The sequence below is a fragment of the Klebsiella sp. 2680 genome (assembly GCF_900198535.1).
Taxonomy (GTDB): domain Bacteria; phylum Pseudomonadota; class Gammaproteobacteria; order Enterobacterales; family Enterobacteriaceae; genus Klebsiella; species Klebsiella indica.
The window spans coordinates 227,177-284,847 of the sequence record NZ_FZNJ01000006.1 but is presented as its reverse complement, the minus strand read 5'-3'; the positions used below and the strand labels follow the sequence as shown (position 1 = coordinate 284,847).

Genomic DNA, 57,671 nt, shown 5'->3' with positions numbered 1-57,671 from the left:
TGGCGCCAGGCCTCATACACCACGACCGACACCGCGTTTGACAGATTCATGCTGCGGCTGTCCGGCATCATTGGAATGCGGATTTTTTGCGTCGACGGCAGGGCATCAAGAATGCTGGCCGGCAGGCCGCGGGTTTCCGGGCCAAACATCAGATAATCGCCATCCTGATAGCTTACCGCGCTGTGGGCCGGGGTGCCTTTGGTGGTCAGGGCGAACAGACGCGGCGGTTTTGCGCTTTCCATAAAGGCGGCGTAATCGCGATGGCGCTGGACGGCGGCGAATTCGTGATAATCCAGCCCGGCGCGGCGCAAACGCTTATCGTCCCAGGCAAATCCCGTTGGTTCGATGATATGCAGATTGAAGCCGGTGTTAGCGCACAGGCGGATGATATTCCCGGTGTTAGGCGGTATTTCTGGTTCGAATAAGACGATGTTAAGCATGCTGCCCTCTTGAGCCTATCCCATTAGGCTATTTTATTTGCCATCCTGAACCTGGGCAGTGCTCACAATCCTCACGTACTACGTGTACGCTCCGGTTGTTCCGCGCTGTCCGTGTCCAGATTGGCTGCAACAATGTACGCCTACTGGGATAGGCTCATTACGTTGCGGCAGGCAGAATAGCAGATATTCGGCAAACCCTCACCCCGCCCCTCACCCTGAAAGGAAGAGGGAGAAAACCGGAGTTAATTTACTGCCGGATGATTCCCTCTCCAGTGGGAGAGGGTGAGGGGAAACGATCGCCGATTACGCCGCATTTCCCGCCTTGATGACATCAAAGGTTCGCAGTGCATCGGCATTTTGCACCAGCGAGTCGCGACTGATTTCACCGATGGTTTTTGCGCCGGTCAGGGTCATCGCTACCTTCATCTCTTTCTCAATCAGGTTCAGCAGATTCGCCACCCCTTGCTTGCCGTGGGTCGCCAGTGCATACAGATAGGCGCGGCCCAGCAGCACGCTGTCGGCACCGAGGGCAATCATGCGTACCACATCAAGGCCGTTGCGAATGCCGCTATCGGCGAGAATAGTGATATCGCCTTTCACCGCATCGGCGATAGCGGGCAGGGCACGGGCGGAAGAGAGCACACCATCAAGCTGGCGGCCACCGTGATTAGAGACCACGATCCCGTCAGCGCCGAAACGCACCGCATCACGCGCATCTTCCGGGTCAAGGATCCCCTTGATCACCATTGGCCCTTCCCAGAACTCACGGATCCACTCAAGGTCCTGCCAGGAAATCGATGGATCGAAGTTATTGGCCAGCCAGCCAATGTAATCTTCAAGGCCGGTCGGTTTGCCGAGATACGCGGAGATATTGCCCAAATCGTGCGGGCGACCGTTTAGCCCGACATCCCAGGCCCACTGCGGATGGGTTACTGCTTGCCAGTAGCGGCGCATTGCCGCGTTCGGGCCGCTCATCCCCGAGTGCGCATCGCGATAGCGTGCGCCGGGCGTCGGCATATCAACGGTAAAGACCAGCGTTGAACAGCCAGCCGCTTTGGCGCGCTCCAGCGCGTTGCGCATAAAACCGCGATCGCGCAGGACGTATAGCTGGAACCACATCGGGCGCTTAAGGGTCGGAGCGACTTCCTCAATCGGGCAGACGGAAACGGTGGAGAGGGTAAACGGGATACCTTTGTCATCCGCCGCGCCCGCGGCCTGCACTTCGCCACGCCGCGCGTACATGCCGCACAGGCCGACCGGAGCCAGCGCCGTCGGCATCGCGAGTTTTTCATTAAACAGCGTGGTTTCCAGACTGAGATCCGACATGTTTCTCAGGATCCGCTGACGCAGGGCGACATCGGACAGGTCTTCAACGTTGCGTCGTAGCGTGTGCTCAGCGTAGGCGCCGCCGTCGATATAGTGGAACAGAAACGGCGGCAGGATACGTTGTGCGGCGGCGCGATAGTCGCTGGCGGCGGAAATAATCATCACGAGTTCTCCCTGGTATTTTCGTTATGGTCGCCGGGCAGGCGGGTAATTCGCGCCTGGCGGGCCTGGTCTTCATCAAAGCGTTTGATCGTGGCGTGGACAAAACCCAAATGGGCCATCATCGCCTGTCTGGCACCTTCGGGATCACCGGCGATAATCGCCTCCATGACCGCCTGATGCTGCTCGGTCAGGCGAGCGAAGACCGGCGGAACGAGATACATCCGCTGGCGGCTCTCCTTGACTGAGGATTGTAAAAGGTCGAAAAAACCGCGCATGGTTTGCAGCAGCACCACGTTGTGTGAGGCTTCGGCAATCGCCAGATGAAAGCGGACGTCGGCCTGCGAGGCCAGGTCCGGATCGTCACTTTGGGTCGCTTCAAAGCAGAGGCGGATTTTCTCTTTTTCAGCATCGGTTGCCCGCATCGCCGCATGCCAGGCGGTGCTGGCTTCGATCGCGTGGCGGGCTTCGAGGATATCGAAACTGTAATCGGGGTCATCGGAGAGTAGCGTCTTCAGCGGCTGAATAATATTTTGCGCCGACCACGCTTCGTGCTGCCAGCGGACGAAGGTGCCGCCGCCGCGACGGCTAAGCAGCACCCCTTCGTTGACTAACATCGCCAGCGCTTCGCGCAGTGAGTTGCGCGATACGCCAAGCTGCATCGCCAGCTGACGCTCGGCGGGCAAGCGCATGCCCGCTTCCAGGTTTTGTTCTTCTATCAGCGCCCGTACACGACGAGCCACGTCGTCGGCAAGGCGTTTCGGCATCACTATCACGGGATCATCCAGGTTAAGACATATGCCTGCAGCGTGGTGATCACGCCGACCATACAGGTGAAAATCAGACTGTGTTTCACGGTAAAGCGGAACAGATCGGACTCCTTACCCACCAGGCCGACCGCTGCACAAGCGATGGCGATAGACTGTGGCGAGATCATCTTACCGGTTACGCCGCCGGTGGTGTTAGCGGCGACCAGCAGGATATCGGAGACGCCGATCTGCTGTGCTGCCGTCGCCTGTAATGCGGCAAACAGCGCGTTAGATGAGGTATCCGAACCGGTCAGGAATACCCCCAGCCAGCCGAGGAACGGCGAGAAGAAGGTAAACGCGTGACCGGTATGCGCCAGCGCCAGCGCTAATGTTGAGGATAGCCCGGAATAGTTAGAAATAAAGGCGAATGCCAGCACCATGCCGATGGAGTAAATCGGTAGCGCCAGCTCTTTCAGTGTGCTGCCGAAGGTCGACAGCGCGTCTTTCGGCTTCATACGCAGCCAGACGATAGAAAGCAGGGCGGCGAACAGAATGGCGGTGCCGGTGGCGGAGAGCCAGTCAAACTTATAGATCGCGGCATACGGCGTGGCTTCGCTGACTACCGGAGGCATGCGAGCCACCATCTTGTCGAGGAACGGCACGGAAATATTGATGACAAAATCGTACATCGCGCCGCCCGGGGCGAACAGCGCCTTGAACGGCGGCACGCTCCACAAGGTCACCGTGGCGGTCAGGAACAGGAACGGCGACCAGGCGCGAATCACCTGCCCGGACGTATAGCGAGTGTGCGTCAGGTTCATATCGACCTGCGAAGCGCCCATATCGCCAAAACGGAAGATGCGTACGGGTTTCCAGCGTTTGAGAAACAGCGTCAGACAAACCAGCGACACCAGGGAAGAGATAATGTCCGGCAGTTCCGGGCCGAGGAAGTTAGAGCTGAGGTACTGGGCGATAGCAAAGGAGCCGCCGGCGACGATTACCGCAGGCCAGGTCTCTTTAATGCCGCGCCAGCCGTCCATAATCGCCATGATCCAGAACAGCACGATAATGGTCAGGAACGGTAGCTGGCGGCCAACCATCTGGCCGATTTCGAAGCTGTCCAGCCCAGTAACCTGACCGGCAACCAGAATCGGAATGCCCATGGCGCCGAACGCCACCGGTGCGGTGTTGACGATCAGGCACAGGCCCGCCGCATACAGCGGATTAAAGCCAAGCCCGACCAGCAATGCCGCGGTAATCGCCACCGGCGCGCCGAAACCGGCCGCACCTTCAAGGAAGGCCCCAAAGGAGAAGCCGACGATCAGCATTTGCAGGCGCTGGTCCGGGGTAATCGACAAAATCGATGAGCGAATAATGTCGAACTGCCCGGTTTTCACCGAGATTTTGTAGACGAAAACCGCCGCGATAATAATCCATGCGATTGGCCACAGGCCGTAGAAGAAGCCGTAAACAACCGAGGCCAGCGCATGGTCGACCGGCATTTTGTAGAACAGCAGGGCGACAGACAACGCAATTAATACGGTCCAGGTTGCGGCGGCATATCCTTTCAGCTTGAGCTTAATCAGAGCAAAAAAGAAAAACAGAATCGGTAGTGATGCGATAAGACTTGATAGCCAGATATTTCCGGCCGGATCGTAATTTTGTTGCCAGAGGTTCATGCAGGTCTCCATTGGGCCGCCAGATGTGGTGCTGAGTCTTGCGCTGTTTGCAGGTCACATCATTTGTAAAACTGGCCCGGCCAAAGTGCGATTGTAGGGTTAACGACAACGAATGGTTAATCAAATGTTATTGATGAGCAATATGTGTGTGACTAAAAATAATAGATATGTGAACTATTGGGGGATTTATTAAATAATTGGTAGGGCCAACGCGGCGCCGGAGGGGACGACGGTGAGTCACATTTCAACAAGCGCATGCCCCGGAGACAGAGCCTGTCGTGCTTTCGCCGGACAACAAACGCCAATACCGTGCGGGTATACCGCCCCGGTAAGCGTTGTGGACTGATGCCTGAACGTTGGACGCCCAACTGAGCAAGGAGCAGTCCCGTCACGCCACCGGGGGATTATTCGGAGAAAGGATCAGAATTCGGTTCGGGAGAAACCGGTCATCTCTTTAAGGCCCATTTCGCGACCCAGAGCGGTCATCGGGTGGACAACAACCAGACCACGCACGTTTTTCTTGAGCTTACCCATATCGGCCTGCTCTTTTTTGGTGATGGCGCGGCGGTACGGCAGGCTCATCAGCTTTTGCGCTTCTTTGCTCAGTTTCTGGCCCTGAACGTCGCGCAGACGGGCGATTTCGGCTTCAATGGTGGTTTTTTCTTTTTCCAGCTCAGCGTACTTGTCGGCGGCTTCAACCAGCGACAAACCGGCCTGTTGGTGACGAATGGCGTCGAGACGGTCGCTCAGACGCTTGATTTCATTTTTTTCGACTTCTTTCATGGTAGTTTAATCTGCTAAGAAATGATCATGATCAGACATATAGTATGTGCTGTCGCTTGTGTCGTGGGTAGTTATTTATCGAAACGTTGTTGTTTTTCGTTTTTTGTGAAGCCTGTTGCCCATTAAGCACCTTTTTTTCATCTGATTCCCTGTTTTTGGTTAATCCTTAAATAAGATGATCCCAACGTAGAGGAGGGCGTGATGGCAAAAATTGGCGATGGCATACTTGATGTTATTGATAAAACTGTAGATTTTATGGCCTCAAGTCAGGCCTTTCTGGAATATCTGAAAAAGTCCCCACGTTTGCAGCATATACCGGAGGATATTCCAGCAGACAAAGAAGCGCTATTTTTGCGTCGTCTTGAGTATTATCGTCAGCTTTATCGGCCGGCGTGCAACCCACAAGAGACAGAATCAGAGCGTTGATTTTTGAAAGGCTTTTTTTAAGCTGATTTTAGAAATCAGCTCGGTCAGAGATAGCATCATTGTTGAACGTACAACCTGCTGGTAGCGCATTTTCTGCATTGCCAGCAGTTCCGCATCGCTCTCGTCGAATAGCGGCGTGGGCGGCAGGGCCGCAACGCAATGTAACTCGCCGAATGGTCCGAGGATCTCGTCGTCGGTAAAGCTGTACTCATTACCGTCGTGATTCAACTCTTCACGCAAAGCCATCAGTAGCTCGGCGTCTTCATATTCGGCGCGGCTAATCACCCCAAGGCCATAAATCAGCTTCAGGCGTACAGAAAGATCGCCCAGCGGCCCGTCACCATCCAGCAACGGCTCCACTGCGTATTTCACCGCGTAGTCGTCTTTGCGAAACACCTGAAGCACCAGAATATTGACTGCTTCCGTCAGCAGTTCAACGGCGGCGATCAGGAAGCTTCTTACGGTTTTGCTAGCATTCAGACGCTCAAGCACACGGTTTTCAAATGCCTGTGTTTCTTCCATTATTGCCTGCATATCTGACAGGAGTCGTAATGGGCGCGGTTCGGACCGCGCCAGATCTTGCCTCATTTGGCGGCGTTATAATCGTTAACGGCCTCCGCTACCACGGCGCTTGCCGGATCCAGACCTGAAATCTGCGCCAGCGCAGCCTGTGGCCCTTTCCCGGCAATCAGCGCCGCCAGTTCCTGTGCCTGCGGATCTTCCTCGCTACGGAAGTGCATGGCGGCAGCAATCCCTTTCACCAGGTTCCGGTGCGGCAGGTTGTATTCCAGCGTACCAAGCAGCGGTTTAATTAAGCGATCGCCGGCGCTCAGTTTACGCAGCGGCTGGCGGCCAACGCGTTCCACATCATCTTTCAGATACGGGTTTTCAAAACGACCAATAATTTTCTGGATGTAGGCAGCGTGCTTTTGTGCATCAAAGGCATAGCGTTTGATCAGTACGGCGCCGCTCTCTTCCATCGCCCCTTTGACTACCGCGCGAATCGTCTCATCGAGAATCGCGTCGCGAATAGTCTGGTGACCCGCCAATTTTCCGAGGTAGGCGGTTATAGCATGTCCTGTGTTTAAGGTGAATAGCTTACGTTCGACAAAGGCCATCAGATTATCGGTTAATTCCATCCCAGGGATGTTCGGTAACGCACCTTTAAACTGGGTCTTGTCGACAATCCACTCGCTGAAGGTTTCGACGGTGACTTCCAGTGGGTCCTGAGTGGCGGAAGCGGACGGCGGAACGATGCGATCAACGGCGGAATCAACGAAGCCGACGTTGGCTTCGACCCAGGCTTTATCTTCTTCCGCGAGGGCGTTAAACACGTGGCCTTTTAACTGGGTGGTGCCGCGGACCATGTTCTCGCAGGCGATGATATTCAGCGGCGCTGTAACGCCCTGCGCTTTACGTTTAGCCAGGCCTTTGGCAATCGCCGGAGCGATGCGCTCCAGCACCACCGGGCCGACGGCAGTGGTCACCAGATCAACGCTGGCAATCAGCTCTACGACGTCGTCGCCGATGCTGCTGACGGCATCGACGCCGGAAACGGTATCCACCTGCTCATTCTCGCCGACCACGTGAACCTGATAGCTATGACGGGCATTCAGGGCATCAAGCACGACCTGATTTACATCTGCAAACGTCAGTTGTATCCCCGCGTCCGCCAGCAGTTTGCCGATAAAGCCACGACCGATATTACCTGCGCCAAAATGTAATGCTTTCATAGTATTAACCTTTAATTAATGTTTTTACCTGAGAGGGCTGGGGTGAGGCTTTTCCCTCACCCTAACCCTCTCCCAACGGGAGAGGGAATAGACCGCACTTGCGTTCATCCTCAGCAGAGGATGAGGCGGCGTTTACTTGTTCAGCAGCGAGAGGACTTCTTCGACGCTGGTGGTCTGTGCCAGACGCTCAATGACGGACTCATCGTCCAGCGCGTTAGTCAGGCTGGTGATCACCTGGATATGTTCGTTATTACGTGCCGCGATACCGATGACCAGACGGGCAACCTCATCCTCTTCTTCACCGAAACGCACGCCTTCCGGATACTGGCAGAACACGATACCGGTTTTCAGAACGCGATCCTTCGCTTCGATAGTGCCGTGCGGAACCGCGATGGACTCACCCAGGTAGGTCGAGGTCAGTTTTTCACGCTCCAGCATTGCCTGAACGTATTCCGGCTCGACATAACCCCCTTTTACCAGTTGTTCACCCGCGAACAGAATAGCGTCTTCTTTGGTGGCCGCTTTCTGACCGAGGAAGATGTTTTCCGCACCCAGTTTGAACAGATGGGTATCCGCCGCATCGAAGCTGTCTTGCAGACTGTCGCGAACTTTCTCTTCGTTATCCGTGTGACGCTGGGCCGCCACCAGGCGTTCGGTCAGGCTGGTGTACAGGCCGCTGTCGAGGAAGTTGGTCAGCGAAATATGCTGCGCTTGCGGCACCTGGCGCATCGCGCGTTCGGTCAGGTCGCGGTGAGTGATGACCAGGTCAACATCCGGCGGCAGGTTGTTAATCGCACAGTTGGTGACGGAGATATTGCTCAGCCCGGCATCCTGTACTTTCTTACGCAGCACGCCTGCGCCCATGGCGCTGGAGCCCATACCGGCGTCGCAGGCGACGATGATTTTACGCACATGGCTGAGGTCGTTCGTGACATCGCCTGTGGACAGCGAAGTCGCTGCGCCTTTGGACTGCGCTTTCATGTCCTGCATACGACGGGTCGCTGTTTCGATATCATCTTCTTCTTTGACTTTACTGGTTTTCAGCAGAATCGCCGAGATCACGAAGGAGACGGCCATCGCGGCAATAATCGCCGTGATGTTAGCGAAATAGGCTCCTTTCGGCGTCATCGCCAGTACGGCGAGGATTGAGCCCGGAGAGGCCGGAGAAACCAGACCGCCGTTGAGGATAGTCAGAGTAAACACACCGGTCATACCGCCGAGGATAACGGCCAGAATCAGACGCGGGTTCATCAGCACGTACGGGAAGTAGATTTCGTGAATACCGCCGAGGAAATGGATGATTGCCGCACCGCCCGCCGACTGCTTAGCGCTGCCGCGACCAAAAAACATGTATGCCAGCAGGACGCCCATACCCGGACCCGGGTTAGCTTCAATCAGGAAGAAGATAGACTTGCCGAGTTCATGAGACTGCTGGATGCCCAGCGGCGAGAAGATACCGTGGTTGATGGCGTTGTTAAGGAACAGGATTTTCGCCGGTTCAACAAAGATGGATGCCAGCGGCAGCATGTCGTGCGCCACCATGAAGTTAACGCCCGCAGCCAGGATTTTGGACAGGACTTCAACCGCCGGACCGATACCGAGGAACGCCAGGATGGCGAGGATCATACCGATAATACCGGCGGAGAAGTTATTCACCAGCATCTCAAAACCGGATTTAATCTTACCATCTACCCAAACGTCGAATTTCTTGATGGCCCAGCCACCCAGAGGACCCGCGATCATCGAGCCGAGGAACATCGGCATATCCGCGCCGACAATGACGCCCATAGTGGTAATTGCGCCGACTACGCCGCCGCGTTCGCCGCCAACCAGTTTACCGCCGGTATAACCGATCAACAGCGGTAACAGATAGGTGATCATCGGACCCACCAGCTTCGCCAGCGTTTCGTTCGGTAACCATCCTGTTGGAATAAATAGTGCGGTGATAATACCCCACGCGATAAACGCGCCGATATTTGGCATCACCATATTGCTGAGAAAACGACCAAAGCTTTGCACTTTGATCTTGATATCGGATGACATAAAACACCCCTTCTTCTGTTTTTGCTATCGGCAGGCTGAAAGCCCGAGGCTTGTTGTTAATGTGGCGGCAGAGGTAGCCGGGCCCGGATTGATAGTGCGAAATCTGGCACTGAATTGTTACGCTGTCCAGTTAGTGGGCTTTTATGTGATTTACATCACATAAATATAGGTTAGTAGTGGGTCTGTATAGTGATCTGCGTCACAAAAATTGAGTGTAAAAAAACAACAGGAGGGAGTTTTAGAGCAAAAAACACACTTTTATGTGATATGTATCACAAATATTTTTTATGAGTTTGTTATTTATTTGTGATTTGCATCACAAAATATATCCCCGCAGATTTTCCCTGATGTGATCCCGGGCAGATTATGCCGCGTCTAATATGAGGATATGTAACTCAGTAACTTGATCCACTAAAGGACATTTTAGCCATCATGGCGAAAACGGCAGGGTAAATTACGTTCGGTTTGTCGGTTTTTTACTACGGTCTGCGCCATACTTACTTTTTTGTTGGCGAAAGGAGCAGGCAATGAAACTGATCGGCAGCTACACCAGTCCCTTTGTGCGCAAAATTTCCGTCATGTTGCTGGAAAAAGCGATCCCTTTCGAGTTCGTCAACGAATTTCCTTATAACGACGCCAATCGTGTGGCGAAATACAATCCGCTGGGAAAAGTGCCTGCGCTGGTTACCGACGACGGTGAATGTTGGTATGACTCCCCCATTATCGCTCAATACCTGGAGCAGCTTGGCATTGCGCCTGCTATGCTGCCCGCGGAGCCGAAAGCCGCGCTGAAAATGCGTCAAATTGAAGCGCTGGCAGATGGCGTGATGGAAGCAGCGCAGGCGCTGGTGCGGGAGAAAATGCGCCCGGCGACGCAGCAGTTAGAAAGCGAACTGCTGCGCCAACGGGAAAAAGTTACGCGTGGTCTTGATGCCCTGGAAGGCTATGCAAATGACGGTATTTTACGTCCCGATGAGGTGAATCTGGCGACCATTTCCACGGCCTGCGCCATTGCTTATCTTAATATTCGCCGCGTTGCGCCGGGCTGGTGCGCGACACGGCCTAAGCTGGTTAAACTGGTGGATTCACTCTTCCAGCGCCCCAGTTTTGCGCGCACTGAACCGCCAGGGAGTTGACCCAGGCAGGTAACAGTTTTTGCGCGAAGGTATTACAATTGCTGCTCATTTATTGACTCCCTCTCCCGTCGGGAGGGGAAAACAGGTTCATTCATGACTACCGAGATTCGTGTACTGTATACCCGGCTTCCGGCCATTGACCGTTTACTCCATGCTCCGGCGTTTTCCTCGTTGCTGATGCAGTATGGTCACTCGCAGACGGTTACGCTGCTACGTCAGATGCTGGATGAGGCAAGGGAACATATTCGTCAGAGACATGCGCTGCCGGTCTGGTGTGACGACTGGCTGCTGGAAACCGCCCGGCGTCTGGCGCAAACGCAGCAGAGTGCGCTGCGCCCGGTTTTCAACCTGACGGGCACCGTACTGCATACCAATCTTGGCCGTGCGCTTCAGGCAGAAGCGGCGATTGCAGCCGTTGCCCAGGCCATGCGCGCGCCGGTGACGCTGGAATACGATCTCGAGGATGCCGGACGCGGCCACCGGGACCGGGCGCTGGCCGACCTGCTTTGTCGGATAACCGGTGCGGAAGATGCTTGCATCGTCAATAACAACGCGGCGGCGGTGCTGCTCATGCTGGCGGCCATCGCCGGCGGTAATGAAGTTGTGGTATCGCGGGGTGAGCTGGTAGAGATTGGCGGTGCGTTTCGCATTCCTGACGTGATGCGCCAGGCGGGCTGCATCCTGCATGAAGTCGGTACCACTAATCGTACCCATGGGGAAGATTATCGTCAGGCCGTCAATGACAATACCGGTTTGCTGATGAAAGTTCACACCAGCAACTACAGCATTGAGGGCTTTACGAAAGCGGTTGATGAGGTGGCGCTGGCGGAAATTGGCCGCGAGCTGAATATCCCGGTTGTCGCCGATCTTGGCAGCGGCTCGCTGGTGGATTTAAGCCGCTACGGCTTGCCAAAAGAGCCAATGCCCCAGGAGATGATTGCCGCGGGCATCAGCCTGGTGAGCTTTTCCGGGGATAAACTACTGGGCGGCCCGCAGGCGGGAATTATCGTCGGTAAGAAAGCGCTGATCGCGCGTTTACAGAGCCATCCGCTGAAACGTGCGCTGCGGGCGGATAAAATGACGCTCGCGGCGCTGGAAGCCACGCTACGCCTCTATCTGCACCCGGAGACACTGGCCGCTGAACTGCCGACGCTACGTCTGTTGACCCGCCCCGTAGACGAGATTCGCCAGCTGGGAGAACGTATACAAGCCGCGCTGGCGGAATATTACCCAGATTTTGTACTGCGGGTAGAACCCTGTTTGTCGCAGATTGGCAGCGGTTCGTTGCCAGTGGACCGGTTACCCAGCGCGGCATTGACGTTTACCCCGTGCAATGGCCGCGGTAGCCAGCTGGAGGCGTTGACGGTTCGCTGGCGTCGGCTTCCGGTGCCGGTTATTGGCCGGGTTTATGATGGTCGACTGTGGCTGGATCTCCGCTGTCTTGAGGATGAAACCCGGTTTATGGAGATGTTAGCGAAATGATTATTGCCACTGCCGGACATGTTGACCACGGCAAAACCACGTTGCTGCAGGCGATTACCGGTATCAATGCCGATCGCCTGCCGGAAGAGAAAGCGCGCGGAATGACTATCGACCTCGGCTACGCCTACTGGCCGCAGCCCGATGGCCGAGTGCTGGGATTTATTGACGTGCCGGGCCATGAAAAGTTTTTGTCCAACATGCTGGCTGGCGTCGGCGGCATCGATCACGCGCTGCTGGTGGTGGCTTGTGATGATGGGGTGATGGCGCAGACGCGTGAACATCTGGCGATCCTTCAGCTTACGGGTAAGCCGAGGTTAACGGTCGCGCTCACCAAATCTGACCGCGTTGAGGCCGGGCGGGTTGAGGAAGTGAAAAGGGAAATCGACGCGGTGCTGGCCGAATTCGGTTTTACTGCTGCGAGCCTGTTTGTTACCGCAGCGACGGAAAACCAGGGCATTGCCGAACTACGCGATCATTTACTGCGACTTTCCGCGCGGCCGCATCCGCAGCATCAGCGTTTCCGCCTTGCTATCGACCGGGCGTTTAGCGTAAAAGGCGCGGGTCTGGTGGTCACCGGAACGGCGCTTTCCGGCGAGGTGAATGTGGGGGATACGCTGTGGCTGACTGGTGTGGATAAGCCGATGCGCGTGCGTGGTCTGCATGCGCAGAATCAGCCGGTCGGGAAGGCCCAGGCGGGCCAACGCATTGCCCTGAATATTGTGGGTGATGCGCAAAAAGAGCAACTGAATCGCGGCGACTGGCTGCTTTCCGTACAGCCACCGGAAGCCAGCGAACGCGTAATTGTCGAGCTGCAGTGCCACACGCCGCTCGGTCAGTGGCAACCGCTACATATCCATCATGCAGCCAGCCATATCACTGGCCGCGTGTCACTGCTGGAGGGGGCGCTGGCGGAACTGGTTTTCGACTGCCCGCTGTGGCTGGCGGATAACGATCGTCTGGTGCTGCGCGATATCTCCGCCCGTCAGACGCTGGCTGGCGCGCGGGTGGTGACGCTCAATCCGCCGCGACGAGGCAAGCGTAAGGCAGAATACATACAGTGGCTGCACACGCTGGCCGCTGCGCAAAGCGATGATGCCAGCGCGCTGGAGATCCATCTGCAACGTGATGCGGTTCATCTTGATGATTTTGCCTGGGCGCGTCAGCTCAGCGACGAGGGGCTACAGGCGCTAAGTCACCGTCCTGACTATCTGCAGGCGGGGAATCGTTTACTCAGCGCGCCACTGGCTGCGCGCTGGCAGCGGAAACTGCTCGACGCCCTGGCGCGTTATCATGACCAGCATCGCGATGAGCCGGGACCGGGCCGCGAGCGTCTGCGGCGTATTGCGCTGCCGATGGAAGATGAAGCCCTGGTGCTGCTGCTGATTGAGCAGATGCGCGAAAGCGGAATGGTCCATAGTCACCACGGCTGGCTGCATTTACCGGATCATAAGGCGGGGTTTACCGACGAGCAGCAGGTGATCTGGCTGCGGGTTGCCGGGCTGTTTGCTGATGAACCCTGGTGGGTTCGCGATCTGGCGCGGGAGGCTAACGTTGAAGAGGCATTAATGCGCGCAGTGTTACGCCAGGCGGCGCAGCAGGGGATGATTACCGCGATCGTCAAAGATCGCTACTACCGTAACGATCGGATTGTGACGTTCGCCAGAATGATCCGCGAACTGGATCAGGAAAGGGGGTCTACCTGCGCGGCCGATTTTCGCGATCGATTGGGAGTAGGACGAAAGCTCGCTATTCAGATCCTGGAATATTTTGACCGCATCGGTTTTACCCGCCGTCGTGGCAACGATCATTTATTACGTGATGCGTTACTATTTCCGGTTAAACGAGGAAACGATTAATTTAAGATGTTTGATAAAACGTGCTTTTATCGCATTGCCCTGTAACCAGCGCCGCTGGCTCGGGCCTGAGTGAAATTCATAACATGATGATATTGTTGGCTTCCCATGATGGGTAAGGCGTCAGCCGGGGGAAATACCCGCACATTTTCTCAACAGGCACATTAAAATATGAACTTAATGTGCCTTTTATATTATCAGAACGTTAAATAATAACAACGATCACGTTTTTAAAGAATATTCACTCGTATTCTGCCTGTCTAATTGCAGTGATTGAGGATAGTACAATGGCTGCTTCAACATTTTTTATTCCTTCCTCGAATGTAATCGACGCCGGTTCATTAATAGAAACAATGAATACCATGGTGGAAAGGCGTTTGCGCCACACATTCATTGCTACGGATGATAAGTCGAAAAAATCAGGCATGACTGAAATATTCAGAATGCATTTCAGGCATTCGATATTTCAGCGTTATTTATGATGGGCATGCCGAAATCGTCGCGATCTCTCGTTGCGCGATGCCATTAACTGGCGGATGGCGAGGCCTGTGAAGGGGATGTTTGCTCAGGCTGGATAAATGGTAAGGCCCACCCGGTACATCAATATCGGCCACTCCGAATAACGTGACCGCAGTCGTAATGCTGTAATCAATTGGCGAATATCTCGCCATCGTTATACCCCTACTGCAAGGAGACGTCCATGACAAATAATTCCCCTGCAACACATATTCAACCCGGTGAATATGGATTCCCTCTGAAATTAAAGGCTCGCTATGACAACTTCATTGGTGGGGAGTGGGTAGCGCCTGCCGACGGTGAGTACTATCAGAATCTGACGCCGGTCACCGGGCAGCCGCTCTGTGAAGTTGCCTCTTCAGGTAAAAGGGACATTGACCTTGCCCTCGACGCTGCCCATAAAGCGAAAGATAAATGGGCCCAGACTTCCGTACAGGATCGCGCGGCGATTCTGTTCAAGATTGCCGATCGTATGGAGCAAAATTTAGAGCTGCTGGCGACGGCCGAAACCTGGGATAACGGTAAGCCGATCCGTGAAACCATCGCGGCTGATGTGCCGTTGGCAATTGATCATTTCCGCTATTTTGCCTCCTGTATTCGTGCTCAGGAAGGCGGGATCAGCGAAGTGGACAGCGAAACCGTCGCCTATCATTTCCATGAACCGCTTGGCGTGGTCGGGCAAATTATCCCGTGGAACTTCCCCCTGCTGATGGCGAGCTGGAAAATGGCGCCAGCGCTGGCGGCGGGCAACTGCGTGGTGCTTAAACCGGCGCGTCTGACGCCCCTTTCGGTCCTGTTGCTGATGGAGATCGTTGGCGATCTGCTCCCTCCTGGCGTGGTTAACGTTGTGAATGGCGCGGGGGGCGAGATTGGTGAATATCTGGCAACCTCGAAGCGTATAGCAAAAGTTGCCTTTACTGGTTCGACGGAAGTCGGACAGCAGATCATGCAGTACGCCACGCAAAACATTATTCCGGTTACGCTGGAACTGGGCGGTAAATCGCCGAATATCTTCTTTGCCGATGTCATGGACGAAGAGGATTCGTTCTTCGATAAGGCGCTGGAAGGTTTTGCATTATTTGCCTTTAACCAGGGGGAGGTCTGTACCTGCCCGAGTCGGGCACTGGTGCAGGAATCTATTTATGAACGCTTTATGGAACGGGCAATTCGCCGCGTGGAGAGCATTCGCTGCGGTAACCCGCTGGACAGTGTGACGCAGATGGGCGCGCAGGTTTCCCATGGTCAACTGGAAACGATCCTCAATTATATTGATATCGGTAAGAAAGAGGGCGCGGATGTGCTGACCGGCGGGCGACGTAAACAACAGGAAGGTGAACTGAAGGAGGGGTATTATCTTGAGCCCACCGTCCTGTTTGGTAACAACAATATGCGTGTTTTCCAGGAGGAGATCTTTGGCCCGGTGCTGGCCGTCACCACCTTTAAAACGATGGAGGAGGCGCTGGAAATCGCCAACGATACTCAGTACGGCCTCGGTGCCGGGGTCTGGAGCCGAAACGGCAATCTGGCTTATAAAATGGGGCGTGGAATTCAGGCCGGACGCGTATGGACTAACTGCTATCACGCCTATCCGGCGCATGCCGCATTTGGCGGCTACAAGCTGTCGGGGATTGGGCGCGAGACACATAAGATGATGCTGGATCACTACCAGCAAACCAAGTGTCTGCTGGTGAGTTATTCGGAGAAACCGCAGGGACTGTTTTAAGCGTGAAGCCCCTGGCCGGGCAGAGATGCCCGGCCAGGAGAGGCAGTTCTTCGAACAAGATCTCGCTTTCTGTGTTCTCTTTATAACGCCTCATCTGCCCATTTTCGCTTCAATACTGGCAAAAGAGCCGCACTTCATCATTGCCAGCGAGAAAGTGGGCTACACAGAGCATATTAATACGGCGCAGGAAACAAATTTTGTATCGCGTTTGCCAAAAAAGCGGCTGACTCCATTCAGGATCAAGGCGCGCGAGGGTTTTTTTCTGGCACTCTGCATTTTTATCCACAATGGAGCAAGGATGAATCGGTTTATTATCGCAGATGCGCAAAAGTGCATCGGTTGCCGTACCTGTGAAGTTGCCTGCGTGGTGTCCCATCAGCAGGATCAGGACTGTTCTGGCGTAACCCCAACGCGCTTTATGCCGCGGATCCGCGTGGTGAAAAGCGATAGTTTCTCGACTGCGACGCTGTGCCATCAGTGCGAGGATGCCCCCTGCGCGAATGTGTGTCCTGAGGGTGCAATTCAGCGTGAAAACGCGGTCTGGCGGGTGGATCAGCGCCGCTGTATTGGGTGTAAAAGCTGCATGGTGGCGTGTCCTTACGGGGCGATGACCGTGATGTGGATGGATGAGGGCATCCAGGCGCTGAAGTGCGATTTGTGCAGCCATCGCGAAGAGGGCCCGGCTTGCGTGGCAGCATGCCCGACCCAGGCGCTGCACTGTATGGAGCCGATGGAGCTGGAAAGAATGAGCGCCGAACGCCGCCAGAGAATGGCGCTGGCGATGTAGTGTCCAGCAACGTGTTTCCGTAGCCCGGTTAAGCGTAGCGCAAACCGGGAATATTCCTCAATTCCGGGCTACATGATGCGTCATTACGCGTCCTGCTCACGCCAGGCGCGTTCAACTTCTTCGGCAAGGATCTTCACCCCCGCTTCAATCTTCTCCGGGTCTGGCACATAGTTCATGCGCATGCACTGGTGCGTATGTGGCCATGGCTTATCCAGCCCCGGGAAGAAGTAGTCGCCCGGCACCATCAGAACACCGCGTTGTTTCAGGCGCTGGTACAGCAGCTCGGTGGAAATGGGCAGATCCTTAAACCACAACCAGAGGAAAATCGCACCTTCCGGCTTGTGGATCAGGCAACGATCTTCCGGTAGATAACGGCGAATAATGGCGATAGTTTCCTGGACACGCTGGAAATAGAACGGCTTAATTATCGTCTCCGAAAGTCGCAACAGATCGTTGCGTTTAATCATCTCACACATCATTGCAGGCCCTATACCACCGGGGGCGAGGCTAATAATGCCGTTCATATTACTGATGGCGGAGATGGTTTTTTCGTTGGCAATAATAATCCCGCAGCGGCTACCCGGCAGACCCAGTTTGGAGAGGCTCATGCACAGGACGATGTTTGGGTTCCACAGCGGCCGGGCATCGCTGAAAATGATCCCCGGGAACGGAACACCGTAGGCGTTATCAATAACCAACGGGATACCGCGCTGGTTAGCCAGCGCATCCAGCTTGATCAGCTCATCGTCGGTAATGACGTTACCGGTCGGATTGGTAGGACGGGAGACGCAGATCATTCCCGTCTCGTCCGTCACCTGCAAATGCTCGAAATCCACATGGTATTTAAACTGGCCTTCCGGCAGCAGTTCGATATTTGGACGAGTCGCGACAAACAGATCTTCTTCAAGGCCGGAATCGGCATAGCCGATGTACTCAGGCGTCAACGGAAACAGGACCTTACGGGTAGTTCCATCCGCCCGGCGGCCAGCAAAGAGGTTAAACAAGTAGAAAAATGCGCTCTGACTGCCATTTGTTAGTGCAATATTCTGTGGCTCAATCTCCCAGCTCAGCTCCTCGCGCAGCATTTTCGCCAGCAGGGAGAGCAGCTCGCTTTTACCCTGCGGGCCGTCATAATTGCACAGCGCATCAAGGGCTTTGCCGTTATTTAGCATGTCGGCCAGCAGGCTATGGAAGTAATCATTCATTTCCGGAATCTGTGCGGGATTGCCGCCGCCCAGCATAATAGCGCCCGGTGTGCGCAGGCCGTCATTAAGGTCTTCCATCAGGCGGGTAATGCCCGAGTGACGGGTAAATTTGTCGCCAAAAAGTGAAAATGTCATCGCGATTAGTCTATCGGTATCCCTGGAAAGTGGGTAACCATAACGCCAGCGCAGACAGTGTGCAAATCGAAGTATCAGGATGATGCTTTGTTTTTATTCTTATATATCGTCTATTTTTAGATGTTTATTCTGATAAAGCGCCACGATAGCCGGGGCGTCGCGGGGCAGCAAGTTACTGCTGTCCAGCCCATACCACCATTACTTTGTCATCACCGTATTCGCGGATAAAAGCGTAGCCTTTTGCCATCGGTAGTGTGGTTTGTTTACCCATGCCGATGGCTGGATGACGAGCGCGAAACTGGCCCAGTTTTTCCCAGTGGGCGACGCTGCGTGCGGCCTTGCTGCTGACATCCTGCCAGTTCATATCTGAACGCGTGCCCTGTAGCGGATCGGATCCGGTCGGGCCGAATGGCCGTGAGGACTCGTCGCCATAGAATATTTGCACTGCGCCTGGCGCCAGTAGCAGCAGTTCCGCTGCGGAACTGCCACCCTCACGAAACAGGCTGGTATCGTGAGAGGAAATGTAGCTTAATACATTGAAATTCTGCAATTTATCCGCCATTTGTTGCCAGGTCAGATCCATATTGGCCATGCAGCTTGCCGCTTTTGCCGCCTGATCCTGATAATCAAAATTCAGCATCGCATCAAAGCCGTGGCGATAATAATCGCTCTGCATCACCCCATGACCCCAGGCCTCGCCGGTCATCCAGAACGGCGCCTTATCCAGCGCTTTACCCGGGTTGGCGCTTTTCCATTCAGCCAGCGCTTGTGTGGCCTGGGTTTTTAATTGCTGCCAGGCGGCCTGTTCTACGTGTTTAGCGGTATCAACGCGGAAACCGTCGATGCCGTAATCGCGAACCCATTGACTGAGCCAGTGGGTCAGGTAATCGCGCGGCGTATAGCCGGGGATCGCTTTCGCTGCGGTGTCCGGTTTATGACGATAGAAATTTGGCAAACCAGAAGGCTCTGTAGATTCGGTTTTCACGTCCGGCAGGAAGGCCAGCGACATCGTCAGGTCATCAAAGCCGGGGTTATCGTAGTCACCAATGTCGGTGCGGATCCATTTTTTCCCCCACCATTTCTCCCATCCGGTTTTATCGCTGAAGTTGATGTAATCGTTAAAACTGTGCCAGCTCTGGCCTGCGTGAGGCGTCCAGTTGGTCCAGTGGGCGCCGAGGGTCTTTTTCAACTCATCGCCATGAATGTACAACGCGCCAAACTGATACTCCTGCATATCGGCCAGGGTCGCATAACCGGTGTGATTCATTACCACGTCGAACAGAATACGTATCCCCCGCTTGTGGGCTTCATCGACGAGACGACGGAGATCGTCTTCTGTACCCATATTGGCGTCCAGTTTTGTCCAGTCCAGGGGATAATAGCCATGATAGGCATAGTGGGGGAAGTCACCTTTGGTGCCGCCGCCAACCCATCCGTGGATCTGTTCCAGCGGTGAGCTAATCCACAGGGCATTGACGCCGAGCTGCTGGATATAATCAAGTTTGCTGGTCAAGCCTTGCAGATCGCCGCCGTGGAAGGTACCGATTTCCTGCATGCCATCTTTGTGGCGGCCATAGCTATTGTCGTTAGCCGGATTACCGTTAACAAAGCGGTCGGTCAGGACGAAATAGACCGTCGCATTGTGCCAGTTGAACGGCGCGGCGGTTTGCGTCTCTGCGCGCTCAAGCAGCAGCAGACCATTGCTGTTAAGTGCTGGCTGGAGGGTAATTTTACCGCCTTTTACGGTCGTGATATTACCGCTGTAGAAATCGCGAACTTTACTGCCTTCGGCAAAGGATTTGCTGACGTCAATGGTCAGCGGTTTACCATCCCATTTCGGGCACTGCTTCAACTGGGGCGCGGTGGCGGAAACCTGTTTCTCTGCCAGCGAGATCATCAGGGTCGGTGTACCCGAGCGGGTATCGACTTCCAGGGTATAGCGGCCATCGCGGAACACACGCCATTGTGGCGGCGTATCACGACAGGGCTCCAGAGAGAGCATCTGGTTAAGTTTTATCGCGCCAGCAGGCTGCCAGCACTGCTGACTATCATTAATGCGCAGCGGCCGCGTTCCCTTTGTTACCTCGGTTTGACTGATAAATCTGCCGGTACCTTCTCCGGTAAAGGCGGGGAAATCGGCGGTTGTCCAGGCGGCGAAGGCCATCCCAGGCAACAATAACGGTGCAAGCGCTACGAGTTTCATTCCGGAGTTCCTGTAAGCGGTGTTTTGCTCAGTTTGCGCGTCAGCTCGTTTGATGAACTCATCCCGCCTGCGATTTTTCAGGGAGGATGAAAAGGGGTGAGTGATCTCGCTCAAAAAATAAGCAAAAATGAGATAGCGCTAGCATTTTTGCCTCTTTATAGCGGTGCAGAAATCCATTTCAGGTGACAGCTTTTCAGAATTGGACTATTTCTGAGGGTGCGCGATCTGGGTATTTTTGATACTATTCGCGATTCGTTTATCTATTTTTATGAAAAATAAGGCGTTGGAATGAGTGTATCCGACCAGGAGACCTAATGATATCGACTCCCATACGACGATATGGGGCTACGATACTCATGTTATTTACCTGTCTATTTTCAGGTAGTGTGCTGGCAGTAACGCACACAGCAACAACGAGTGATAAAGCCTCAGTTATCAAGAAGAAAAGTGCCGTTAAAGTTAGTAAGGTAAGCAGTAAACAAGAGTATTCTCGCAATAGTGTAAAGAGCAGTTCACTTCCTGATTTGCGAAAATACCCTTCCGGGACACCAAGGAAAAGGGCGTTTCTCCGGACGGTAATGCCTTATATTACGAAGCAAAACCAGATGATCACCGCCGATCGTAACTGGCTTGTCTCTAAGCAGTACGATGTTCGCTGGTCGCCGGCTGAGCGTGCGCGTCTGAAAGAGATCGCCTCACGTTATAAAGTGAAGTGGTCAGGCAATACTCGCCATATTCCATGGAACTCGCTGCTTGAGCGCGTCGATATTATTCCGACCAGCATGGTGGCAACGATGGCGGCGGCGGAAAGCGGCTGGGGAACATCCAAACTGGCGCGGGTTAATAATAATCTGTTTGGCATGAAGTGTGGCGGCGGTAACTGTCGTGGCGCGATGAAGGGCTACTCTCAGTTTGATTCTATTGAGCAGTCCGTTCAGGCGTATGTGAGAAATCTGAATACGCATCCGGCTTATTCGTCGTTCCGTAAATCGCGGGCGCAAATGCGTAAGGCCGATCAAGAGCTGACCGCCAGCACGATGATTCATAAGCTGAAGGGCTATTCGACCAGAGGGTCGAGTTACAACAACTATCTCTTCGCCATGTATCAGGATAACCAGCGGTTGATTGCCGCCCATATGTAATCACTGATACAGGTTTAATGCCCGACGCGTAAGCGCGGGCATTTTTCTTTGTGTTCTACATCATCACTTCGCTATGCCGGTCGCGATACTCCTTCGGCGTTACATCGTACTCTTTCTTGAAGACCGAATAGAAATATTGCAGCGATGGGTAGCCGCATATCTGTGAGATCTCGTTAATCGACAGGGTGGTGGAAACCAACAGGCTGCGTGCTTTTTCTAACTTTTCGCTGTGGATCACCGTATGAATCGTCTCGCCCACTTCTTCTTTGAAGCGTTTTTCAAGATTGGAGCGAGAGATACCGATGGCATCCAGCACTTGCTCAACTTTGATCCCCTTGCAGGCGTTATTGCGGATATAGTGCATCGCCTGAATCACTGACGGATCGGACAGCGAGCGGTAATCGGTGGAGCGGCGGCCGATCACCCGCATCGGTGGAATAAGCTGACGCTGAAGGGGTAACTCTTCGTTTTCCAGCAGACGGTGCAGCAGTTTTGCCGCCTGATAGCCCATCTGGCGGGTGCCCTGGGCAACGGACGACAGGGCGACGCGTGACAGGTAGCGGGTGAGCTCTTCGTTATCAATGCCAATAACGCACAGTTTTTCCGGCACCGGAATATGCAGCAGTTCGCAGGCCTGTAATATGTGGCGCGCGCGGGCATCGGTGACGGCGATAATGCCGGTGTGCGGCGGTAGCGTTTGCAGCCAGTCAGCGAGGCGATTTTGCGCATGCTGCCAGTTTTCCGGCGCGGTTTCGAGCCCCTGATACACCACGCCGCGATACTTCTCTCTGGCCACCAGTTGACGGAAAGCATGCTCGCGCTCGGCCGCCCAGCCTTTGCAACTGGTGGCGGGCAGACCATAAAAAGCAAAGCGGTTGATGCCTTTTTCCTTCAGGTGGAGGAAGGCGCTCTCAACCAGTGCGGCGTTGTCGGTGGCGATATAGTGAACGTTCGGATAACATTCCGGGCGATGAAAAGAGCCGCCAACGCCGACAATCGGCACATCAACGTCGATCAGCAGATTTTCAATTTCCGGATCGTCGTAATCGGCAATAACGCCATTACCTAACCATTCCTTAATATTTTCAATTCGCGTGCGGAAATCTTCTTCAATGAAGATGTCCCATTCCAGTTGCGATGCCTGTAAATATTCACCGACCCCTTCAACGACCTGTCGGTCATAGGCTTTATTGGCATTGAATAACAGCGTAATACGATGGCGCTTTTCAAACATAGTGTTGTTCCTGGTCTCTCTTACCGACCATACAATACTGGCCAATGCCCGGGTTATTTCAAGCGATCAGCACCTAAGAGATCTCCCTGTGAGGACGATTTTGCTTGTTCTTTTGAACCTGGGCAGGTTTATTGTTGAACGCTCCCTCGAAGCGGCCCGAGGGAGAAGAGAAACGCGCCACTATCAACTGCGTCGTTTCGTTGCTGAATCCATCCATACCGCCAACAATAAAATGACGCCTTTAACGATGTACTGCCAGAATGTGGCGACGTCCATCATGCTCATGCCGTTGTCCAGCGCGGACATAATAAACGCCCCCATTACGGCCCCCGCAACGCTGCCTACGCCGCCCGCGAGGCTGGTACCACCGATGACGCAGGCGGCGATGGCATCCAGTTCCGCGATGTTACCGGCAGAAGGCGAGCCGGCTCCCAGACGCGAACTAAGAATGAGTCCGGCGATAGCCACCATCAGGCCATTAATGGCAAATACTGCCATCTTGGTTCGTTCAACACTAATACCAGATAGACGCGCGGCCTCCAGATTGCCGCCGATAGCGTAGATGCGCCGCCCGAAAGCAGTGCGTGTGGCCATAAACATCCCGGCGAGCAGCAGCGCGGTGAGAATAAGTACCGGCGTCGGTACGCCGCGATAGTCATTGAGCAGCCAGATAGCGCCCAGCACGATAATGGCGGTCATTGTCTGGCGGCCCACGGTCAAGGCCGATGCCGGCGTTGCCAGCCCTAACGCCTGACGCCGCATGCGACTGCGCCATTGCCAGATGATAAAGAGAGCCATTCCTGCCACACCGATAGCAAAGCCAATACCGTCGGGCAGGTAGCTTTGACCAATTTGCGACATTGCCGCGCTGGTGGGGGAGACGGTGGTCCCGTTGGTGATACCTATCAGAATACCGCGAAACGCCAGCATACCGGCGAGAGTAACGATAAACGAAGGCACTTTGCGATAGGCGACCCACCAACCGTTCCAGGCGCCCAGCAGCAGGCCAAGCGCCAGGGTGACCACGATCGTCAGCGGTAACGGCCAGCCGAACCAGACGTCAAAAATCGCCGCCGCACCACCAAGCAGGCCCATCATCGATCCGACGGAGAGATCGATTTCAGCGGAAATAATCACAAATACCATGCCAACCGCGAGAATACCGGTGATGGCGGTCTGGCGCAGCAGATTGGAGATATTGCGCGCGCTCAGATAAGCGCCTTCGGTGGTCCAGGTGAAAAACAGCATAATCGCCACGATAGCGGCGATCATCACGAAGACCTGGAGGTTCATCCCTTTGAGTCCGGACTGCGCGCCTGAGGCGGATGGGGTGAGTTTGATTTCAGACGACGTGTTCTTCGACATGGCGTTCGCTCCTCAGCGCGGCTTCCATCACCTGTTCCTGGGTCAGGTTCTGGTTGATTAAATTGGCTTTCAGTTTGCCTTCATGCATTACCAGCACCCGGTCGCTTAGTCCCAGCACTTCGGGCAGCTCGGATGAAATGACGATGACGGCAATCCCCTGTTGCACCAGTTGGTTAATCAGCTTGTAAATTTCGTACTTGGCACCGATATCAATGCCGCGGGTGGGTTCATCAAGAATCAAAATGCGTGGGTTCAGCAGCAGACAGCGGGCGAGTATTGCCTTTTGCTGATTGCCGCCGCTGAGACGACCAATCGCCAGCTCCGGTGAGGAGGTTTTGATTTTGAGGCGCTGGATGGATTGCTGAATGCAGTGCTGCTCGCCGGCGTCGTCAAGGCTGCTCATCGGGCCGGTAAACTGATTCAGGGCGGCGAGGGTGATGTTTTTGCCTACCGCCATCACCGGCACGATACCATCCTTTTTTCTGTCTTCAGGCACCATGGCAATGCCCTGCGCGATGGCTTGCTGGCAGGTGTGAATGTTGACCTGCTGGCCGTCAATAAAGATTTTTCCCTGCCAGCGGCCCGGCCAGACGCCAAACAGACACTGAACCGCTTCGGTGCGCCCCGCGCCAACCAGCCCTGCGATGCCCAGAATTTCTCCGCGGCGTAATGAAAAAGAGATGTCGTTGACCCGTTTAATATGGCGGTTGACCGGATGCCAGGCGGTTAAATTTTCCACTCGCAGGATTTCGTCACCGCAGCTGTGGGCTTCATTTGGATAGAGGGCGGTAAGCTCCCGACCAACCATCATGGTGATAATGTCATCTTCATTCATGCCGTCAGCATGACGAGTGCCGATATGCTGTCCGTCGCGAATGACGCAAATCGTGTCAGAGATGGCTTTGACTTCATTGAGTTTGTGAGAAATGTAAATACAGGCGATACCGTGGTTTTGCAGATCGCGAATAATGTTCAGCAAAATCGCCGTTTCTTGTTCTGTTAAGGAGGCGGTGGGTTCATCAAGTATTAACAACCGCACCTGTTTGTTCAATGCCTTGGCTATTTCAACCAACTGCTGCTGGCCGAGGCCTAAATCCCCGACGCGAGTATCAGGAGAAATGGATAAATTGACCTGGGCCAGCAGCTTCTCGCAGCGTAAGGTCATGGTTTCATAATCCAGCAGACCATGGCGGGAAATTTCCACGCCGAGGAAAATATTTTCCAGGACCGTCAGATGCTTTACCAGCGCCAGCTCCTGATGAATGATGGCGATCCCTTTGCGTTCGGTATCGCGAATATGGCCAGGCCGTAGGGTTTCCCCGGAAAAAATAATTTCGCCTTCATAGGTACCGTGCGGATATATCCCACAAAGTACCTTCATGAGTGTGGATTTACCTGAACCGTTTTCTCCACATAACGAGACCACTTCCCCGGCGTTAAGCCGCAGGCTGACATTATCAATCGCCTTCACTGTGCCGAAGGTTTTGCTAATGTTTTTCATTTCAAGTAACCAGGACATATCTACTCCGCATCAGCAATATCCGGCTGGATGAGGTTAGCGCCCCGGAAAGGGGCGCCTGCGTTCACAGCTCGCTCTTTTTGTGGAAGCCGTCTTTAATTACCGTCTGCTCTATATTGTCTTTATTCACCTCAATAGGCGTCAGCAGTCGTGATGGGACATCTTTTAGCCCATTATTGAGCGTGGTGTCGGCCTTCGGCTGTTTATCGTTACCCAGTTCGACGGCGATCTCCGCCGCAGTGGTGGCAAGGGTGGTAATCGGCTTGTAGACGGTCATCGTCTGGGTTCCGGCGATAATGCGTTTCACGCCGGCGAGGTCGGCATCCTGGCCAGAAATCGCCACTTTACCCGCCAGCCCCTGGGCGCTTAAGGCCTGAATGGCGCCGCCGGCGGTGGCATCGTTAGAGGCGACGACCGCATCAATTTTGTTATTGTTGGCGGTCAGGGCATTTTCCATGATTTTCAATGCATTTTCTGGCAACCAGCCGTCGACCCACTGATCGCCAACGATCTTAATTTTCCCGGCATCAATATAGGGTTTAAGGACCTTCATTTGCCCGGCGCGGAAAAGCTTCGCGTTATTATCAACGGGTGACCCGCCCATCAGAAAATAATTGCCCTGAGGCACTTTATCGACCAGGCTTTGGGCCTGCATTTCCCCCACTTTTTCGTTATTAAAAGAGATATAAAAATCAATATCTGCATTATTAATAAGACGATCGTAGGCCAGGACCTTAATTCCTTCCTGTTTGGCCTCCTTAATGACATTACTCAGTACCTGGCCGTTATAGGGAATAATAACCAGAACATCGACGCCGCGATTGATCATATTTTCAATTTGCGACATTTGCGTTTCTTCGTTGCCATTGGCTGACTGAACAAATACTTTTGCGCCTAATGATTCTGCTTTGTTGACAAAAATATCGCGATCTTTTTGCCAGCGTTCAAGACGCAGGTCATCAATAGCCATACCTATTTTAACTTCTTTCGCGATACCCGACAGGCTGGTCAGGAGGAGTGAGGCGCAGAGCGTTAGACAAAGGTTCTTTATCTTCATAATAATAACACCTTTTCTGTAGAGTGCAGGATAAACGAACGATAAAACGAAGCGGCCTGATACACATTGACACTGCGGATTCTTAACCCAGGAAAGAACCTTGGCAATTATCTATGCTTATTTTAGAGTTATGAAATTTTGTTTATTTGTGAATTTATGATCGCGATCTTATTTTAATAATCAATGATCCGCCTATTTCATCGTACTCTCTATATGTCAGTAGCAAAATCAGAGCGTCAGGTATTATTTTTGCGACCTGGCGCACGTTTGTGGATTCTCTCAATTACGGTGTGAAATAACGTAATTGAGGAAACTAAAAAGAGAATTCTATATTGGGCTATGACTTATTCCTCGCCGCACCCCTGAATATGGAGCTCATTATGCAGACCTATTTCGATCAACTCGATCGCGTTCGTTATGAAGGCCCGAAATCCGCTAATCCACTGGCTTTTCGTCATTACAACCCGGATGAGTTGGTTCTGGGTAAACGTATGGAAGAGCACCTGCGCTTTGCGGCCTGCTACTGGCACACTTTCTGCTGGAATGGCGCTGATATGTTCGGCGTCGGTTCTTTCGACCGTCCGTGGCAGCAGCCGGGTGAAGCGCTGGAGATGGCGAAACGTAAAGCTGATGTCGCGTTTGAGTTTTTTCACAAACTGAACATTCCCTATTACTGTTTCCATGATGTTGATGTTTCTCCGGAAGGCGCGTCGCTGAAAGAGTACGTTAATAACTTTGCGCAGATGGTTGATGTTCTGGCGGCGAAACAGCAGCAGAGCGGTGTCAGGCTGCTGTGGGGCACGGCGAACTGCTTTACTCACCCGCGTTACGGCGCTGGCGCGGCTACAAACCCGGACCCTGAAGTGTTCAGCTGGGCGGCGACGCAGGTCGTGACGGCGATGGAGGCAACCCATAAACTGGGCGGCGAAAACTACGTTCTGTGGGGCGGTCGTGAAGGTTATGAAACGCTGCTGAATACCGACCTGAGACAGGAACGCGAACAGATCGGCCGCTTTATGCAAATGGTGGTTGAACACAAACACAAAATTGGCTTCCAGGGAACGCTGCTGATTGAGCCCAAGCCGCAGGAGCCCACCAAGCATCAGTATGATTACGACGCATCCACCGTGTATGGGTTTCTCAAGCAGTTTGGCCTGGAAAAAGAGATCAAACTGAACATTGAAGCTAACCACGCGACGCTGGCAGGCCATACTTTCCATCACGAAATTGCCACGGCGATCGCCCTCGGTCTGTTTGGCTCTGTCGACGCGAACCGCGGCGATCCGCAGCTGGGTTGGGATACCGACCAGTTCCCGAACAGCGTCGAAGAAAACGCGCTGGTGATGTACGAAATCCTTAAGGCGGGCGGCTTTACCACCGGCGGCCTGAACTTTGATGCTAAAGTTCGTCGTCAGAGCACCGATAAATACGATCTGTTCTACGGCCACATTGGCGCGATGGATATCATGGCGCTGGCCTTGAAAGTGGCGGCCCGCATGATTGAAGGCGGTGAACTGGATAAGCGTGTCGCCAAACGCTATGCCGGCTGGAATGGCGAACTGGGTCAGCAAATCCTCAAGGGCCAGATGGATCTCGCCGATATTGCCCGGTATGCGATTCAGCACAACCTGGCGCCGCAGCATCACAGCGGTCATCAGGAGCTGCTGGAGAACGTGGTTAACCGTTATCTGTTTGATAATTAATGATGATGCCCGGCCAGTCCGGGCATTTGTTATAACAGTGGCTCTATTTTATTCGCGCCAGTTAAGGAGAGGCTGTATGTATATCGGAATTGATCTGGGCACCTCGGGGGTCAAGGCCATTCTGCTTAATGAGCAGGGAGACGTTGTGGCTTCGCATAGCGAAAAACTGAGCGTCTCGCGTCCGCATCCGTTGTGGTCTGAACAGGATCCCGAACACTGGTGGCTGGCGACGGACAGCGCAATGAGAGCGCTGGGCGCGCAGCACTCTCTGCGCGATGTTAAAGCAGTCGGTATTGCCGGGCAGATGCACGGCGCGACGCTGCTGGATAAGCAACAACGCGTTCTACGCCCGGCGATTTTATGGAATGACGGCCGCTGCGGCGAAGAGTGCGCGTTATTAGAAGAGAAAGTCAGCCGCTCGCGGCAGATAACCGGCAATCTGATGATGCCTGGATTTACTGCGCCGAAGCTGCTGTGGGTTCAACGCCATGAACCGGAAATCTTCCGCCAGATCGATAAAATTTTACTGCCAAAAGATTATTTACGTTTACGGATGACCGGCGAGTTTGCCAGCGATATGTCTGATGCGGCCGGAACGATGTGGATGGACGTGGCGCGCCGTGACTGGAGCGACGAGATGCTCGCTGCTTGCGGCCTGAGCCGCGCTAACATGCCGGCGCTGTTCGAAGGCTGTGACGTTACGGGGGCGCTTCGCCCTGCGGTCGCACAATCATGGAATATGCCGGAAGCGCTGGTGGTGGCCGGTGGTGGCGACAACGCTGCGGGCGCGGTTGGTGTGGGAATGGCGGATGCTGGTCAGGCGATGCTGTCGCTGGGGACCTCCGGCGTCTATTTTGCCGTCAGCGACGGATTTCTTAGCAAGCCGGAAAGCGCCGTTCACAGTTTCTGCCACGCGCTGCCCGGACGCTGGCATTTGATGTCGGTCATGCTGAGCGCGGCGTCCTGCCTCGATTGGGCTGCGAAGCTAACCGGTCTCGGCACGGTTCCCGCGCTACTCGCGGCGGCGGAATCGGCGAATGACGGTGTCGATCCGGTCTGGTTTCTGCCTTACTTATCCGGCGAACGCACGCCGCACAATAATCCGCAGGCGAAAGGCGTATTTTTCGGTCTGACCCATCAGCATGGTGCGGCTGAACTGGCGCGAGCGGTGCTGGAAGGCGTCGGTTATGCCCTGGCGGATGGCATGGATGTGGTTCACGCCTGCGGCATTCAACCGCAGAGTGTGACTCTGATTGGCGGCGGCGCGCGCAGCGCGTACTGGCGGCAGATGCTGGCGGATATTAGCGGCCAGCAGCTTGATTTCCGTACCGGCGGAGATGTTGGACCGGCGCTTGGCGCGGCAAGACTGGCGCAACTGGCGTTGCATAAACATGTCGCCTTCTCCGATTTGCTCCCGCAGTTGCCTCTGGAGCAGGCCCATCGTCCGGATGCCGACCGTTTTGCCCGTTACGCTCTGCGTCGGGAAACCTTCCGGCAGATTTATCAGCAGCTCTTACCGTTGATGTCCTGATACTTTCGCCTGTGCTTAACTCAACAGGCGACGGCGATCGAACCGTTGAACCAGGGCTGATAGCAGCAGGCTTCCCAGCAGCGCTGCGCTGAATATCCAGGCAATGTCGAGGAGCGGCCAGCGGGTGATTTCCAGCCCGCTGGCGCGCAATGCGTGGATAATTAGCGCATGAAAACCGTAAATACCTAAGGAGTGCCGCGCGATCGGCGCAATTATCGGTATCGGGCGCGTATTCAGCGTATTTTTGACCAGCGTCAGCAGGGTTATCGCGCAGACAAAAACCGCCGGGCCGCAGTATAAATACCAGGTATCGCCAAAATCGCCGCGCCAGCGCAGTTCGTGCAGCGTACCGCGTGATATGCCCCATACTGCCGCGATGAAAAGGGCGGCACAGAGTGGCGTCAGTCCTTTTTTGTCGGTGTCCATCATACCGATTGCGCGTCCCAGCACCCCGTACAGCACGTAGTAAAAGGTATCGCCGTTAATGTAGAGATTTATCGGCAGCCACGTTATTCCCCCCGCTTTCACCGCCACCATATTCGGATTCGCGATAATGCCGGTCACCAGCATCAGCGCCAGTAGCATTTTGCCACTAACCTGTTTGACCTGAATCAGCGGCGAAAGCAGATAGATCACGGCGATGGCGAAGAAAAACCACAGATGATAGAACACCGGCTTTTGCAGCAAATTCTTCAGCGACTGTTCGACGTTGATATGGGTGAACAGGGTGATATAGAGCAGCGATAGCGCGCTGTAAAAGAGAATGCAAAGCGCGATGCGCAGAAAATGCCGGGGGCGAGCGCTGCGCTCGCCGAAAAACAGATAGCCTGAAATCATGAAAAACAGCGGTACGCTGACGCGGGACGCCGAGTTAAGCAAATTTGCCATATCCCAGGCCAGCAGGCTAATGGCGTGCGGATGAGTAATGTACCACGCGGTGCTGTGAATCATCACGACCATCAGGCAGGCAATACCGCGCAAATTGGTAATCCAGTTTATTTTTTCCTGCATCAGTACCTCGGTATCCCCTTGCCAAAGAGGGTCTGACTGCTCTTATCCGCTGGCATCGCAGTGGAATAATCTGAGTTTTTCGCCATCGACTTGTCGGGGCGGGGCGCAATTCGCACAATAATCATGTTATGTCATATAACCTTAACGATAATAACTTGCTAACAAGGCGGTCGAGAAAAAATGGTGATGAAGTCGGTATTTTGTGGACTGCTGTTGTGCCTTCTTGCCGCTTGCAGCGAAACGGCGCCTCCGCCAGCGCAGCAGACACAAAGCGCGCGGATAACGCCACAGATAACCCTCAATATGGAACAACTGTGCAAGGACAATGCTGCCGTTCGTTACCGTACAGGCGTGGGGCAGATTGATGTCAGCCATTTTGCCCAGTTCCAGGGAAGCTACGAGCTTTCAGGGCATACTGAACGTAATGAGCGTTTTATCTGCTCTTTTGATCAGGACGGTCAGTTTTCGCATCTTTCGATGCGCTAAATAGCTACCTGGCGGCGTTAATTTCCGCAATTTTCCTTAAACAATCCCGTTTCATACTGTATATCTCGCAGCCAGCGGGTATACTGACTCCTTCCTTTAAATCCACACGTATCCAGCACGAAATAATATGCAAAAGTTTGATACCAGGACCTTCCAGGGCCTGATCCTGACCTTACAGGATTACTGGGCTCGTCAGGGCTGCACCATTGTTCAACCACTGGACATGGAAGTCGGCGCAGGGACTTCTCACCCAATGACCTGCTTGCGCGCACTGGGGCCAGAGCCGATGGCGACCGCCTATGTGCAGCCTTCTCGTCGTCCGACCGATGGCCGCTACGGCGAAAACCCAAACCGTTTACAGCACTATTATCAGTTCCAGGTGGTGATTAAGCCATCGCCGGATAACATCCAGGAGCTGTATCTCGGTTCTCTGAAAGAGCTGGGGATGGACCCGACGATCCACGATATCCGTTTCGTGGAAGATAACTGGGAAAACCCGACGCTGGGCGCCTGGGGTCTGGGCTGGGAAGTGTGGCTGAACGGCATGGAAGTAACTCAGTTCACCTACTTCCAGCAGGTTGGCGGTCTGGAGTGTAAGCCGGTTACCGGTGAGATCACCTACGGTCTGGAACGTCTTGCGATGTACATTCAGGGCGTAGACAGCGTTTACGACCTGGTCTGGAGCGACGGCCTGCTGGGTAAAACCACCTATGGCGACGTGTTCCATCAGAATGAAGTGGAGCAATCCACCTACAACTTTGAATACGCCGATGTGGATTTCCTGTTCACCTGTTTCGAACAGTATGAGAAAGAAGCACAGCAACTGCTGGCGCTGGAAAACCCGCTGCCGCTGCCTGCTTACGAGCGTATTCTGAAAGCCGCCCATAGCTTTAACCTGCTGGATGCGCGTAAAGCCATCTCCGTCACCGAGCGTCAGCGCTACATCCTGCGCATTCGCACCCTGACCAAAGCAGTGGCAGAAGCTTACTACGCTTCCCGTGAAGCCCTTGGCTTCCCGATGTGCAACAAAGACAAATAAGAGGCGGCCATGTCTGAGAAAACTTTTCTGGTGGAAATCGGCACTGAAGAGCTGCCACCAAAAGCCCTGCGCAGCCTGGCGGAGTCCTTTGCTGCGAACGTTACTGCGGAGCTGGATAACGCTGGCCTCGCACACGGCAACGTAGAGTGGTTCGCCGCACCGCGCCGTCTGGCGCTGAAAGTGGCGAATCTTGCTGCTTCTCAACCCGATCGCGAAGTTGAAAAACGCGGCCCGGCGATTGCCCAGGCGTTTGACGCGGAAGGCAAACCGAGTAAAGCGGCGGAAGGCTGGGCGCGTGGTTGCGGCATCACCGTGGATCAGGCTGAACGTCTGACCACAGACAAAGGCGAATGGCTGCTGTATCGCGCGCATGTGAAAGGCGAAAGCACCGAAGCGCTGCTACCGAACATGATTGCCACCTCTCTGGCGAAGCTGCCGATTCCGAAACTGATGCGCTGGGGCGCGTCTGACGTTCACTTTGTGCGTCCGGTACACACCGTCACGCTGCTGCTGGGCGACAAGCTCATTCCGGCAACGATTCTGGGTATCCCGTCCGATCGCGTCATTCGCGGCCATCGCTTTATGGGCGAGCCGGAAATCACCCTCGACTCTGCCGATCAGTACCCTGAAATCCTGCGTGAGCGCGGCAAAGTGATTGCGGATTACGCCGAGCGTAAAGCGAAAATCAAAGCCGATGCAGAAGAAGCGGCGCGTCAGATTGGCGGTAACGCTGACCTGAGCGAGAGCCTGCTGGAAGAGGTCACGTCGCTGGTGGAATGGCCGGTGGTGCTGACGGCGACATTCGAAGAGAAATTCCTCGCGGTGCCGTCTGAAGCGCTGGTTTACACCATGAAGGGCGACCAGAAATACTTCCCGGTTTACGCCGCAGACGGCAAACTGTTGCCGAACTTTATCTTCGTGGCGAACATCGAATCCAAAGATCCGCAGCAAATCATCTCCGGTAATGAGAAGGTGGTACGTCCGCGTCTGGCAGATGCCGAGTTCTTCTTCAATACCGACCGTAAAAAACGTCTGGAAGATAACCTGCCGCGTCTGCAAACCGTGCTGTTCCAGCAACAGCTGGGTACGCTGCGCGACAAGACCGACCGTATTCAGGCGCTGGCGGGCTGGATTGCCGCACAAATTGGCGCGGATGTTAACCACGCTACCCGTGCGGGCCTGCTGTCGAAATGTGACCTGATGACCAACATGGTGTTTGAGTTCACCGACACGCAGGGCGTGATGGGCATGCACTATGCGCGCCATGACGGCGAAGCGGAAGATGTGGCTGTCGCGCTGAACGAGCAGTATCAGCCGCGCTTTGCCGGTGACGACCTGCCGTCTAACCCGGTTGCCTGCGCGCTGGCGATTGCCGACAAGATGGACACGCTGGCGGGTATCTTTGGTATCGGTCAGCATCCGAAAGGCGATAAAGACCCGTTCGCGCTGCGTCGTGCCGCGCTGGGCGTGCTGCGTATCATCGTTGAGAAGAACCTGAATCTGGATCTGCAAACGCTGACCGAAGAAGCCGCGCGTCTGTATGGCGACAAGCTGACTAACGAGAATGTGGTGGATGACGTTATCGACTTTATGCTCGGTCGTTTCCGCGCCTGGTATCAGGATGAAGGTTACACCGTGGACACCATTCAGGCGGTTCTGGCGCGTCGTCCGACCCGTCCGGCGGATTTCGATGCCCGTATGAAGGCCGTGTCGCACTTCCGCACGCTGGAAGAAGCCTCCGCGCTGGCGGCGGCGAACAAACGTGTCTCCAACATTCTGGCGAAGTCCGACGAAGTGCTGAACGATATCGTCCACGCTTCCGTACTGAAAGAAGCCGCGGAGATCAAACTGGCGGGGAATCTGGTGGTACTACGCGACAAACTGCAGCCGTACTTCGCGGAAGGCCGTTACCAGGATGCGCTGATCGAACTGGCTTCCTTGCGCGAGCCGGTAGATGAGTTTTTCGAAAACGTGATGGTTAACGCTGAAGACCAGAACGTGCGTATCAACCGTCTGACGCTGTTGTCTAAACTGCGCGATCTGTTCCTGCAGGTAGCGGATATTTCCCTGCTGCAGTAAGTTCGTCGCAATAAAATAAAACCTGCCATCTGGCAGGTTTTGAGGCTGATGACAAACCTGATTTAGATATTGTGCTCGCATTTCTGCCGGGTGGCGGCTATCGCTTTACCTGGCATGTAAAACCAATAATATCATCATGTTATGGGTTTTTCGTAGGCCCGCGCAAGCGAAGCGCCGCCGGGCAATTCCGGAAAAACGCACTTTGTCAGCAATCTGACCTGCCATCTGGCAGGTTTTTTTATGGGGAAAAAGGCAAAAAAAATCCCCGCCGACTGGCAGGGATCTTCAATTCTGAGCTTATAAAGCTAAGATTACAGGCTGGTTACGTTACCAGCTGCCGGGCCTTTAGCGCCGCTTTCGATGGTGAAGGAAACTTTCTGACCTTCATCCAGGGATTTGTAGCCATCGTTCTGGATAGCGGAGAAGTGTACGAACACGTCTTTAGAGCCATCGTCAGGAGTGATGAAGCCGAAGCCTTTATCAGCGTTGAACCATTTTACGATACCAGTCATTTTACCGGACATAGTGAATTACCTTTAAGAAAAATAAATGAGCCTTTCGGCGTTATGGTCTGGACTACAGATTTGAAGCGATAAAGGGAAAGTTCACTACCGGGGTATCTATCAACGGATAACCTTTGAAGGACTGCTCTATTCGAATGCTCTGTGGTCTTTACATCAAACCGGGGAGCATTAACGCATTTTCAGGCGGTGATAGCAAACTTTTTTTTCGGCGATATAAAAACGGTCCTTTCCAGGACCGCTAACCGTAACAAACTTTACCTGAGATCATGAGTCAATAAGTTGTCTTGAAAGCTGAGGATTTGCCTGTATCAGGCGCATTAGTTTGAGTTCAGTGATCGAGGGTTTTACGCGTCTTGATTCCCACTCTTTTACCATCGCGACGCTGACGCCCATGGCATTGGCGAAATCATCTATTTTCAAGCCGGTGCCTTTGCGTAGTTGTTCAAATTCATTGAATACAGCGGGCTTATGCGTCAGGGAAACGGTCTGAGCCTGATCGTTAAAAATAATTTGTTCCAGGCTGCTTAGTAGTTCGAACGCAGGATCTTTATATTCCATTGAGAACTCCTCTCTATCATACGGCGGAGGGTGAATTTTGTAGAGCCTCTTAAGAATAGTCGGAAAAAAAACGCAAAGAATGCTTATCCTGGTCATTATGTATCCGCCGATTTTTTTACGGGCTGGCTGAGTGAGGTAAGGCGATGATTAGTATCTAAATGAGCCAGGTTAGAAAATTATTGTAAATAAACTGGTCATACTTCAAGTTGCAGGTGTGTTGGCTTTTGCGTGACGCGTCTCATCCATCAAACTCGGCCTGCGGGCCGTCGCTTCGCGACGTTCAAAACGGTTAACCGTTTTGTCCTGCAACTCGAATTATTTAGCGTATAGGTAAGAAGAAAAGGATAAAGGCCAGCGTTGTCTCGCTGGCCTGCCGATTATGCTTTTTGCAGCTTATCAACTTCACGCGGTAACGTCTGCGGCTTTTGTTGACCCAGTTTGTATTTCACCAGCAGCGCAATGGCGGACAAGAAGGCCGGGATCGCCAGCAGAGAGAAAATGGTTTCGAAGGAGAGCTGGGCCTGCATCAAGAAAGCGCCGCTGAACGCGCCAAGAATCCCGCCGAAGCGTCCAATCCCCAACATCCAGGCAACACCGGTCGCGCGCCCCTGTGTGGGATAAAATCCGGCGGCCAGCGCAGGCATGGATGATTGCGCGCCGTTCATAATGCTGCCGGCGATAAAGACCATCACCCCCATCAGCAGCAGGCTGTGGGTTGAGAAACCAACCAGGCAAACGAATATTCCGGTTAACAGCCAGCCCACGGCAACCACTTTGTTCGGATTGATCTTATCCATCAACGCGCCGAGGATAAGCACGCCAATACCGCCTCCCAGCGGGAACAGCGCGGTAATAATCGAGGCCTGGCTCATGGTTGCGCCGGTTTCGCGAATCAGCAGCGGGAGCCAACTGGTGAGTAAATAAAAGATCAGCAGACCCATAAAGTAGGTCAGGCACAGCATTATGGTACCGATGGCATAGCGCGGTGAGAAAATAACCCCGATGGCCGATTTCTCTTTTACCTGTCCTGCTTCCCGTAACTCAAATTCGGCTTGCTCAGGAACGGGCGCGATACGGCGCAAAACGGCGGCGATACGCCGGGCAGGCTGTTGTTTAACGACCATATATCGTGCTGATTCCGGCAGGAGAAAGAGCAGCGCAACCGCCAGCAGCAGCGGCATCACGCCGCCAAGCACCAGTACGCTCTGCCAGCCGTAGTGGGGGATCATCCAGGCGGAGAGGAAACCTCCCATCGACGAGCCCATCGGAAAACCGACAAACATCAGGTTGACCATCAGGGCACGGCGTCGTTCAGGCGCGTATTCACTCATCAGCGTCGCGGCGTTTGGCATCGCGGCCCCCAGCCCTAAACCGGTAAGAAAACGCAGCAGCGTCAGCTGATTGAGGCTGGTGGCAAAGGCGGTCAGCAGGCTGAAGCCGCCGAAAACCATGATCGACATAATCAACACTTTCTTACGTCCGATGCGGTCGGCGAGAGGGCCAGCGGTCAGCGCACCGACGGCAAGTCCCACCAGGGCGGCGCTCATTACCGGGCCCAACGCCGACTTTTCAACCCCCCATTCCTGCACAAGGTCAGAGGCAATAAAGCCGATTATCGCGGTATCGAACCCGTCCATCGCGACGGTGATAAAACATAAGGCCAGAATCATCCACTGGTATTTCGTGAAGGGATGTTCATTGATAAAAGCCTGAATATCGATGGTTGTCTTCTTCATACGGCATTCCTGGCAGGCTGAGCGGGGGACAGAGATAGATTATTGTTATCACCCTCGCGGTCATTGATATTGTCTGTGCGATTATCGAACGAAGTGTCGTTAATCGCCTCATTTAATAAAATCATCGAACTCTGTTTCAGGCAATGCAGGTCAGCCGGTAAGCGTGCGATTATCGTCCGTTTTCGCGAACCGTCAGAAGGGAAGGGTTAGTAAATCAAATAAAATCAGTGAATTAAATAATTCTGTCGAGCATTAAGCGCTAGCCGTAATTGTGATGTACTTAACAGACGATAGTCGTGGGGGCGCAAAGGCCGAATACCTGCTTTTTAAGGGGGAAGATTGTCAGGAAAAGGTATCCTGTAAGGCTGACCTGGACTATCCTTGTCAGCGGCTGGCACGTGTGTGCCTGTTTGCGCTTTTTTTGGCTGAAAGGAGTAAAAAAATGGCGACAGGAAAGTCCTGCTCTCGCTGGTTTGCGGCTATTGCAGCCCTGTTAATGGTGGTTAGCCTGAGTGGGTGTTTCGATAAAGAAGGCGATCAGCGCAAAGCGTTCATCGACTTCCTGCAAAATACGGCAATGCGTAGCGGCGAACGTCTGCCGACGCTGACCGCCGATCAGAAAAAACAGTTCGGACCTTTCGTTTCCGATTACGCGGTGATTTACGGTTATTCACAGCAGGTGAGTCAGGCGATGGATGCGGGGTTGCGTCCGGTGGTGGATAGCGTGAATGCGATTCGCGTGCCGCAGGATTATGTGACTCAACGCGAACCGCTGCGTCAGGCAAACGGCGCGCTGGGCGTTCTGAGCCAGCAACTGGAAAACGCAAAAATGCAGGCCGATGCCGCTCACGGCGCGCTGAAACAGAGCGACGATCTGAAGCCGGTCTTCGACCAGGTTTATAATAAAGTCGTGACGACGCCAGCGAATGCGCTGCAGCCGCTGATCCCGGTGGCGCAGGTCTTCACCCGGCAACTGGTGCAGGTCGGTGATTTTATTGCCCAACAGGGGACGCAGGTCAGCTTCGTCGCCAACGGCATTCAGTTCCCGACTTCACAGCAGGCCAGCCAGTATAATACGCTGGTCGGGCCCTTGCCCGCGCAGCACCAGGCTTTTAATCAGGCGTGGACCGCGGCGGTGAACGCGACGCGCTAAGTGGTCAGATCTCCCGGGTAAGGCGTCTGCTTTATCCGGGATTGCTGTTTCTCACTTCACGTGCGGATTAACGCAGTTCTTCTCGACTTTGCCGTTCAGGGCATCAATCAGATTATCCACCGCGCAGGCCGCCATATTGTAACGAGTCTCGTGGGTTGCGGAGCCTATATGCGGCAACGCAACGACGTTTGGCAGACTTAGCAGCGGAGAATCTTTCGCCAGCGGTTCTTGTTCGAACACGTCCAGTCCGGCAGCATAAATTTTCCCTTCCTGTAGGGCGGCAATCAGCGATTTCTCGTCAACCACGGCGCCACGACCGGCGTTAATAAAGATGGCGGAGGACTTCATCCTGGCGAACTGCGCTTTGCCAAACAGGTGATACGTCTCGTCAGTCAGCGGCAGGATCAGGCAGACAAAATCGGCTTCCTGCAACAACGTATCGAGATCGCAATAGCGGGCATTAAACCGCTCTTCCGCCTGCGGGTGCTGGCGACGAGCGTTGTAGAGAATCGGCATGCCGAAACCCGCATGCGCGCGCTGGGCGAGTGCCATCCCGATACGCCCCATGCCGACGATGCCCAGGGTTTTATGATGCACATCGTTACCAAACCAGTCCGGGCCAATGCTTTTCGTCCACTCCCCGGCTTTTACGCGGTCGGCGACTTCAACCACCCGACGCGCGGTACTTAAAATCAGCGCCATCACGGTATCGGCCACGGTTTCGGTCAACACCGTCGGGGTGTGCATCAGTAATATTTTACGTGCATTCAGGGCATCAACGTCGAAGTTGTCATAGCCGACGGAGATGGTTGAGGTTGCACGAAGCTTCGGCATGTTCTCCAGTAACGCGGTATCGACTTTTTCGCTGGCGCCCAGCAGACCCACCGCTTCAGCAAAGGCGGCGGCATGTTGTGAAACGGTCTCCGGATTCAGGTTTTTCACCTGAGTCACGGTAAAGTGTTGTTCCAGACGCTGTTGTAGGTCGTCGGGAAGCGTTTTGTAGAGAATAACTGACGGCTTCATGCGGATCTCCATTATGTGAAGGTTTCAGGCGTGACGTGCGCCAAGCGGAATTTTTTGATTATTAGCAGGCTTAACAATCAGAGTAAGCCATACCGAAGCGAAAAGCGCCACTCCCATAAAAATGTACGATGCGGACGGGCTACCGGTAGTGCCATTCAGATAGCCCACAAACCAGGAACCGAAGAAAGACCCCAGGGCGCCCATGCTGTTGATCAGCGCCATCGCACCCCCGGCAACGTTACGCGGCAGCATTTCAGGGATGATGGCGAAGAAAGGCCCGTATGGGGCGTACATCGCCGCACCGGCAATCACCAGTAACGAATAGGAAACCCAGAAATGGTGGGCGCCGACGGCCCAGGAGCCGATAAACGCCAGCCCGCCAATCAGCAGTAGCGGCCAGACAAACAGCTTGCGATTCTGCATCTTATCGGAGGCCCATGACACCACGATCATGGCGATGGTCGCCGCCAGATAAGGAACCGAAGAGAGCCAGCCGACCTCAACCATCCCCATATTCTCGCCGCCGCTGCGGATAATCGACGGTAGCCACAGGACGAAACCGTAAACCCCGATGCTCCAGGCAAAATACTGCATACACAGCAGCACAACGTTACGCGAGCGGAAAGCTTCACCGTAGTTGCGTATCGGTTTGATGCCCTGTTGTTCACGTTCCAGTTGTTCCTGCAGCGCGGCTTTTTCGCTTTCCGCCAGCCAGTTGACCTGGGACGGTTTATCCTTCACCAGTACCCACCAGCAGCATGCCCAGATAATCGCCGGTACACCTTCAAAGATGAACATTTCCCGCCAGCCGAAAGACTGAATCAGGTAACCGGACACAACCGACATCCACAGCACCGTTACCGGATTGCCGAGGATCAGGAACGTATTGGCGCGAGAACGTTCGGATTTGGTAAACCAGTTGCTGATATAAATCAGCATCGCGGGCATTACCGCCGCCTCTACGACGCCAAGAATAAAGCGGATTGCCGCCAGCGCCGGGATATTGTGCACCATCCCGGTCAGCGAGGCGCAGGCGCCCCACAGAATCAGGCAGATAAAAATCAGTTTGCGTACGCTGCGGCGTTCGGCATAAATCGCGCCGGGGATCTGAAAAAAGAAGTAGCCGAGGAAAAATAGCGCCCCCAGCAGGGAAGAGATACCTTTGGTGATGCCCAAATCTTCAGTAATACCGGCTGCTGAAGCGAAACTGAAGTTAGCGCGGTCGAGGTATGCCAGGCTATAGGTGATAAACACGATAGGCATGATATACCACCAGCGTTTTGTTGCATTTGTCGAGCTATTCATAGGATTGCCTCTGTGAGTGAGGTGACATTTATCATTAGAAAAGATCGGTTACGCCGCGCTGCATGTAGGGTACAGGACGGCCGTACATTGCGTGGGCGTTGCTTACTCGCCCAGCGCCTCGCGCGTGGGCAACCCTTCGCTATCGCCCTGGACCTGAATGGCCAATGAACCGATTTTGTTGCCGCGCAGTACCGCCTGCTGCAGCGACTTGCCTTCCAGCAGGGCGCTAATCACGCCGACGGCAAAACCATCGCCTGCGCCGACGGTATCCACGACGTTATCGACTTTTATCGCCGCTACCGCCCCCTGGTCGCCGTCAGCGGTTTTATACCAGGCGCCATCGGAACCGGTCTTGATCACCACCGTGCGTACGCCGCGGGTTAGGTAGAAATCGGCGATGGCTTCGGGCGTCTGCTGACCGGTCAGAATCATCCCTTCTTTCAAACCAGGCAGCACCCAGTCGGCCTGAAAAGCGAGGCGGTTGAGTTGCCCGACCATTTCGGCGGTACTTTTCCATAGCGTCGGACGCAGATTCGGGTCGAATGAGAGGGTTTTCCCCTGGCCTTTCATGGCACGAGCAGCATGCTCCAGCAGCGCGTACGAGCTGTCTGACAGCGCGGCGGCGACGCCGCTTAAGTGCAGATGACGGGCGCTGGCGAAGTACGCTTCGTTAAAGTCGTCCGGCGACAGATGGCTGGCGGCGGAGCCTTTACGGAAATATTCCACAATGGGATCGGTTCCATTATCGACTTTAGATTTCAACTGAAAGCCGGTAGCGTAGCGGCGATCCAGGCTAACCCCGTCAGCGTCGATTCCCTCTTTCGCCAGCGTGTTGAGGATGAAGCGGCCAAAGCTATCCTCGCCGACGCGGCTTACCCAGCCGACGCGAAAACCCAGACGGGCAAGGCCGGTGGCGACGTTCAGTTCGGCCCCCGCAACGCGTTTCATAAAGTGCTCAGCGTCAGCCAGTTCACCGGTTTCGCTGGCGACAAACATCGCCATAGCTTCGCCTATCGTGATGACATCCAACGTTTTTTGCATAACTTAATCCTTGCGTAACAGGTTGACATAGCGGCGGGTCACGGCCGTCAGGTCCTGCCCGGTCAGCGGAAATTCAATCCCGCGGGGGGCATCGGCGGGCAGGTTGTCGAGCAGTGTCAGCCAGCGGTCGGCAGCTTCGTCCGGCGGCACGGCACGAAAGTGCGAATGATGCGGCTCAGCCGCTTTGACGTGGATATAGCTGACGGCGGGCGCCAGATGGCGGGCGGCTTCTTCCGGCGAGTCGCCGACCCACAACCAGTTGCCCATATCAAAGGTCAGGGTGATGGGCAGCTGATTAACCCGGCAGGCGGCTTTGAAGCGTTGCATTGGCGCTAACTGGCCGCAATCAGTCTGATCGTTCTCAACCACCAGCGTCATCCCGCTTTCGCGCAGAATATCCCGCAGCGCTTCCAGTTCCTTGTGGTGGTTAAAGTTGCCCAGCGAGAGTTTCAGCCACAGCGCATTAAGGGTTTGCGCTTCCAGCAGGAGAGAGGGAAGTTGCGGATTGAGCGCGCCATCGCGGGCAAACAGGGCTTCCGGCGCTGAGTAGCAAGCCAGCAGACCACGGCGCTCAATGTCTGCGGCCAGCGACGGCAGGTGGTTCAGTTCATCGGCGCTGAACAGTTCGCGGCGAATTTCCACGCCGTCCGCGCCGGCAGCGGCGATAAACGGCAGCACGGCGGACTGCCCGCCGAGCGCTTTAACATGGTCATTACCGTAAGCGGCGGTAACGACAATAATTTTCCTGGCCATTCCATAAACTCCCGGCGGTTATCTGATGCGTTATTTATTACGCTAGATGGTACCGGTTCCAAAGAAAAGGTCAGTATGTCTAATTTATGATCGCCATCACGAAGGATCGTTAGCGGGAGGTGGAGCCCCTGACGATGAGTTCACCGGAAAACACCCGTTCACAGACCGGGTCGTTACTGCCGTTAATCCGCCGCACGACCTGCTCGATAGCGGCGAAACCAATCTGCCAGGTGGGTTGCTTAAGTGTCGTAATCCCCACGCCCGCCAGCTCGGCCCACTCCAGCTCATCGAAACCCAGCAGCCCGATATCGCTGCCCCAAATCAGGCCAACGCGCTTCAGGGCGCGCGCGACCTGCAGGGTCAGCGCCCCATTAGCGGAAATCACCGCTTTACGCATCCCACGATGGTGGGAGTGGAAATGACGCAGGACGTCATCCAGCATCGCGCTATCGTTCAGCGGTACTTCGGCGTTTTCCGCGACAATATCGGCATGGTGGCGGAGCGTCTGATGAAAGGCGTTCAGGCGCTCGCGGCGGGTATTGACCGAGCCGAGCGGCTCGCTGAGGAACAACAATGCTTCAAAGCCTTTTTCCACCAGATGTTCGGTGGCGGTGGTCGCGGCCTGGGTGTTATCGAGACCGACGACATCGCAGGCGAATTCAGGAATTTTGCGGTCGATAAGCACCATCGGCAGCGCCGACTGCTGCAGGCGGTTAAGCCCGTCTTCGCGCATTCCCACCGCGTTGACCACAATCCCTTCCACCTGATAGCTGCGCAGGAGGTCGAGATAGTGAAGCTCCTGGTCCACTTCGTTGTTGGTATTACACACCAGCAGCGTGAAGCCTTTATCACGGCAGGCGGCCTCGATGCCGCTGAGCACATTGACGGAGTAGGGGTTGGTGATATCGGCGATAATCAGGCCAATCAGCCGGGTACGGCCATGCTTCAGGCCGCGGGCCATCAGGCTGGGGCGATAATCAAGCTCGGCGATGGCTTTTTCAATCCGCCCCAGCAGATCGTCGGAAAGCAGATGTTTTTCGCCGTTCAGATAGCGTGAAATGCTGGTTTTGCCGGTTTTTGCGGCTTTCGCCACATCGCTAATGGTTGCTCGCGCCGCTTTCGCCATGGTGGCTTCCTTTGCTGAAATCTGCACACACCTTAGCGCGAAAATCCGCTATATCAAGCATTTTGCCTGGTTCTGTTCAGTGGCCTGTACCGTTCACGGTTAATATGAAAGGTGCTTGTCATCTCCGCTGCGAGTGAATGGCCAGGAGGACGTTTCGCCCATTCCCCTGGCGTCCGGCATTGTGCTGAAACCCGCCATTATGCGTTCGCTTCTTTCCTTAATTATTTTTATTCTTTGCCACAGCAACCACGACAGTTGATTATGTTGTCCGAAGACGGAGAAAATTCCGCAGAGCGCATCTCAATTTGTAAATACTATTGAACGGCTTAATAACAGGCCGTCACCACACCTGCTATCGCTGACCAGGAGCCTGCTTTGTCAATTTCATCTGCCACCAAAACCATCCTGACCGCCGCCCACTGGGGGCCAATGCTGGTCGAAACGGATGGTGAAAACGTCATCTCATCCCGTGGCGCGATTGATACGCCTTTCACTAACTCCCTGCAAACCGCAGTGCGCGATCAGGTACACAGTAAAACGCGCGTACGCTATCCGATGGTACGTAAGGGATTTCTTGCCTCGCCGGATAGCCCGCAGGGCGTGCGCGGCCAGGATGCGTTCGTGCGGGTGAGCTGGGCGCAGGCAATGGACCTGATTAATGTTCAGCATCGGCGTATTCGTGACAGTTATGGCCCGTCGTCGATCTTCGCGGGGTCCTACGGTTGGCGTTCCAACGGCGTATTGCATAAAGCGGCGACGCTGCTCCAGCGCTATATGAGCCTGGCGGGCGGATATACCGGGCATCTGGGCGATTATTCCACCGGCGCGGCGCAGGCGATTATGCCGTATGTGGTGGGTGGCAATGAGGTCTACCAGCAGCAGACCAGCTGGCCGTTGGTGCTGGAACATAGCGATGTAGTGGTGTTGTGGAGCGCGAATCCGCTAAACACGCTGAAAATCGCCTGGAATGCGTCCGATGAGCAGGGGATCCCGTGGTTTGATCGTCTGCGTCAGAGCGGAAAGCGCGTGATCTGCATCGATCCGATGCGATCGGAAACCATGGCATTCTTTGGCGATGCGGCAGAGTGGATCGCTCCGCATATGGGCACTGACGTGGCCTTAATGCTCGGCATCGCCCATACGCTGGTGGAAAACGGCTGGCAGGACGATGAATTCCTGGCTCGCTGTACCAGTGGCTACGGGATTTTTGCCCGCTATCTCAAAGGAGAAAGCGACGGCACGCCAAAAACCGCAGAATGGGCTGCGGAAATCTGCGGGGTAAATGCGGATAAAATCCGCGAACTGGCACAACTATTCCACGAAAATACGACAATGTTGATGTCCGGTTGGGGTATGCAGCGCCAGCAGTTCGGCGAGCAGAAACACTGGATGCTGGTGACCCTTGCCGCGATGCTAGGTCAGATAGGCACTAAGGGCGGGGGTTTTGGCCTTTCCTACCATTTTGCTAACGGCGGCAACCCGACGCGCCGTGCGGCGGTGCTGGCTTCCATGCAGGGCTGCGTGGCGGGAGGCACCGATGCGGTAGAAAAAATTCCGGTAGCACGCATCGTTGAAGCGCTGGAAAACCCCGGCGCGGCTTATCAGCATAACGGTATGGAACGGCATTTCCCCGATATCCGCTTTATCTGGTGGGCGGGCGGTGCCAACTTTACCCATCATCAGGACACCAACCGGCTGATCCGCGCCTGGCAGAAGCCGGAGCTTATCGTTATTTCCGAATGCTTCTGGACTGCGGCGGCGCGCCATGCCGACATCGTGTTGCCCGCGACCACCTCGTTTGAACGCAATGATATGACCATGACCGGCGATTACAGCAACCAGCATCTGGTACCGATGAAGCGCGTGGTGGCGCCGCGCGATGAAGCGCGCGATGATTTTGATGTTTTTGCTGACCTCAGCGAACGCTGGGAAACGGGTGGTCGGGAGCGCTTTACGGAAGGTAAAAACGATCTGCAGTGGCTGGAGACGTTCTACCAGATTGCCACCCAGCGGGGGGCCGCTCAGCAGGTGACGCTGCCGCCATTCGCGCAGTTCTGGCAGGCGAATAAGCTGATTGAAATGCCGGAAAACCCGGAAAACGCGCGTTTCGTCCGCTTCGCTGCCTTTCGCGACGATCCACAGGCGAACCCGTTGAAAACCGCCAGCGGTAAAATTGAAATTCATTCGCCGACCATCGCCAGCTTTGCTTATCCGGACTGTCCGCCGCATCCGATGTGGCTGGAGCCGGATGAGTGGCATGGCAATGCGCAGGAGGGGCAACTGCAACTGCTTTCAGCGCATCCGGCTCATCGTCTTCATAGTCAGCTTAACCCTACGTCGCTGCGCGCGCAGTACGCAGTGGCGGATCGCGAACCGTTAATCATCCATTCGCAGGATGCGAGCGCGCGTAATATCGCCGATGGCGATCTGGTGCGGGTGTGGAATTCACGCGGTCAGGTGCTGGCTGGTGCAGTGGTGACCGACGGTATCCGTCCCGGGGTTATCTGTCTGCATGAAGGCGCGTGGCCCGATCTCGATGCTCAGTCAGGTATCTGTAAAAACGGCGCGGTGAACGTGCTGACCAAAGATATCCCGACATCGCGGCTCGGTAATGGTTGCGCCGGAAATACGGCGTTAGCGTGGCTGGAGAAATATACCGGGCCTGAGCTTACGCTGACGGCGTTTGATCCGCCGACCAGTGCATAATCCAGGTTGGATGCTGGGTTTCATCCTGCCATGCGCAGTCTTCAATGCGAAAGCCCTGCGCATGGTAGAAATTTACCGCCCGGACGTTTTTCTGGTACACCTCCAGGCTGAGCCAGGCGTAGTGCTTTTTGACTTCGTTGATGAGCGCGCTGCCGATCCCCTGCCTGATGGCATCCGGCGCGACGAACAGCGCGCCGATAAAGCGTGACTCCATCACGCTGATAAAGCCCTTCAGTTCGCCGTTCTGTTCCCATACCCAGGTACAGGCGGTGGGCAGATAAACATCGCGAACCACAGCGATGCTGTCATGCCAGTAGCGCTCATCAATAAATGGATGTGCGTGAATTGTACTTTTCAGCCAAAGCGCGAGCAGCGAGTCGCCTTCGTTACTGTCCCGGTAGCGGATCATCCTGACCTCCGGGGTGACAGAAGCAGCCGGTAACATGGTCGTTGACCAGGCCGCAGGCCTGTATAAAGGAGTAGCAGATAGTTGAGCCGACGAACTTAAATCCGCGTTTTTTCAGCGCTTTTGACAGCGCATCAGAAGCCGGGGTAGTTGCCGGAATTTCGGCAAGCGTGGCGGCGGCCGTGATCTGCGGATGATTGTCGACGAAGGACCAGACAAAATCAGCGAAAGGCTCGCCGTTTTCCTCCATGGCCAGAAAGGCCCGTGCGTTGCCGATGATGGCCTGAATTTTACCGCGGTGGCGAATAATCCCGCTATCCAGAACCAGACGTTCAATGTCCTCTTCGCCCATGGACGCGACGCGAACCGGATCAAAATGGTGAAAAGCACGGCGGTAATTTTCACGTTTTTTCAGCACGGTGATCCACGATAATCCGGCCTGCTGGCCCTCAAGGCAAATCATTTCAAACAGTTTACGAGAGTCCTTTTCAGCAACGCCCCACTCGCTATCGTGGTACTCAATATATAAAGGATCCTGGCTGACCCATCCGCAACGTTGCATGTGCCTCTCCCTTTTTTAAAACCTATCTGTTCATTTCCTCTGCAGGATACAGATAAATCGTTATATCGGGGGGATTATTCCCAAAACAGGGCTCGTCCACCCCCCCCTCGAAAACAGCGCAATCTTGCTGTCCGGACTCTTTTGGACGCCGCTATAGTGATAATAAAGAAATGTGATGATCTTCGGGGAGCCTGAGCCCGGCGACGTATCCATTCAGGTGTCGGGCGTAATCAGTGCCAATGCCTGACAACAGGAATATATCGCTATCGACAGAAAAAGTAATACTCCGGAACACGATACATGGGATAGCGATCACCAACCGCGCGAGTAAGCTACCCGTGTGCAGCAGATAAATGCGTCTGGCAATAAAGGCATCGCCTTCTGACTTGCCTTCACTGCCAGCGTAAGCATGGTGAAAAGCCGTTAACCGTATAGCGCGGCTACGCGCATTATGGAGGCTATCTGTAGCATATCTGATATGTTTATTTTACTTTGTGATCACAGTGATGACACATGTTATGATGATAGTGAGCACTAACTTTTTTGGAAGGTAAAGAAGGCATGGATGTTTTTCAATGCCATTCATTCCGCCTTTAGTGCATTTCATTCCCCGGAGGCGGCAGTTCATGCCTTTTTCCCCCTGGCTTATAGGGGATTTCGTTATTGTGGCCGCAGTTAATTATTCAGGACAACTGCTATGAACGCTGCAAACCGTCAATACACCCGCTGGCTCACGCTGATCGGCACCATTATTACCCAATTCGCGTTGGGATCGGTTTATACATGGAGTTTGTTCAATAGTTCGCTTTCCGTCAGGTTAAATGAACCGGTCAGTCAGGTAGCTTTTTCATTTGGTCTGTTAAGCCTCGGTCTGGCGCTTTCCTCATCCGTTGCCGGTAAATTGCAGGAGCGTTTCGGCGTCAGGCGCGTCACTATGGCGTCCGGTATTCTGCTGGGGCTCGGGTTCTTCCTCACCGCCCATGCCAGTAGCCTGTTGATGCTGTGGCTGAGTGCGGGCGTGCTGGTGGGGCTTGCCGACGGTGCCGGTTATCTGCTGACGCTGTCGAACTGCGTAAAATGGTTCCCGGAACGTAAGGGGTTGATTTCGGCTTTTTCCATCGGCGCGTATGGCCTTGGCAGCCTTGGTTTTAAATTTATAGATTCCCATCTGCTGGCGACGGTCGGCCTGGAGAAAACCTTTATTATCTGGGGCGCTATCGTGCTGGTGATGATTGTGTTTGGCGCAACGCTGATGAAAGATGCGCCGAATCATACCGTGACGGCAAGCAATGGGGTGGTTGAAAACGACTTTACCCTCGCTGAATCAATGCGTAAACCGCAGTACTGGATGCTGGCGGTCATGTTCCTGACTGCCTGTATGAGCGGCCTGTACGTTATTGGCGTCGCGAAAGATATTGCCCAGGGGATGGTGCACCTTGATGTGGCGACGGCGGCAAACGCGGTTACGGTGATTTCCATCGCGAACCTTAGCGGCCGTCTGGTGCTGGGTATCCTGTCCGATAAAATGTCGCGTATCCGGGTCATTACTATCGGCCAGGTTGTGTCGCTTATCGGTATGGCGGCGCTGCTGTTCGCGCCGCTGAATGCAGCCACCTTCTTCGCAGCGATTGCCTGTGTCGCGTTTAACTTCGGCGGAACGATTACCGTCTTCCCGTCGCTGGTCAGCGAATTCTTTGGTCTTAATAATCTGGCGAAAAACTACGGCGTGATTTATCTCGGCTTTGGTATCGGCAGCATTTGCGGCTCGCTGATTGCCTCACTGTTTGGCGGTTTCTACGTGACCTTCTGCGTTATCTTTGCGCTGCTGATTCTTTCTCTGGCGCTGTCGACCACCATTCGTCAGCCGAAAAGTGAAATTTACCATCAGGCCCATGCCTGAACCGCATCTCCCCTGGCGGGAGCGTGAATTCATTACCTAATCTAACCGAGTCTATCCAACCAAATGTTTTGTAAATGTTTGGTTGGATCACATTCCTCCCTGATACTTTTCCCTTCCGCTGTGGTCTACTTAGCGCGCTTTGTCGACGTTTCTTATCACAGACGATACACAACATCATTCAAGTTTCATCGATGCGGCAACCTAGGCGTCTCCGGGTGTGCTCTGGCAGGTGAGCGCCTGTCAGGACGAGGCCGGGTATTGGTCGGGTTATTGCTGGCAGCCAACAAAGAGGCCGCTTGAAGTAAGATGGGTACAAACGCGCTTTATTAACCTGCTGACTTATCTCGGTTAAGTCAGCAGGTTTTATTTCTTCATTTTTCAGGTTTGCTTGCATGAAATACATTAAAACGATGACGCAGCAGAAGCTGAGTTTCTGGCTCGCGCTGTACATCGGCTGGTTTATGAATGCCGCCGTATTTTTTCGTCGCTTCGGGGGATATGTTCAGGAATTTACCTTCTGGAAAGGCATCTCAGGTGCAGTTGAACTGATCGCGACTGTGCTGGTTACCTTTTTTCTGCTGCGTATTTTGTCGCTATTCGGACGCCGGGTATGGCGCATCCTCGCGACGATCGTGGTTATATTCTCTGCGGCTGCCAGCTATTACATGACCTTCCTCAATGTTGTTATTGGCTACGGCATTATTGCGTCCGTGATGACCACGGATGTCGACTTGTCCAAAGAGGTGATTGGCTGGCATCTGATTCTCTGGCTGGTGCTGATGAGCGCGCTGCCTCTGCTGCTTATCTGGAACAACCGCTGCCGCTATACGCTATTGCGGCAAATCCGCACTCCGGGCCAGCGGGCGAAAAATGTCGCTATTGTGATACTGGCCGGCCTGATGGTCTGGGGGCCTATTCGCCTGCTGGATGTCCGGCAAAAAAATGTAGAGCGTAGTTCAGAAGTGGATTTGCCAAGTTATGGCGGAGTGGTGGCTAACTCCTATTTGCCGTCTAACTGGCTTTCCGCGCTGGGGCTATATGCATGGGCGCAGGTTGATGAATCTTCTGATAATCAATCCCTGATTAACCCGGCGAAGAAATTCACCTACATCGCGCCTGAGGGGCTTGATGACACTTATATGGTGTTTATCATTGGCGAAACGACCCGCTGGGATCATATGGGTATTCTGGGCTATAGCCGGGACACCACGCCTGCGCTGGCGCAGGAGAAAAACCTGGTCGCCTTCCGCGGATACTCCTGCGATACCGCGACAAAGCTGTCGCTGCGCTGCATGTTTGTGCGCCAGGGCGGAGCGGAGGATAACCCACAGCGGACGCTGAAAGAACAGAACGTTTTCGCCGTTCTGCATCAGCTCGGTTTTACCGGCGATCTGTACGCCATGCAGAGTGAGATGTGGTTCTACAGCAATACGATGGCTAACAATATTGCTTATCGAGAGCAGATTGGCGCCGAGCCGCGCAACCGCGGCAAGAGCGTTGACGATATGCTGCTGGTGGACGAACTGCAGCGTGGTCTGGTGAATAACTCAGGGGGTAAACACCTGATTATTCTGCATACCAAGGGGTCACACTTTAACTATACCCAACGCTATCCGCGTAGTTTTGCCCGATGGCAGCCGGAGTGCGTCGGCCTCGATAACACCTGTTCAAAAGAAGAACTGATCAACTCGTACGATAACAGCGTGACCTATGTGGATCACTTTATCGTTAGCGTACTGGACCAGTTGCGGGATAAGAAAGCGATTGTCTTCTATGCGGCTGACCACGGTGAATCAATTAACGAGCGTGAGCATCTGCACGGTACGCCGCGTAAAATGGCGCCGCCTGAGCAGTTTCGCGTCCCGATGCTGGTGTGGATGTCGGATAAGTATCTGCAATCGCCTGATCATGCAGCCTCTTTTGCGCGTCTGAAGCAGCAGGCGGCGATGAAGGTGCCGCGTCGTCATGTGGAACTGTATGACACCATTATGGGTTGTCTTGGCTATACTTCGCCGGATGGCGGGATTAATCAATATAACAACTGGTGCCACGTTCCCGGCGTGGAAGAGAAGACGCAGTAGCCGAGTGGCGAGTTTCTCGCCGCTTGAGTGACTTTTTCATAATAAGGCATTGACGGTTGTGTATCTCAGCAGTAAGATGCGCCCGCATTCGGTGATTGGCGCAGCCTGGTAGCGCACTTCGTTCGGGACGAAGGGGTCGGAGGTTCGAATCCTCTATCACCGACCAGATTCGAAAAGCCTGCTCAACGAGCAGGCTTTTTTGCATCTGTAGTCAACGAGGATGAGAACCTCCGGGGGCAGGAGGTTCGACCCGAGCGAAGCGAGAGAACGTTGCGCCAGCAACGGCCCGCAGGGCGAGCCACGCAGTGGCGAGTTATCCTCTATCACCGACCAGATTCGAAAAGCCTGCTCAACGAGCAGGCTTTTTTGCATCTGTAGTCAACGAGGATGAGAACCTCCGGGGGCAGGAGGTTCGACCCGAGCGAAGCGAGAGAACGTTGCGTCAGCAACGGCCCGCAGGGCGAGCCACACAGTGGCGAGTTATCCTCTATCAGCGACCAGATTCGAAAAGCCTGCTCAACGAGCAGGCTTTTTTGCGTCCGTCGCCGTGCAAATCCGGAAAACGGTGCCCGGGGAGTCAATTCCTGGGGCGTGGCGTAAATGCTTCACTCCGTCTGGAGCCTCTCCCGAGCAGGCATATCGCGCTACTTCCAGAGGATGCCAGGCAGAGAAAGGGAGCAAATGTCTCAAAACCCCATCGACGACGGCTTTTTGCCATTTGCTCACGATTTTGTGACATCTTCCATTGTATTTTTTTATATATATACCGATCTTTTTTCGCGAAGCTTATGGATAACTTCAGCATTTTCCGCTGTGCGTTTTAACGTTCACGCTATTTATCGCTCACATATTGGTCACATCGCAAGAAATTTTTACCATTTTCCATAATTGCTTATCACTGCCTGTAGAAAAATATAAAGGTATTTATTCTGGGTTTATGCTGATAGCACAAATTTCTCTGCTGGGAATGACGCTATGAACTTTTTTTAATCTTTGTCTGCTGATTCTCACCCCGGATATAAAACCATGTTGGATGTATTGACGTTTCCCCATTCTGTTGACAGATTGTAGGGCATGAGGGGCATTTCATGGAGAATCCGTACTGCAACTCAGTCGTTTTTGTGAAAGGAATCCCCATCTCTCTCAACGCCTTCGGGCACCACCGACTGGACCGGGTATATTCTCATCGTTCTCGTTGCGGGACGGCGCCAGATTTGACGCTCCGCAGTCAGAAATATGACGAATAAAAATAAATAAAGGTCTGGCGGATATATGCAAACAACATCACATTTGGAGCAGAATAATGAGTATTTCCTTGAAAAAATCAGGGATGCTGAAGCTTGGTCTCAGCCTGGTGGCCATGACCGTTGCCGCAAGCGTACAAGCGAAAACCCTGGTTTATTGTTCTGAAGGTTCGCCGGAAGGCTTTAACCCACAGCTATTTACCTCAGGTACCACCTATGATGCCAGTTCAGTGCCGATTTATAATCGACTGGTCGAGTTTAAAACCGGTACGACGGAAGTTATTCCTGGCCTGGCGGAGAAGTGGGACGTTAGCGCAGATGGCAAAACCTATACTTTCCATTTGCGTAAAGGTGTGAAGTGGCAGAGCAGTAAGGATTTTAAACCGACCCGCACGATGAACGCCGACGACATTGTCTTCTCATTCGACAGACAAAAAAACCCAAAAAATCCATATCATCAGGTGTCTGGCGGCAGCTATGAATACTTCGAAGGGATGGGCTTACCGGACCTGATTAGCGAAGTGAAGAAAGTGGACGATTATACCGTCCAGTTCGTACTGACCCGCCCGGAGTCACCGTTCCTCGCTGACCTCGCCATGGACTTCGCCTCGATTCTGTCGAAAGAGTACGCCGATAACATGCTGAAAGCCGGTACGCCGGAAAAAGTGGACCTGAACCCCATCGGGACTGGCCCATTCCAGCTGGTGCAGTACCAGAAAGACTCCCGTATTCTCTACAAAGCTTTCCCAGGCTACTGGGGTACTAAGCCGAAGATTGACCGTCTGGTCTTCTCAATTACCCCTGATGCTTCCGTGCGCTACGCTAAGCTGCAAAAAAATGAATGCCAGATCATGCCGTATCCGAACCCGGCAGATATTGCGCGCATGAAAGAAGACAAAAACATCACCTTGATGGAACAGCCTGGCCTGAACGTAGGCTATCTCTCTTTCAATACTGAGAAGAAACCGCTGGATGATGTGAGGGTTCGTCAGGCGCTGACCTATGCCGTCAATAAAGAAGCGATTATCAAAGCCGTTTACCAGGGCGCGGGCCAGGCTGCGAAGAACCTGATCCCGCCGACCATGTGGGGCTATAACAACGATGTTAAAGACTACACCTACGATCCAGAGAAAGCGAAAGCGCTGCTGAAAGAAGCGGGCCTGGAAAAAGGCTTCAGTATTGACCTGTGGGCGATGCCGGTGCAGCGTCCGTACAACCCGAACGCACGCCGTATGGCTGAGATGATTCAGGCTGACTGGGCAAAAGTTGGCGTCAAAGCTAAGATCGTCACCTACGAGTGGGGCGAATACCTGAAACGCGCGAAAGCGGGCGAGCATCAGACCGTGATGATGGGCTGGACCGGTGACAATGGGGACCCGGATAACTTCTTCGCGACCCTGTTCAGCTGCGCTGCGGCAAAAGACGGTTCTAACTACTCCCGCTGGTGCTACAAGCCGTTTGAAGACCTGATTCAACCGGCCCGCGCTACCGACGACCACAACAAACGCGTTGAGCTGTACAAACAGGCTCAGGTGGTGATGCATGACCAGGCCCCGGCATTGATCATTGCTCACTCCACCGTGTATGAGCCTGTACGTAAAGAGGTCAAAGGCTATGTGGTTGATCCACTGGGTAAACACCACTTCGATAACGTCTCTATTGAATAATTAAAAGTCAGGGGTGCTTTGACACCCCATGCCTGCGGCGCCGCGCTTACCCGGTCCTACCGTAACAGGCCGGACTGGCGCGGCGCCATCTGGCGTAATGCTTTACCCCGCAGTGGTGTATGCGTGGGATAAAATCTGTGAGCAATACAGACGTCCTGTCACCAGACGGGCCGTCACTAAAGAGAATCCGGGTTATGTTGCAGTTCATTCTCCGACGTTTGGGACTTGTCATCCCGACATTTATCGGTATTACCCTTCTCACTTTTGCCTTCGTTCATATGATCCCCGGCGATCCGGTGATGATTATGGCGGGTGAACGTGGTATTTCCCCTGAACGTCACGCACAGCTACTGGCCGAAATGGGCCTTAATAAGCCGCTGTGGCAACAGTACGTTCACTATATTTGGGGTGTGATGCACGGTGATTTAGGCATCTCGCTGAAAAGCCGTATTCCCGTATGGGATGAGTTCGTTCCGCGCTTTAAGGCGACGATGGAACTGGGCATTTGCGCAATGATTTTCGCCGTCATCGTCGGGATCCCGGTGGGCGTGTTGGCGGCGGTCAAACGCGGTTCTATCTTCGACCACGCCTCAGTCGGCCTCGCGCTGACCGGTTATTCCATGCCTATCTTCTGGTGGGGCATGATGCTGATTATGCTGGTTTCGGTACAGCTCAATCTGACGCCGGTCTCCGGGCGCATCAGCGATACCGTTTTCCTTGACGATACCCTGCCGCTAACTGGCTTTATGCTGATTGATACCGCGATTTGGGGGGAGCCGGGGGATTTTATCGATGCGCTGATGCACATGATCCTGCCGGCGGTGGTGCTGGGCACTATCCCGCTGGCGGTGATTGTACGAATGACCCGTTCATCAATGCTGGAAGTGTTGGGTGAGGATTATATCCGCACCGCGCGTGCGAAAGGTCTGACGCGTATGCGGGTGATTGTCGTTCATGCGCTACGTAACGCAATGTTGCCGGTGGTTACGGTGATTGGGTTGCAGGTTGGTACGCTGCTGGCGGGGGCTATCCTGACAGAAACGATCTTCTCCTGGCCGGGACTCGGTCGCTGGCTGATTGACGCGCTGCAGCGCCGCGACTATCCGGTGGTGCAGGGCGGGGTACTGCTGGTGGCAACGATGATTATTCTCGTCAACCTGCTGGTCGATCTGTTGTATGGCGTGGTGAACCCGCGTATCCGGCATAAGAAGTAAGGGGCCATCATGTCACACGTTACTGAAAATAAAATTGTCGCCGCACCGGTGCCGATGACCCCTCTGCAGGAGTTCTGGCACTATTTTAAACGCAACAAAGGCGCCGTCATTGGGCTGGTCTACGTCATGGCGATGATCATTATTGCCGTGTTTGCCAACGTCATTGCGCCCTATAACCCGGCGGATCAGTTCCGCGATACATTGCTGGCGCCGCCGTTCTGGCAGGACGGTGGCAGTATGTCGCATCTGCTCGGCACCGATGATGTTGGCCGCGATATCCTGTCGCGTCTGATGTACGGCGCGCGCCTGTCTCTGTTGGTTGGTTGTCTGGTCGTGGTGCTATCGCTGATTCTTGGCGTGGTGCTCGGCCTGGTGGCCGGCTATTTCGGCGGCGTCGTTGACGCCATCATCATGCGCATCGTTGATATCATGCTGGCGTTGCCGAGCCTGCTGCTGGCGCTGGTGCTGGTGGCCATCTTCGGTCCCTCTATTGTGAATGCTTCGCTGGCGCTGACGTTTGTCGCCTTGCCGCACTACGTGCGTCTGACGCGCGCGGCGGTACTGGTGGAGGTGAGCCGCGATTACGTGACCGCGTCGCGGGTGGCGGGCGCGGGGGCGATGCGCCAGATGTTCATCAACATTCTTCCTAACTGCCTTGCGCCGCTGATCGTTCAGGCGTCGCTGGGCTTCTCTAACGCCATTCTCGATATGGCCGCTCTTGGCTTCCTTGGCATGGGTGCGCAGCCGCCGACGCCGGAGTGGGGCACCATGCTCTCCGACGTGTTGCAGTTCGCGCAGAGCGCCTGGTGGGTCGTGACCTTTCCGGGGATTGCGATCCTGCTGACGGTGCTGGCATTTAACCTGATGGGTGACGGTCTGCGTGACGCGCTCGATCCCAAACTGAAGCAGTAAGAGGTTCGAGATGGCGTTATTAAATGTAAATAAACTATCGGTGCACTTCGGTGACGAAGGGACGCCGTTCCGCGCCGTAGACCGCGTGAGCTACAGTGTCGATCAGGGGGAAGTAATCGGGATTGTCGGCGAGTCCGGCTCTGGGAAATCGGTCAGCTCGCTGGCGATTATGGGGCTGATTGATTTCCCGGGTCGCGTCATGGCGGAAAAACTGGCGTTTAACGGTCAGGACTTGCAGCGCATCTCTGAGAAAGAGCGTCGCAACCTGGTGGGGGCGGAAGTAGCGATGATCTTCCAGGACCCGATGACCAGCCTGAATCCGTGCTACACCGTTGGTTTCCAGATCATGGAAGCGATTAAGGTGCATCAGGGCGGCAATAAGAAAACCCGTCGGCAGCGGGCAATTGACCTGCTGACGCTGGTCGGTATTCCCGATCCGGCTTCCCGTCTTGATGTCTATCCGCACCAGTTGTCCGGCGGGATGAGTCAGCGCGTAATGATTGCGATGGCCATTGCCTGTCGGCCAAAGCTGCTGATTGCCGATGAACCCACGACGGCGCTGGATGTCACCATTCAGGCGCAGATCATCGAACTACTGCTGGAACTGCAGCAGAAAGAGAACATGGCGCTGATCCTGATTACGCACGATCTGGCGCTGGTGGCGGAAGCGGCGCACAAAATCATCGTCATGTACGCCGGTCAGGTGGTGGAAACCGGCGATGCGAAAGACATTTTCCGCGCGCCGCGTCATCCGTACACTCAGGCGCTGCTACGGGCGTTGCCGGAGTTTGCTCAGGATAAAGCGCGTCTCGCTTCGCTGCCGGGGGTGGTGCCGGGAAAATATGATCGCCCGAATGGCTGCCTGCTTAACCCGCGTTGCCCCTATGCGACCGACAAATGTCGTAGTGAAGAACCTGAACTGAACTTGCTTAACGGCGGACGCCAGTCGAAATGCCACTACCCACTTGATGATGCCGGGAGGCCGGGGCTATGAGTATGCATGAGGCCACCACGCAACAGCCGCTGTTGCTGGCCACCGATTTGAAAAAACACTACCCTGTGAAGAAGGGGCTTTTCTCGCAGGAACGTCTGGTAAAAGCGCTGGATGGCGTCTCGTTCACCCTTGAGCGGGGTAAAACGCTGGCGGTTGTCGGTGAATCCGGCTGTGGGAAGTCAACGCTTGGCCGTCTGCTGACGATGATTGAAACCCCCACCA

General features: G+C 54.4%; 47 protein-coding genes, 1 tRNA gene, 2 other RNA genes and 1 pseudogene (2 of these 51 running past the window's edge). 26 read left to right on the top strand and 25 right to left on the bottom strand.

Going from position 1 to position 57,671, the window contains the following annotated elements; genetic code table 11:
- The 5 genes from trmL to FN037_RS21885 form a co-directional block, all read right to left on the bottom strand.
- Window positions 1-440 carry the 5' portion of a tRNA (uridine(34)/cytosine(34)/5-carboxymethylaminomethyluridine(34)-2'-O)-methyltransferase TrmL gene (gene trmL / locus FN037_RS21905; protein WP_138359628.1) on the bottom strand. The gene continues 34 nt to the left of window position 1, outside the view, so 440 of the gene's 474 nt are visible here — the first part of the coding sequence; its start codon is at window positions 438-440; its stop codon lies beyond the left edge, outside the window.
- Window positions 441-743: 303 nt separating this feature from the next.
- Entirely contained in the window at window positions 744-1,928 is a 1,185-nt protein-coding gene (lldD, locus tag FN037_RS21900) for an FMN-dependent L-lactate dehydrogenase LldD (RefSeq protein ID WP_138359692.1), read from the bottom strand.
- Complete coding sequence (lldR, locus tag FN037_RS21895; protein WP_138359626.1) at window positions 1,928-2,701, bottom strand: transcriptional regulator LldR; 774 nt, start codon at window positions 2,699-2,701, stop codon at window positions 1,928-1,930. Before lldR ends, lldD begins: the two co-directional genes overlap by 1 nt.
- Window positions 2,698-4,353 carry an L-lactate permease gene (lldP, locus tag FN037_RS21890; protein WP_138359624.1) on the bottom strand — a complete coding sequence of 552 codons (1,656 nt, stop codon included), beginning with the start codon at window positions 4,351-4,353 and terminating at the stop codon, window positions 2,698-2,700. The genes lldR and lldP overlap by 4 nt, the downstream gene beginning before the upstream one ends.
- A gap of 420 nt (window positions 4,354-4,773) precedes the next feature.
- A complete protein-coding gene (locus tag FN037_RS21885; protein ID WP_138359622.1) occupies window positions 4,774-5,136 on the bottom strand; it encodes a YibL family ribosome-associated protein in 363 nt (120 codons plus the stop codon).
- 201 nt (window positions 5,137-5,337) lie between these two features.
- Between FN037_RS21885 and FN037_RS21880 the strand changes: the two genes are divergently transcribed.
- A complete protein-coding gene (locus FN037_RS21880) occupies window positions 5,338-5,562 on the top strand; it encodes a hypothetical protein (RefSeq protein ID WP_138359620.1) in 225 nt (74 codons plus the stop codon).
- Here the strand turns inward: FN037_RS21880 and mtlR are convergent.
- The 3 genes from mtlR to FN037_RS21865 form a co-directional block, all read right to left on the bottom strand.
- Window positions 5,551-6,150: a mannitol operon repressor MtlR gene (gene mtlR / locus FN037_RS21875; protein WP_138359618.1), complete on the bottom strand. Its 600-nt coding sequence runs from the start codon at window positions 6,148-6,150 to the stop codon at window positions 5,551-5,553. The genes FN037_RS21880 and mtlR overlap by 12 nt on opposite strands.
- Entirely contained in the window at window positions 6,147-7,295 is a 1,149-nt protein-coding gene (gene mtlD, locus FN037_RS21870; protein WP_142503154.1) for a mannitol-1-phosphate 5-dehydrogenase, read from the bottom strand. The genes mtlR and mtlD overlap by 4 nt, the downstream gene beginning before the upstream one ends.
- A 132-nt stretch (window positions 7,296-7,427) precedes the next feature.
- The gene (locus FN037_RS21865) at window positions 7,428-9,338 is read right to left on the bottom strand and encodes a PTS mannitol transporter subunit IICBA (RefSeq protein ID WP_142503153.1); all 1,911 of its coding nucleotides are present in this window, start codon (window positions 9,336-9,338) and stop codon (window positions 7,428-7,430) included.
- A gap of 527 nt (window positions 9,339-9,865) precedes the next feature.
- Between FN037_RS21865 and FN037_RS21860 the strand changes: the two genes are divergently transcribed.
- The 6 genes from FN037_RS21860 to FN037_RS21835 all read left to right on the top strand — a co-directional run bounded on the left by FN037_RS21860 (window position 9,866) and on the right by FN037_RS21835 (window position 16,835).
- On the top strand, window positions 9,866-10,474 hold the full coding sequence (locus tag FN037_RS21860; protein WP_138359612.1) for a glutathione S-transferase: 609 nt from the start codon (window positions 9,866-9,868) through the stop codon (window positions 10,472-10,474).
- 93 nt (window positions 10,475-10,567) lie between these two features.
- A complete protein-coding gene (gene selA / locus FN037_RS21855; RefSeq protein WP_142503152.1) occupies window positions 10,568-11,956 on the top strand; it encodes an L-seryl-tRNA(Sec) selenium transferase in 1,389 nt (462 codons plus the stop codon).
- Window positions 11,953-13,812 (top strand): selenocysteine-specific translation elongation factor, encoded by a 1,860-nt coding sequence (selB, locus tag FN037_RS21850; RefSeq protein ID WP_142503151.1) that lies wholly within the window; start codon window positions 11,953-11,955, stop codon window positions 13,810-13,812. The genes selA and selB overlap by 4 nt, the downstream gene beginning before the upstream one ends.
- Before the next feature lie 284 nt (window positions 13,813-14,096).
- A complete protein-coding gene (locus FN037_RS21845) occupies window positions 14,097-14,291 on the top strand; it encodes a hypothetical protein (RefSeq protein ID WP_138359606.1) in 195 nt (64 codons plus the stop codon).
- Between the two features lie 218 nt (window positions 14,292-14,509).
- Window positions 14,510-16,048: an aldehyde dehydrogenase AldB gene (gene aldB, locus FN037_RS21840; protein WP_138359604.1), complete on the top strand. Its 1,539-nt coding sequence runs from the start codon at window positions 14,510-14,512 to the stop codon at window positions 16,046-16,048.
- Window positions 16,049-16,346: 298 nt separating this feature from the next.
- A complete protein-coding gene (locus FN037_RS21835; RefSeq protein WP_138359580.1) occupies window positions 16,347-16,835 on the top strand; it encodes a 4Fe-4S binding protein in 489 nt (162 codons plus the stop codon).
- An 83-nt stretch (window positions 16,836-16,918) separates the two neighbouring features.
- Here the strand turns inward: FN037_RS21835 and avtA are convergent, their stop codons facing one another.
- Together avtA and FN037_RS21825 are read right to left on the bottom strand one after the other, a co-directional pair.
- Complete coding sequence (avtA, locus tag FN037_RS21830) at window positions 16,919-18,175, bottom strand: valine--pyruvate transaminase (RefSeq protein WP_142503150.1); 1,257 nt, start codon at window positions 18,173-18,175, stop codon at window positions 16,919-16,921.
- Window positions 18,176-18,347: 172 nt separating this feature from the next.
- Entirely contained in the window at window positions 18,348-20,378 is a 2,031-nt protein-coding gene (locus FN037_RS21825) for an alpha-amylase (protein ID WP_142503149.1), read from the bottom strand.
- A gap of 314 nt (window positions 20,379-20,692) precedes the next feature.
- On the opposite strand from FN037_RS21825, the gene FN037_RS21820 reads away from it, so the two are divergent.
- Window positions 20,693-21,520 carry a protein bax gene (locus tag FN037_RS21820; RefSeq protein WP_138359574.1) on the top strand — a complete coding sequence of 276 codons (828 nt, stop codon included), beginning with the start codon at window positions 20,693-20,695 and terminating at the stop codon, window positions 21,518-21,520.
- A 55-nt stretch (window positions 21,521-21,575) separates the two neighbouring features.
- Here FN037_RS21820 and xylR read toward each other — a convergent pair whose 3' ends face one another.
- The 4 genes from xylR to xylF form a co-directional block, all read right to left on the bottom strand.
- The gene (gene xylR / locus FN037_RS21815) at window positions 21,576-22,754 is read right to left on the bottom strand and encodes a D-xylose utilization transcriptional activator XylR (protein WP_138359572.1); all 1,179 of its coding nucleotides are present in this window, start codon (window positions 22,752-22,754) and stop codon (window positions 21,576-21,578) included.
- A 183-nt stretch (window positions 22,755-22,937) separates the two neighbouring features.
- Window positions 22,938-24,119: a xylose ABC transporter permease XylH gene (gene xylH / locus FN037_RS21810; protein WP_142503148.1), complete on the bottom strand. Its 1,182-nt coding sequence runs from the start codon at window positions 24,117-24,119 to the stop codon at window positions 22,938-22,940.
- Window positions 24,097-25,638, bottom strand: coding sequence for a xylose ABC transporter ATP-binding protein (locus tag FN037_RS21805; RefSeq protein WP_142503147.1), 1,542 nt, complete (start codon window positions 25,636-25,638; stop codon window positions 24,097-24,099). Before FN037_RS21805 ends, xylH begins: the two co-directional genes overlap by 23 nt.
- Before the next feature lie 64 nt (window positions 25,639-25,702).
- Window positions 25,703-26,695, bottom strand: coding sequence for a D-xylose ABC transporter substrate-binding protein (gene xylF, locus FN037_RS21800; RefSeq protein WP_138359566.1), 993 nt, complete (start codon window positions 26,693-26,695; stop codon window positions 25,703-25,705).
- A 380-nt stretch (window positions 26,696-27,075) separates the two neighbouring features.
- Between xylF and xylA the strand changes: the two genes are divergently transcribed.
- Window positions 27,076-28,398 carry a xylose isomerase gene (gene xylA / locus FN037_RS21795; RefSeq protein WP_142503146.1) on the top strand — a complete coding sequence of 441 codons (1,323 nt, stop codon included), beginning with the start codon at window positions 27,076-27,078 and terminating at the stop codon, window positions 28,396-28,398.
- A gap of 76 nt (window positions 28,399-28,474) precedes the next feature.
- Window positions 28,475-29,929: a xylulokinase gene (gene xylB, locus FN037_RS21790; protein ID WP_142503145.1), complete on the top strand. Its 1,455-nt coding sequence runs from the start codon at window positions 28,475-28,477 to the stop codon at window positions 29,927-29,929.
- Window positions 29,930-29,944: 15 nt separating this feature from the next.
- On the opposite strand, the gene FN037_RS21785 is transcribed toward xylB, so the two are convergent.
- On the bottom strand, window positions 29,945-30,940 hold the full coding sequence (locus tag FN037_RS21785; protein ID WP_142503144.1) for an acyltransferase: 996 nt from the start codon (window positions 30,938-30,940) through the stop codon (window positions 29,945-29,947).
- A 180-nt stretch (window positions 30,941-31,120) separates the two neighbouring features.
- Between FN037_RS21785 and FN037_RS21780 the strand changes: the two genes are divergently transcribed.
- The 3 genes from FN037_RS21780 (at window position 31,121) to glyS (ending at window position 34,544) form a co-directional block, all read left to right on the top strand.
- Window positions 31,121-31,426 (top strand): YsaB family lipoprotein, encoded by a 306-nt coding sequence (locus FN037_RS21780; protein ID WP_138359558.1) that lies wholly within the window; start codon window positions 31,121-31,123, stop codon window positions 31,424-31,426.
- 127 nt (window positions 31,427-31,553) lie between these two features.
- A complete protein-coding gene (gene glyQ, locus FN037_RS21775) occupies window positions 31,554-32,465 on the top strand; it encodes a glycine--tRNA ligase subunit alpha (RefSeq protein ID WP_005133816.1) in 912 nt (303 codons plus the stop codon).
- Between the two features lie 9 nt (window positions 32,466-32,474).
- A complete protein-coding gene (glyS, locus tag FN037_RS21770; protein ID WP_138359556.1) occupies window positions 32,475-34,544 on the top strand; it encodes a glycine--tRNA ligase subunit beta in 2,070 nt (689 codons plus the stop codon).
- A 311-nt stretch (window positions 34,545-34,855) separates the two neighbouring features.
- Here glyS and cspA read toward each other — a convergent pair whose 3' ends face one another.
- From cspA to FN037_RS21755, 3 genes are all read right to left on the bottom strand, one after another.
- Window positions 34,856-35,068: an RNA chaperone/antiterminator CspA gene (gene cspA / locus FN037_RS21765; protein WP_000014594.1), complete on the bottom strand. Its 213-nt coding sequence runs from the start codon at window positions 35,066-35,068 to the stop codon at window positions 34,856-34,858.
- Window positions 35,069-35,332: 264 nt separating this feature from the next.
- Complete coding sequence (locus FN037_RS21760) at window positions 35,333-35,626, bottom strand: HTH-type transcriptional regulator (RefSeq protein WP_138359554.1); 294 nt, start codon at window positions 35,624-35,626, stop codon at window positions 35,333-35,335.
- 377 nt (window positions 35,627-36,003) lie between these two features.
- Window positions 36,004-37,362 carry an MFS transporter gene (locus FN037_RS21755; protein ID WP_138359552.1) on the bottom strand — a complete coding sequence of 453 codons (1,359 nt, stop codon included), beginning with the start codon at window positions 37,360-37,362 and terminating at the stop codon, window positions 36,004-36,006.
- Between the two features lie 442 nt (window positions 37,363-37,804).
- Here FN037_RS21755 and FN037_RS21750 point away from each other — a divergent pair, with 442 nt between their 5' ends.
- A complete protein-coding gene (locus FN037_RS21750; RefSeq protein WP_138359550.1) occupies window positions 37,805-38,515 on the top strand; it encodes a DUF3053 domain-containing protein in 711 nt (236 codons plus the stop codon).
- A 51-nt stretch (window positions 38,516-38,566) separates the two neighbouring features.
- Here FN037_RS21750 and ghrB read toward each other — a convergent pair whose 3' ends face one another.
- The 5 genes from ghrB to FN037_RS21725 form a co-directional block, all read right to left on the bottom strand.
- Entirely contained in the window at window positions 38,567-39,538 is a 972-nt protein-coding gene (ghrB, locus tag FN037_RS21745; protein ID WP_138359548.1) for a glyoxylate/hydroxypyruvate reductase GhrB, read from the bottom strand.
- Between the two features lie 24 nt (window positions 39,539-39,562).
- Window positions 39,563-40,843: an MFS transporter gene (locus FN037_RS21740; RefSeq protein WP_138359546.1), complete on the bottom strand. Its 1,281-nt coding sequence runs from the start codon at window positions 40,841-40,843 to the stop codon at window positions 39,563-39,565.
- 102 nt (window positions 40,844-40,945) lie between these two features.
- Window positions 40,946-41,884, bottom strand: a complete 939-nt coding sequence (locus FN037_RS21735) for a sugar kinase (RefSeq protein WP_142503143.1) — start codon at window positions 41,882-41,884, stop codon at window positions 40,946-40,948.
- Window positions 41,885-41,887: 3 nt separating this feature from the next.
- On the bottom strand, window positions 41,888-42,637 hold the full coding sequence (locus FN037_RS21730; RefSeq protein WP_138359542.1) for a sugar phosphate isomerase/epimerase: 750 nt from the start codon (window positions 42,635-42,637) through the stop codon (window positions 41,888-41,890).
- Window positions 42,638-42,746: 109 nt separating this feature from the next.
- On the bottom strand, window positions 42,747-43,763 hold the full coding sequence (locus FN037_RS21725; protein WP_138359540.1) for a LacI family DNA-binding transcriptional regulator: 1,017 nt from the start codon (window positions 43,761-43,763) through the stop codon (window positions 42,747-42,749).
- A gap of 375 nt (window positions 43,764-44,138) precedes the next feature.
- Between FN037_RS21725 and FN037_RS21720 the strand changes: the two genes are divergently transcribed.
- Window positions 44,139-46,469 (top strand): molybdopterin guanine dinucleotide-containing S/N-oxide reductase, encoded by a 2,331-nt coding sequence (locus FN037_RS21720; RefSeq protein WP_138359538.1) that lies wholly within the window; start codon window positions 44,139-44,141, stop codon window positions 46,467-46,469.
- Here the strand turns inward: FN037_RS21720 and FN037_RS21715 are convergent.
- Window positions 46,432-46,878 (bottom strand): N-acetyltransferase, encoded by a 447-nt coding sequence (locus FN037_RS21715; RefSeq protein WP_138359536.1) that lies wholly within the window; start codon window positions 46,876-46,878, stop codon window positions 46,432-46,434. The two genes, FN037_RS21720 and FN037_RS21715, sit on opposite strands and share 38 nt — an antisense overlap.
- Window positions 46,856-47,437 carry a DNA-3-methyladenine glycosylase I gene (gene tag / locus FN037_RS21710; RefSeq protein WP_142503142.1) on the bottom strand — a complete coding sequence of 194 codons (582 nt, stop codon included), beginning with the start codon at window positions 47,435-47,437 and terminating at the stop codon, window positions 46,856-46,858. The genes FN037_RS21715 and tag overlap by 23 nt, the downstream gene beginning before the upstream one ends.
- 156 nt (window positions 47,438-47,593) lie before the next feature.
- Between tag and FN037_RS24810 the strand changes: the two are divergent.
- The 11 genes and pseudogenes from FN037_RS24810 to dppF all read left to right on the top strand — a co-directional run.
- Window positions 47,594-47,762, top strand: a pseudogene (locus FN037_RS24810) (autotransporter outer membrane beta-barrel domain-containing protein); the annotation flags it as partial.
- A 372-nt stretch (window positions 47,763-48,134) separates the two neighbouring features.
- Window positions 48,135-49,337, top strand: coding sequence for an MFS transporter (locus FN037_RS21700; RefSeq protein WP_142503141.1), 1,203 nt, complete (start codon window positions 48,135-48,137; stop codon window positions 49,335-49,337).
- Between the two features lie 392 nt (window positions 49,338-49,729).
- Window positions 49,730-51,418 (top strand): kdo(2)-lipid A phosphoethanolamine 7''-transferase, encoded by a 1,689-nt coding sequence (gene eptB, locus FN037_RS21695; RefSeq protein ID WP_142503140.1) that lies wholly within the window; start codon window positions 49,730-49,732, stop codon window positions 51,416-51,418.
- An 89-nt stretch (window positions 51,419-51,507) separates the two neighbouring features.
- Window positions 51,508-51,584: transfer RNA gene (locus tag FN037_RS21690), tRNA-Pro, on the top strand.
- A gap of 33 nt (window positions 51,585-51,617) precedes the next feature.
- Window positions 51,618-51,751: non-coding RNA, RtT sRNA (locus FN037_RS21685), on the top strand.
- A gap of 33 nt (window positions 51,752-51,784) precedes the next feature.
- Window positions 51,785-51,918: non-coding RNA, RtT sRNA (locus FN037_RS21680), on the top strand.
- Window positions 51,919-52,721: 803 nt separating this feature from the next.
- Window positions 52,722-54,329, top strand: coding sequence for a dipeptide ABC transporter periplasmic-binding protein DppA (gene dppA / locus FN037_RS21675; RefSeq protein ID WP_138359526.1), 1,608 nt, complete (start codon window positions 52,722-52,724; stop codon window positions 54,327-54,329).
- Between the two features lie 194 nt (window positions 54,330-54,523).
- Window positions 54,524-55,543 (top strand): dipeptide ABC transporter permease DppB, encoded by a 1,020-nt coding sequence (gene dppB, locus FN037_RS21670; RefSeq protein WP_138359524.1) that lies wholly within the window; start codon window positions 54,524-54,526, stop codon window positions 55,541-55,543.
- Window positions 55,544-55,552: 9 nt separating this feature from the next.
- A complete protein-coding gene (dppC, locus tag FN037_RS21665; RefSeq protein ID WP_138359522.1) occupies window positions 55,553-56,455 on the top strand; it encodes a dipeptide ABC transporter permease DppC in 903 nt (300 codons plus the stop codon).
- A 10-nt stretch (window positions 56,456-56,465) separates the two neighbouring features.
- Window positions 56,466-57,449 carry a dipeptide ABC transporter ATP-binding protein gene (dppD, locus tag FN037_RS21660; RefSeq protein ID WP_138359520.1) on the top strand — a complete coding sequence of 328 codons (984 nt, stop codon included), beginning with the start codon at window positions 56,466-56,468 and terminating at the stop codon, window positions 57,447-57,449.
- Window positions 57,446-57,671: the beginning of a dipeptide ABC transporter ATP-binding subunit DppF gene (gene dppF, locus FN037_RS21655; protein WP_138359518.1), read on the top strand. It continues 788 nt past the right edge of the window; only the first 226 of its 1,014 coding nucleotides appear in the window; the start codon lies at window positions 57,446-57,448; its stop codon lies off the right edge, out of view. Before dppD ends, dppF begins: the two co-directional genes overlap by 4 nt.

Coding starts and splice junctions, on each gene's coding strand:
- lldD (WP_138359692.1), bottom strand. CDS start 1,928: ATGATTATTTCCGCCGCCAGCGACTATCGCGCCGCCGCACAACGTATC.
- lldP (WP_138359624.1), bottom strand. CDS start 4,353: ATGAACCTCTGGCAACAAAATTACGATCCGGCCGGAAATATCTGGCTA.
- FN037_RS21885 (WP_138359622.1), bottom strand. CDS start 5,136: ATGAAAGAAGTCGAAAAAAATGAAATCAAGCGTCTGAGCGACCGTCTC.
- FN037_RS21880 (WP_138359620.1), top strand. CDS start 5,338: ATGGCAAAAATTGGCGATGGCATACTTGATGTTATTGATAAAACTGTA.
- mtlR (WP_138359618.1), bottom strand. CDS start 6,150: ATGAGGCAAGATCTGGCGCGGTCCGAACCGCGCCCATTACGACTCCTG.
- mtlD (WP_142503154.1), bottom strand. CDS start 7,295: ATGAAAGCATTACATTTTGGCGCAGGTAATATCGGTCGTGGCTTTATC.
- FN037_RS21865 (WP_142503153.1), bottom strand. CDS start 9,338: ATGTCATCCGATATCAAGATCAAAGTGCAAAGCTTTGGTCGTTTTCTC.
- FN037_RS21860 (WP_138359612.1), top strand. CDS start 9,866: ATGAAACTGATCGGCAGCTACACCAGTCCCTTTGTGCGCAAAATTTCC.
- selA (WP_142503152.1), top strand. CDS start 10,568: ATGACTACCGAGATTCGTGTACTGTATACCCGGCTTCCGGCCATTGAC.
- selB (WP_142503151.1), top strand. CDS start 11,953: ATGATTATTGCCACTGCCGGACATGTTGACCACGGCAAAACCACGTTG.
- FN037_RS21845 (WP_138359606.1), top strand. CDS start 14,097: ATGGCTGCTTCAACATTTTTTATTCCTTCCTCGAATGTAATCGACGCC.
- aldB (WP_138359604.1), top strand. CDS start 14,510: ATGACAAATAATTCCCCTGCAACACATATTCAACCCGGTGAATATGGA.
- FN037_RS21835 (WP_138359580.1), top strand. CDS start 16,347: ATGAATCGGTTTATTATCGCAGATGCGCAAAAGTGCATCGGTTGCCGT.
- avtA (WP_142503150.1), bottom strand. CDS start 18,175: ATGACATTTTCACTTTTTGGCGACAAATTTACCCGTCACTCGGGCATT.
- FN037_RS21825 (WP_142503149.1), bottom strand. CDS start 20,378: ATGAAACTCGTAGCGCTTGCACCGTTATTGTTGCCTGGGATGGCCTTC.
- FN037_RS21820 (WP_138359574.1), top strand. CDS start 20,693: ATGATATCGACTCCCATACGACGATATGGGGCTACGATACTCATGTTA.
- xylR (WP_138359572.1), bottom strand. CDS start 22,754: ATGTTTGAAAAGCGCCATCGTATTACGCTGTTATTCAATGCCAATAAA.
- xylH (WP_142503148.1), bottom strand. CDS start 24,119: ATGTCGAAGAACACGTCGTCTGAAATCAAACTCACCCCATCCGCCTCA.
- FN037_RS21805 (WP_142503147.1), bottom strand. CDS start 25,638: ATGTCCTGGTTACTTGAAATGAAAAACATTAGCAAAACCTTCGGCACA.
- xylF (WP_138359566.1), bottom strand. CDS start 26,695: ATGAAGATAAAGAACCTTTGTCTAACGCTCTGCGCCTCACTCCTCCTG.
- xylA (WP_142503146.1), top strand. CDS start 27,076: ATGCAGACCTATTTCGATCAACTCGATCGCGTTCGTTATGAAGGCCCG.
- xylB (WP_142503145.1), top strand. CDS start 28,475: ATGTATATCGGAATTGATCTGGGCACCTCGGGGGTCAAGGCCATTCTG.
- FN037_RS21785 (WP_142503144.1), bottom strand. CDS start 30,940: ATGCAGGAAAAAATAAACTGGATTACCAATTTGCGCGGTATTGCCTGC.
- FN037_RS21780 (WP_138359558.1), top strand. CDS start 31,121: ATGGTGATGAAGTCGGTATTTTGTGGACTGCTGTTGTGCCTTCTTGCC.
- glyQ (WP_005133816.1), top strand. CDS start 31,554: ATGCAAAAGTTTGATACCAGGACCTTCCAGGGCCTGATCCTGACCTTA.
- glyS (WP_138359556.1), top strand. CDS start 32,475: ATGTCTGAGAAAACTTTTCTGGTGGAAATCGGCACTGAAGAGCTGCCA.
- cspA (WP_000014594.1), bottom strand. CDS start 35,068: ATGTCCGGTAAAATGACTGGTATCGTAAAATGGTTCAACGCTGATAAA.
- FN037_RS21760 (WP_138359554.1), bottom strand. CDS start 35,626: ATGGAATATAAAGATCCTGCGTTCGAACTACTAAGCAGCCTGGAACAA.
- FN037_RS21755 (WP_138359552.1), bottom strand. CDS start 37,362: ATGAAGAAGACAACCATCGATATTCAGGCTTTTATCAATGAACATCCC.
- FN037_RS21750 (WP_138359550.1), top strand. CDS start 37,805: ATGGCGACAGGAAAGTCCTGCTCTCGCTGGTTTGCGGCTATTGCAGCC.
- ghrB (WP_138359548.1), bottom strand. CDS start 39,538: ATGAAGCCGTCAGTTATTCTCTACAAAACGCTTCCCGACGACCTACAA.
- FN037_RS21740 (WP_138359546.1), bottom strand. CDS start 40,843: ATGAATAGCTCGACAAATGCAACAAAACGCTGGTGGTATATCATGCCT.
- FN037_RS21735 (WP_142503143.1), bottom strand. CDS start 41,884: ATGCAAAAAACGTTGGATGTCATCACGATAGGCGAAGCTATGGCGATG.
- FN037_RS21730 (WP_138359542.1), bottom strand. CDS start 42,637: ATGGCCAGGAAAATTATTGTCGTTACCGCCGCTTACGGTAATGACCAT.
- FN037_RS21725 (WP_138359540.1), bottom strand. CDS start 43,763: ATGGCGAAAGCGGCGCGAGCAACCATTAGCGATGTGGCGAAAGCCGCA.
- FN037_RS21715 (WP_138359536.1), bottom strand. CDS start 46,878: ATGATCCGCTACCGGGACAGTAACGAAGGCGACTCGCTGCTCGCGCTT.
- tag (WP_142503142.1), bottom strand. CDS start 47,437: ATGCAACGTTGCGGATGGGTCAGCCAGGATCCTTTATATATTGAGTAC.
- FN037_RS21700 (WP_142503141.1), top strand. CDS start 48,135: ATGAACGCTGCAAACCGTCAATACACCCGCTGGCTCACGCTGATCGGC.
- eptB (WP_142503140.1), top strand. CDS start 49,730: ATGAAATACATTAAAACGATGACGCAGCAGAAGCTGAGTTTCTGGCTC.
- dppA (WP_138359526.1), top strand. CDS start 52,722: ATGAGTATTTCCTTGAAAAAATCAGGGATGCTGAAGCTTGGTCTCAGC.
- dppB (WP_138359524.1), top strand. CDS start 54,524: ATGTTGCAGTTCATTCTCCGACGTTTGGGACTTGTCATCCCGACATTT.
- dppC (WP_138359522.1), top strand. CDS start 55,553: ATGTCACACGTTACTGAAAATAAAATTGTCGCCGCACCGGTGCCGATG.
- dppD (WP_138359520.1), top strand. CDS start 56,466: ATGGCGTTATTAAATGTAAATAAACTATCGGTGCACTTCGGTGACGAA.